The sequence below is a fragment of the Sphingobacterium sp. IITKGP-BTPF85 genome (assembly GCF_001006065.1).
GTDB classification, from domain to species: Bacteria; Bacteroidota; Bacteroidia; order Sphingobacteriales; family Sphingobacteriaceae; genus Sphingobacterium; species Sphingobacterium anhuiense.
The window spans coordinates 1-57,656 of sequence record NZ_ASZT02000020.1 but is presented as its reverse complement, the minus strand read 5'-3'; the positions used below and the strand labels follow the sequence as shown (position 1 = coordinate 57,656).

The following is a 57,656-nucleotide window of genomic DNA, read 5'->3' as shown; positions in this document are numbered from 1 at the left end:
AAAAATATGGGCAGTCGGTGATAGAAACCAAGGGTTTCTTAGTGCACGAATCTTATGGGAAAAGTCATCGTTATATCCTAACCCCCCCCCGGGGGGGCAAAATTGAATCCGGAAAAAAAAAAAAAAGAAGAGTATAAGAAACTGATTACAGGGAAACTTTTAAATAATTATTTGATAATTCAGCGAGCAGCATGTTATCTTATTTTCTTGAAGAGAATAAACTTGATCTCGGCGAAGTCAACGAATTATTAGAGATGATTGCCAAACAAAAGAAAATTTAACGATTTCAATCACTTAACACCTGAATTATGATAGCTTATCTGATTTTAGCAAACACAAGCCTTGTCATATGCTATTTACTTTATCATTTAGTCCTGAGAAAACTCACATTTTTCCAAGGAAATCGGATCTATTTATTGGTTGCTGTACTATTGTCTTTTACATTACCAGCAATACAATTTGTAGATCTATCTGAAATGGATTATAAGACTACGTTAATTCCTGCTATTTCTCTGGAATTAACAGAATTTAGTATACCTGAAATTGAAATTGTGGGTAAACAGCAATTTTGGCAACTGCATTCGAATGTTGAACTCATTTATTGGGTCTCCATCATCATTGCTACTTCGTTTTTACTAATTCGATTGTATAAGCTATACCGTAGGTTTAATAAAGCTGATGGCAACGACTCATTTTCTTTTTTGAATTTTGTTTATATCGGTGAGGAAGTGAAAGAAAATGAAATCATCCACCGTCATGAATTAGTTCATGTACAGCAAGGGCATTCTTATGATATTCTTTTTTTAGAGATTGTTCGAGTTTTTAATTGGTTTAATCCTGTATTCTTTTTTTATATCAGAGAATTGAAATTTCAGCATGAATGTATTGCTGATCAACTTTGTGCTGCAAAAGATAAAGCATCTTATGCAGAATTATTAATTGCAAATGCGCTCCGGGTATCGACAGATGTGTTATCACATGGCTTTGCCACAGAGTCCATTTTAAAAAAGAGAATTATGATGTTATTTCAAAATAAATCAAAGAAATCAAACCAGTGGAAATATATGTTGATTATTCCAATTGCTGGTTTAGTAGGTTTGGTGGGACTCGTATTAAACAATACCGTTGACGCAAAAACTGAACTGATTGATAAAGTGATCGATGTGAAATTACCAGTAGTATCGGAGGCAGTAACTAAACTGATGGATATCGAACCAGAAGGTGTACAACAGGAAAAGATTCTTAGTAATCCAGAAGTGCTAGCACAACCTTCAGGAGGTATGCAGGCTTATCAAAAGTATATACGTCAAAATTTTAAGTACTCTCAAGAGATGCTTGAAAATGGAATTAATGGTACTGTTGAGATTGCTTTTGTAGTAGAAAAGGACGGCCGTATTACAAATGTTAAAACTAAGAATGATATTGGATTTGGTGCTGGGGCGATGATTCAGAATCTCGTGAAAAATGGAAAAAAATGGAAACCTGCGATTCAAAATGGTAAAGCCGTTCGGTCATCCTACTCACTTCCGGTGAAATTAGCGGCAGGTAGCTTTGGACCTGCAAAATCTAAAAGCAATAAGGAGACCTCTTCAGACGGATCTACAGAAAATATTATTAGATTTCCGCCACCTATAATTACGAAGGATGAAGTACCAAAGAAGAAGTCTGTTAAATCTTCGGAGGATGTCGTTCGTTTCCCACCACCGAAAGTAACAAAAGATGAAGTGCCAAAGAAGAAACCTATTAAATCGTCTCCTGATGAAGTTCGTTTTCCGGAACCCAAGAAACCAGAGGAAAATACGGTTATATTTTCCGCGGTTGAAGTTAAACCAGCGCCACCAAGGGGGATGCGTGATTTTATGAATTATGTGGGAGAAAATTACAATTTTCCAAAGGAGGCCTTAGAAAATAATATTAACGGTGTCGTAGAAGTATCATTCATCGTTGAAAAAGATGGTAGCCTATCTAACTTTGATATAAAAAGAGATTTAAAGTACGGAACTGGACAGGAGGCTGTGAATGTTTTGAAGAATTATCCTGAAAAATGGAAACCTGCGATACAAAATGGACAGCATGTAAGGGTTGCTTACACAATGCCTATCCGATTAAATACAGCTGCCCAATAATTAAATAACGTTTTATGCAATGGCGCCTTTTTTGAATAATGTTATGAAAGCTTTTTATATTTTATTTGGACTATTCTTATTAACGTCTTGTCGATCAGCTTATCAATTCACTCCAAAAGGTTTTATTGTTGATGGTGATGAGTATTTTGTTAATGTCGAACGAAATCTGTCTGTATATGTCGGTGAAAATTTCTCAAATTATGATGAAAAGACGAAAACAGGACTGCAAACTGTTCATCTTTCACATGACGATCAGAAGATTATAAAGAAATTAGGTTATGATGCAACGAAGTATACGGTGTTGTTCAATGGGAAAAGTCTTGGAGATACGACATTTAGATTGATCAGCTTAATCAATAACAAATCGGATGAGCGGTTTAAAAATACAAAAGAATTGTTGTCAAGAGATGGATTCGAAATTAAAAGGACAGCAGAAGGGAAATACTATTATCGAACTACGACCTTAAACAAACAAGTTATTTATCATGCTATGGTTCCCTTTAAGCAGCAATTGGGAAGAGAAGAGTATGTCAGTTTGATTTACATTATCCCCGAAAAGTACTTTAAGAATTTTGATCACATTGAAGATCTGGCGATATCAAATGCTTCTATGTATAGACAGCATTATATTTTACGCCAAGTCGTACCGAAATTCTATGTCCTGATGATAGCAGCAGGGGGCATTTTGATTACCGTATTCCTGATCAATATATACAAAAGGAAAATTATACTTTAATGAAGGGTTTTTCTGCCAATACCATTGAAGGAAAAAACCATTTGATTATTTACCGGCTTGTTAAACCAGGACAATCATATGGTTCGTTTGTAGTTTGTAAAGGTGCTTATAGAATTGAATTAACAGATTTACGGCATAATGTGATTTGGAAAGATACAATAACAGTTGATAAAGACTTAGATTATTAATACCATATTGTAGAAATCAGCTTAAAGCTTTGAATTATGATTCCAAAGCTTTAAGCTGATTTTTTATGCGCTGTAATTCACTTTGTAATGCTTCCACTTTCTGAATGAGATGATGTGCCACCTCAATACCAGCAGGATTTACATCTAACTCATAGTACCAGTCCGAAAATCTTTCCAGATCGCGAAGCTGCTCCTCTTCAATATATTTTTCTTCCTGTTGGATGATAATATGGAGAAGACCATACTCATTTAAGTTTCTATAAAAGTAATCTCCGCTTTCCTTGAATAGCAGTAATCAGATAGTTTAATTAGGGTCCTTTCCATAGGATTATTTCTTTAAATCGGCCAACTGTTTGAATAGTTCTTTTTCTTTGTCGGTTAAATTGGTTGGTATCATCACGTTCATACTGACATATAGATCTCCAAATTCACCATCTTTTTTATAGACAGGAAAACCTTTTCCTTTTAACCTAACTTTGGCATTATTTTGTGTTTCAGGTTGAATTTTAAGTTTTATTTTACCGCCATACGTATCAATGATGGCATCCCCGCCTAAAATAGCGGTATACAGATCGATATCTAATGTTGTATAAAGGTCATTACCCTGACGTTTAAACTTTGGATCAGCGATGATGTGAAAAGTAATATAAAGATCTCCTTTTGGCCCTCCGTTTACACCTTCACTACCAAGGCCTTTAAGTTTAATTTTCTGACCATCTTCTACACCCGCCTGTATGTTGATTCGGATGTTCTTACCATTAATCGTAAAGGTTTGTGCATGAGTCGTATAAGCCTGTTGTTGTGTTAACTCCAATTCCGCATTGAAATCCTGTCCACGAAAGTTATTTCTTCTTCCGCCCCCGGAGCGGTTACCAAACATCTGTTCGAAAAAATCTGAAAATTGTCCATCATCAAAATTTCCTGTATAGCCCTGCGAACCTCCGAAAGGATTTTCATTTGACTGACGGTACTGCTGTTGAGACCGTTCATATTCCTCTCCTCGCTGCCAGTTTTCACCATATTGATCATATTTCTTACGTTTTTCCGGATCGGATAATACCTCATTGGCTTCATTGATCTCTTGAAACTTCTGTTTTGCAGCCTCATCATTAGGATTGAGATCGGGATGATACTTGCGGGCTAATTTTCGATAAGCTTTTTTTACATCATCAACAGATGCCGTTTTGCTTATGCCAAGTACTTTATAGTAATCTTCAAATGCCATATTATTTTAGTTGCTATAGTTTCAACAATTGTGAAGCCTGTTTGTTTAATTTTTCAGTTTTGTTACTTTAAATTTATAAATATATCCTAACAAAAAGTACTGTCTTAAAGTAACCGTGTTTTGAAAATAGGTTGTATTCCCACTGGTACCCCAGTAGTTCTGTCTGTTTTGATTTAAGATGTCAAAACCCGTTAATTTGATCTGGGAATTATTTTTCAACGTGTAATAAATAGAAGAGTTCAGTATATGATAATTGTCTCTTCCACTTAGGCCACTTGCCCTATTCTCTAGTGAATAGGAGGTCTCTAAAGAAAAACCTTTTATAGGATTTACATTTAATCCTACGCCAACATTGTGTGTTCTATTAGCGTTAGCAATAAAATCAGGATTGTTTTTAACCGAATTCTGAGCCTTGTTCCAGCTGTAGGTATATTTAGGCGTTAGGCCGATTAAATTCTTCCAAGTAATAGAAAATTCCTGTGTTAGATTGATGCCGAGGTTTGTTAATTTATTGTCCACATCATTGATCGAAGAATAATATTGGTAGGTATATAAGCTACTGTTTTGAGATATATAAAATACCCAATCGTTACCAGCTTTAAAATTATATCTACCATATAAATAGCCATTATAATTAGTCGTTGATCCTGCTTGAAATGCCTGTATGGTATAATGTCCATTTGTCACATCACGCCAACTTCTATGACCCTCACTTTTATCTTTATAGTTTACACCGGCACTAAATCCCAGTTGATATTTTTGTGTGTATTTATTGAATGAAAAGCGCGTACTTTGTTGCAGTTTATTCTCATAGAAAAAAGCTGACAGTCGCGTCATCAGAGGATTTAGTGTATCCCTAATACTTTGGATCTGATATGTTGCAGGTGATTCTAAATCTTTAGACCAAGAAAGATCAAAATCTTTATAGCGAATATTGATATTAGGTAGCCAGTAACCATTCGAAGTTGTTTTTCGTTCATTGATTTTGAATAAATCAAATTGATTATCCTTAACTGCATATGCTGTACCAAAGTTTACCGCTAATTTTTTGAAAGGTTTCCAGTAAAATTTCATGGCAGTCACATATTCCTGTGATTTAAAACTATAGCTGTTTTCAAACTGCTCACCATGGATGGTCCCTGTATTATCTCTGTTGTAGAATAAACTTTGCGTAGGTCTGCTACTCGAAGTATTATAAGAAATATAGAAGTCAAAATTTAGTTTTTCGATACTGGTATTATTATACCCAGCAAAAGTTTTAATACTGCTGGATTTCTCTCGATTCGTTCTGTTTTCCCATAGACTAGTATTTGGGATCGGGTTCTGGAATATCTCTGTTAATTGATTGCCAATTTCTTCTGATTTATCATTTCTAATATTGATGGTATTTTTTAGAGATACAAGATGTTTCTTACTTAATTGTTTTTCAATGTGGAAATTATGATCGTAATTAATATTATACCCATCTGATGTGTTATTGCTTTTGCTGTTATTTATTTTTTTGTCTTCGGTATAGGTATTCATCCAGCTATCAGTTTTACCATCATTATTGGTGATGGAAAGCTTAGGTGTAAACTCGACGTATGCTGTTGTATCCATTCGGTGTCTGAAAAGCGTATTGATATTGTGCGCAAGCGACTTCCGGTAGCTGTTATATTCATTTTCGCCGAATTGCTTAACATTATCATACAGCGAGGTTTGACTTCCTTGGTTTTGCCCTTCTTCATTTTTGTACTTTAACATGTACATGAGGTTTAGTTTTGTTTTCTTTCCCCAATCATTATTGAGGTTAAAGCCACCGGCAATATCATTTGCTTTGCCATTATAATTTCGGCCACCAAAGTCATTAAAACCATAATTTTCAGCTCTTCCTAATCCACCGTGTTGATTAAGTTCATTGTAATCAAAACTTTCTCGATTGATATTATTTCCAAATCCGATGAAACTCAATTGCAAAGTATCTTGAAAAGTATTGAACAGACCACCAGCTTCATAGCGGTCTCTAGTTCCGACACTGCCATATAATTTACCAAAACTAGCTTTCAGAAAATCTTTTTTGAATTTCAGATTGATGGTAATAGGTAATTTTTCTTCATCCTCACTGTTTTTTTGATTCGCCTTTATCGCGGTATACCTGTACCGTTTTAATTAAGGAAGCATCTAGATTGCGGGTAGCAATTCGCAGATCGCTGGCAAAAAAATCTTTACCATTTACTTTTACCTGAGAAACTTCTTTACCTTCATAATAAATAAGTACCATCCATATTAATTTGTAGACCAGGCAACTGTTTTAAAAGTTCTTCAGCATTGGCGTTCGGTCTAGTCTTAAAAAAATCAGTGTTATATTCTAATGTATCTTTATTCATGCGCACAGGTGGTGCAACAGAAATGACGACCTCGTCCAATAGTTTTCCCCCCAGTTTAATCGAATCTAATTGCTTTTTTTCGTCAGGATTTAAAAGAATGTCCTGATGATAGTTGCTGCTATTGACGTGCGAGATATATAAGATCAGATTTTTATTTGCTGGCAGTTTAACGAGGTTGAATTCTCCTTTATCATTTGTCAGAGAATAGGAGAGTACCGAAGAATCCTGTTGCATAAGAATGGAAACTGTTGCTTTTTCAAGCGGTTTATTTGTATGATCAATAACAGTCCCTTTCAAACTGGCGGAGTTTTGGGAATAGGCAAAATTAATGCATAAAAATAGCAAGCTTAATACATATAGCTTCATAATTGACTTTTTAGGAATAGTTGGTTTATTGCTCGCTAAGATAATTACTTTTTTAGATATCGATTTTTAATTAACTTATTTTTAACACATTCACTTTGTTTTATGCTGAATGAAATTGTTTATCCGATTTAATCAGCTGGATCGGTTATCAAAATAGGAAGCAGTTTTACTCGTTTAATAGGTGCAATAAGCATATAAAAAAAGTGGTCTCCTTATTCAGGAAAACCACTTTAAAAATCTTACGCAACTAATTTTTAATCCTTCTTGCTATCTACAGCGGGTTTTGTAGCACTATTGGCAACATCCCAAGCCGTTTGAAAAATAAATTTTTCTCTTTTGACCATAATCGGGAAATCTATTTTATCAACAGTATCTTCAGGCGTGTGATAATGCGGATGTAAACCTGAGAAGTAAAAAATTGAAGGAATACCTTTACTGGCAAAATTATAATGATCAGATCGGTAATAAAGACGCATTGGATCTTTTGGATTATCGTACATGAAGTCTAATTCCAGTTTGCTGGATTTATCATTTGCTTCCTTATTGATTCTTGCTAATTCAGAACTTAATTTATCTGCTCCAATGGAATGTATATAGTTGTGATTTCCATTTAAATGCTTATCGTCAATGCGGCCTATCATATCAATATTGATACAAGTAACGGTATTTTCAAGAGGGAAAACCGGGTTTTCGGTATAATACTTAGACCCCAATAAACCCTTTTCTTCTGCAGCATATGTGATAAACAAGATACTTCTCCGAGGACCTTTGCCTTCAGCTTTAGCCTGACTAAATGCTTTCGCTAACTCAAGAACAGCAGTAGTTCCTGAAGCATTATCATCTGCTCCAGGAAAGATAGTGCCATTTGAACTTTTGCCGTCGTGATCATAATGGCCACCTATAACAATTATTTCATCTTTCAGATCAGACCCTTCAAGCAAGCCCAGTACATTAGGATCCGTGAATTGTTCAGCCACCATACCCAATTGTGCATTAAAACTTGTATTGATGGCAAAAGATTGAGGCTTTTGACTTTGATTGATTTTTGATGTAATATTTGCAAGACTTGTTTTTCCCTGATTCAGGATATAGTTAGCAACATGATCGGTAATATTGACAACAATAGGCATTGGATTAGTTTCAGGAGCTGTTTGATCCTGAGCTAAATTAAAGCGTCCTTCGGTTGCACGATCTCCTGCACTTTCCAGCCATGTACCGAGATCCTCAGTGTATGCAAGAATAAGTTTAGGCTTATGTTTTAGCACCTCTCTAATCTTTTTATTGCGCACGGTGGACCATTCCGATAATTTTGTCGTTCCAGTGATCACAGATTTCCCTTTTGCATCAACAGGTTCTTTGTTATTGATCAGCATCACAATTTTATCTTGCAAATCGATCCCTTTGATATCAGAATATTTGGGGTCGTCAATACCGTAACCGATAAAAATAATCTCTTTATCGTCGATTGATTTCAACTCATTATTACCTAATGCCAGTAGATCTTGTCCATTGACAAAAGGACGGCCTCCGATTTTAAAGCTCTTAACCTGATAACTGTTTTTTAGTAAACTTACCGGTTGAAAATATTTACCTGCCACAGGTGGTGTTAATCCTAATTTTTTAAATTCATTTGCAATGTATTCAGTAGCCAAACGACCACCTTTTTGACCTGTGCCACGTCCCTCAAGATCTGCAGATGCTAGGATAGTAAGATGCTTTCTGGAAGACTCTTCAGTAATCAGATCAGCATATTTTGCAGCTGGATTTTGTGCAACTGCACAGCTGTAAATGGACGAAATAAGACAAATTAAACTGAATAATTTTTTCATTGTTTTTTCATTTAGAACAAATAGAACAAAAAAACGGAGAAAAAGTATATATATACCTTTTCTCCGTCTATTAAATTATGTTAAAATTAACAACCACAGGCAATTTTACCAACACGTGTAGCATGTCTACCACCTTCAAAATCTGTCGTTACAAATGTTTTAACGATTGATTTTGCAAGATCAAGATCAATAAATCTTGCTGGAATACACACAATGTTAGCATCATTATGTTGACGTGCCAATGCTGCAATTTCTTCTAACCACGCTATTGAAGCGCGGATCCCTTGATGTTTGTTTGCTGTAATTGCAACACCATTTGCACTACCGCATATCAATACACCTAATGTTGCTTTTTCTTCTTCCACTTCACTTGCAACCGGATGAGCATAATCTGGATAATCAACAGAATCCGTATTATATGGGCCGAAATCTTTTACTTCGTAACCTAATTCTTTTAATAAAGCTACGATAGCCGTTTTGTATTCAAAACCTGCATGGTCACTTCCTATTGCAATTGTCTTTACAGTACTCATTATATATTGTTTTTTTCTTGTGCTAATTTTTGTTTTTTAACTTTCGCCGATACTAAGATACTAATTTCGTATAAAAGGAACATTGGGGTAGCTACCGTCAACATGGTGATGACATCCGCTGTAGGAGTAATAATTGCTGCCACAACAAGGATAATAACCGTTGCATATCTTCTGCTTGCACGCATAAACTCTGGAGTCATAATACCTAATTTTGATAAGATAAAGATCAGAATTGGTAATAAGAACACAATACCACAGCCTAACGATAATGTAGCGATCGTTGAAAGGTAAGAGTCAATGGTAATCTGATTCGTAATTTCGATACTTAATGAAATATTGGCTAAGAAGTTAACAGATAACGGAACGACTACATAATAACCAAATAATACTCCTAATACAAACAATAGGGTAGCATAAAAAACAAATCCTCGAGCTGATCTTCGTTCAATATCTGTTAAAGCTGGTTTGATAAAAAGCCAGATTTCAAATAAGATGTAAGGAAAACCCAATAGTAAAGACATGAGCAAACAAGAGTTAATTTGCAACATAAACTGTCCAGCTAGTTCAGTATTGATAATATTGAAAGGAATATGTTCGACACAGAATCCATCGATATTAAACTTGTTACCAACAAGACACATCATTCTATATGTCCAGAAATTAAGACTTTTTGGCCCCATAATGATTTCGTTAAATACGAAATCATAGAAAGTGAATGATAAACCTGCGAAAATACAAATTGCAATCACCGAACGAACCAAATGCCATCTCAGTACTTCGAGATGATCAAAGAATGACATTTCTGCTTCTAAATTTTTTCCTTTATCTTTTATAGATTCGACTAGGCTTTTCCGTTCTGTAGTACTCATAAAAATTGTTTGTAAACAAAAATACCATTCTTATTGAAAAGAATGGTATTTTTTATCTATGTAAAGATAATTTTATTATACATTATCTTCTGAAAGGTCAAAAGTTTCCATAAACTTCGTAGTAAAGTTACCAGCTCTGAAGTTAGGATCACGCATTAAACGTAAATGAAGAGGTATTGTTGTTTTAATACCTTCGATAACAAATTCACTTAAAGCTCTTTCCATTGTTGAGATAGCTTCTTCACGTGTTTGCGCAACACAGATTACTTTAGCAATCATCGAATCGTAATATGGAGGAATCGTGTAACCCGCATATACATGTGTATCGATACGTACACCGTGACCACCTGGTGAATGGAAATTAGTAATTTTTCCTGGTGATGGGCGGAAGTTATTAAACGGATCTTCAGCATTGATACGGCATTCGATCGCGTGCATGGTCGGCTCGTAGTTTTTACCTGAAATAGGGATACCGGCAGCAACTTTGATTTGTTCTTTGATTAAATCAAAATTAATGACTTCCTCTGTTACTGGATGCTCAACCTGAATACGTGTATTCATTTCCATGAAGTAGAAGTTACGGTTTTTATCAACTAAAAACTCTACTGTACCAGCACCTTCATAGTTAACAGCTTTAGCACCTTTGATAGCCGCTTCGCCCATTTTCTGACGTAATTCTGGCGTAATAAAAGGTGAAGGAGCTTCTTCCAATAACTTTTGGTGACGACGTTGAATAGAACAGTCTCTCTCAGATAAGTGACATACGGTACCGTATTGATCACCCACTACCTGAATTTCGATATGTCTTGGTTCTTCTACATATTTCTCCAGATACATACCGTCGTTACCGAAGGCTGCAGCAGATTCCTGACGTGCAGAATCCCAAGCATGTTCAAATTCCTCTTCTTTCCAAATAATGCGCATACCTTTACCGCCACCACCAGCCGTAGCCTTAATGATAACCGGGTATCCGATTTCTTTAGCAAGTTTAACACCTTCTTGCAATGAGCTCAAAAGACCATCAGAACCAGGTACCGTAGGTACGCCAGCTTGTTTCATTGTATCTTTTGCTTGTGATTTATCGCCCATTTTTTCAATCTGCTCTGCAGTGGGACCAATAAATTTGATACCATACTGTGCACATATTGAAGAAAATCTCGCATTTTCTGCTAAGAAACCATATCCAGGATGAATCGCATCTGCATTTGTTAATTCTGCAGCTGAGATAATATTTGGGATGTTTAAGTAAGAATCTTTACTGGCAGGAGGACCGATACAAACAGCTTCATCCGCAAAACGAACGTGTAAACTATCTTTATCAGCTGTTGAATAAACAGCTACACTTTTGATACCCATTTCGCGACATGTGCGGATGATACGTAAAGCGATTTCTCCTCTATTAGCTATTAATATTTTTTTAAACATTGTATTTTCTGTAAGTTTTGAGGTATGAGTGCACAGTACCTGTGCGCTCATGTTGATCGACAATAAAAATATTGACGATTGTTTATCTAGGATCTACCAAGAATAATGGTTGATCGAACTCAACTGGTTGAGCATCTTCTACCAAGATTTTAACAATTTTACCTGAAACTTCAGATTCAATTTCATTGAATAATTTCATAGCTTCAATGATACACAATACATTACCTGTACTGATTTCGTCACCAGCATTTACAAATGATGGTTTACCTGGTCCCGCAGAACGGTAAAAAGTTCCGATCATTGGAGATTTAATCGTGATAAAATTAGCTTCTTCAGAAACTACTGCAGGAGCTGCCGCTGCTGGAGCAACTGCAGCCGGTTGAGGAGCTGCTGCCACTGGTGCTGCTGCAACTGGAACCGAAGCGGTTACATATGTAGGCTCCTGATTTGTTTTTATCGTAATTTTGAAATCTTTTTCTTCGATTGCTACTTCATTCACACCTGATTTTGAAACGAATTTAATCAAGTCTTGAATTTGTTTAATGTCCATACCCATAGTTATGCAGGTTAAATATTTTAGTGTTAATTTTTAAAATTCTTAAAACAGCCTTCAAAGCTACAAAATAATATTTGTACTTAGTAAGCCCATTTTAAGTATACAGATCCCCAAGTAAATCCACCGCCAAAAGCTGCTAAAATCAGGTTATCACCTTTTTTTAGTTTACTTTCCCATTCCCATAAACATAAAGGAATAGTGGCACTTGTGGTGTTACCATATTTCTGAATATTAATCATTACTTTTTCTTCCGGTAGTCCAGCACGTTCTGCTGTTGCATCGATAATACGTTTATTTGCTTGATGCGGTACTAAATAAGCGATATCCGAAGCTTGAAGATTATTTTTCTCCATAATCTCGGCTGCTACATTAGCCATATTGGTAACAGCAAATTTAAATACCGTTTTTCCTTCTTGATAAGCATAGTGTAAACCAGCGTCCACAGTAGCATGGGATGCCGGATTTAGAGAACCGCCACCTTTGATATTTAAATATTGACCACCTGAACCATCCGTTTTCAAGATTGCATCTTGAATACCATTGCCATCAGTGTTAGGTTCCAGTAGCACTACACCACAACCATCTCCAAATAAAATACACGTATTACGATCTTGATAGTTGACTACTGAAGACATTTTATCGGCACCGACAACCAATACTTTTGTATGTTTACCCGATTCAATAAATTGGACACCAGTTGTCAAGCCAAAAAGAAAACCTGAACATGCCGCTTGTAAATCATATCCCCAAGCATTTGTAGCCCCAATTTTATCGGCTAAGATATTAGCTGTGGCAGGAAAAAGCATATCTGGAGTACTTGTACAGAAGATGATCAAATCAATATCTTTTGCAGTAATTCCTCTTTTTTCTAATAATTGTTGCACCGCAGGTACAGCAAGGTCTGAAGTAGCTTTACCTTCTCCTTTTAAGATTCTACGTTCTTTGATACCTGTACGAGATACAATCCACTCGTCATTGGTTTCAACCATAGTTTCCAGCTCTTTATTTGTGAGGATATAATCAGGTACATATCCACCAACTGCTGTAATCGCAGCATGAATTTTTGACATAAAATTTAATTAAAAGCAGATCTGATTTTGTCAATAAAATCTGACTGGATCATATCTCTAGATTGTAAAACCATATTTTTAATAGCCTGAGGAGTTGATATTCCATGGCCTATTATAACAGGAGCATTAACTCCTAAAACAGGACTACCTCCATACTGCTCGTAGTTGAATCGGTCGAAGAACTCATCTTTAAGTCCTTTTTTCAATGTTACTACGTAAAATGATTCTGCTAGCTTTAAAACAACATTCCCTGTAAAACCATCACAAACATACACGTCGGCAATATCTGAAAACAGATCACGGCCTTCGGCATTTCCGATGAAATTAATGCGTTCGTTATTTTTTAAAAGGGGATAGGTGGTTGTGGTTAGGATATTTCCTTTTTCTTCTTCTTCACCGATATTTAATAAACCAACCTTCGGAGAAGAAATACCAAACATATGTTGCGAATACAAACTTCCCAAAATCGCAAATTGATTGAGCATTTCGGGTTTACAGTCTGCATTAGCTCCGACATCAAGGAGTAGTCCAAAACCGGATTTCAGTTTGGGTACAATTGTCGTTATAGCAGGTCTTAGTACGCCAGGTACCGTTTTTACACTAAAAATAGATCCGACAAGCATTGCTCCGGTGTTACCAGCAGAAGCAAAAGAATCAATTTCACCGTTTTTTAGTAATTCAAAGCCTTTGGCTATACTAGAGTTGGGCTTTTGTGTAATCGCTTTAGTAGGGTGTTCACCCATACTAATGTTTTCAGGTGCATGTATATATTCAAAGTCCGAAGGATTACCCCCAGCTTTTTCAATAAGCGATTTAGTCTCCTCCTCATCACCAAAAAGAACAAGTTTTTGATCTCCCGTCAAGAGTTGTTGAGCTTCTATCGCACCTAATATTGTTGCATTAGGGGCATAATCGCCACCTAAAATATCTAAACCAATCTTCATTCGTGATTATTTTTCAAGTCAATAATACGCAAAAACATCCCAAATTAAAGTATAATCTGAAAATTATACTCGTTTTGGGATGTTTTATGTTTTGAAAGATCTAAGTTAGACAACAGCCGTATTTTCAATGATCAATTTACCGTTGTAGTATAAATTACCATCTACAGTGTATGCACGGTGTGGTAAATGAACTGCACCAGTTTCTTTACAAATGCTTAAGCTAGGTCTGTCTGCTTTATAATGTGTTCTTCTCTTGTCTCTTCTTGATTTAGAAGTCTTACGCTTTGGATGTGCCATCTCGTATTTCTGTTTTAGTTATTTTTAATATTTCTTAATGCGGCCCAACGTGGGTCAATGTTCTCTTCTTTTACTTGCTCTTCTTTCTGTTGCTCAGTTGATATATGCGCTAACATAATCGGATCACAGGTAATATCTTTTCCTTGATCACTACATTTAGCAAACAAAGGAACTGCCAAATTGATATATTCATATAGCAATTCAGTCAGGTCTAGCTCGTGATCGCTTTTGGATAAAACCAATACTTCTTCCGTATTATCAGTCCAGTCTTCAGCGGTGAATTTAACCAATATCCGCTCTTTTACTGTAATAGGCGATAGAAATTCGCTTAAACAAACATCACAAGTCAATCCGATATCTCCAACAATTGTGAAATTTAAAATAAGCAGATTTTCTTGCTTCTGTAATTCAACATTTGCTGTTAGATGACCATCTTTAACAATGGAATGCTCAAAACAATCAAAGAACTTTTTATCGATCTCAAAATCAAAATTGTGCTTCCCTGCATTTAGCCCCGAAAACGGTATTTTGTATTGTATTAGATGTTTCACAATCTTGCATTTGAGCCTGCAAAGGTATGTATAAATAAGTTAGCATTGAAATTTTTTTTTAAAATATATTTCAATTCCTACTTCATTTATATGCCTTATAGCAAGCGGTTATTCATAATAATTTTTACCTAATTCTATTTTTTCCCTGCCGTTTTCCATTCGCCAACGGTTGGTATCCCGTAAAGAGTAAGCGCATCCACAATATTCTTGCATGTAGAACTTTTCTTTTTTAGATATTTCTAACATGCGGATAGCACCACCTTTTTTTCTCCAGTTGAATGTCCAATAGTCCATTCCCTCGAAGCGGGAGGCAGCACGTACACCACAATCATTGATTTGATCCATGTTTTTCCACCTTGAAATTCCTAAAGAACTTGATATAACATCAAATCCATTCGCAGCAGCATATTCTGCTGTTTTCTCAAAGCGCATGTCAAAGCACATCGTACAACGAATACCTTTCTCAGGTTCGTTTTCCATTCCCTTTGCTAAGTCGAACCAATGATCTACGTCATAGTCGGCATCAATAAAAGGAATATTATGTTTTTCTGCAAAACGGATATTCTCCTCTTTTCGTAAATCGTATTCTTTACGAGGATGAATGTTTGGATTGTAGAAATAGATTGTGAATTTGATATCCGAGCTGATCAAAGCCTCCATTACTTCACCAGCACAAGGTGCACAACACGAATGTAAAAGCAGATTTTTGCCTTCGTTAGGTAATGTTAACTTTTCTCTGATGAACTCCTTCTCTTCCATTGCTATTTTACTGATAAAAGTTTGGCAATTTTACTCAAAAAGTACTGAACTAGCAAATATTTGATAAACAGAATTTATTGTACCCTCGCCAATCTCTCTTTTTTTATCTTTATATTGGATCATATTTGTAGATTTGTACCTATATCAGATTAAAAATGAAATCACTAACAACGTATATAACTTACTTTTATTGGCTATTGTAACATGCTTGACTTCATGTGTACGAGAGGATGATGAGCCAGCATTGGCTAAGGTAGCAATCTCGAGGCTGTATGTTTCTTTTTCGGATTATCAATTGGATGAGGGGCAGACACCTTATAACAATGTCGATATTATTGATCCTGCAGACTCATTGACTCATTTTGAACCTTCTTTATCCTATAATTCAAGTACAAAAGGTGGGGCAGCAATATTATTTAACCCAATTGCAAAATATATTTTTCAAAGCAGTGCTAATGATGGTGGTATTGTAAAAGATACAAGCATTCAGGTAATGTCGGTAAATCCTGTAACAGGAGCTCCCGCATCTAATGGTTTAATTTCAAATGGATTGTTAACCCGTGTCAGAGGATTAGCCTACCATTATAATAAGGGTACAGAAAATTTATATGTAGCAGATCTTGGTGAAGGTACTAGACCTCCGAGTATCTATCTGTTTCAACGACCAGGAAGTTACAGAGGAAAAGCAAAAAGAAATCAACAGATATCCCTAGGGAAATTAATCCCATGGACAATGGCTTTTAAAAACGCCGAAGATAATTCAGACTTATATGTCGCTGTCAATGGAGAAAAGAAAGGTATTGCGATATTTAAGGATATCTTAAGAAAAAATCAACCCGCAGATTCAGTTTTGAGTGAGACAGCATTTCCACCAAAAGCTGTTCTAACTATAGCAGACCAGGGAGAAATCAGAGGATTTAGTTATTCCGCCCGTCAGGACTTACTTGCTGTTGCTAGTTATACCTCTACCGGCGGCACTAATGTCGGAAGAATTTTATTATTTGAAGGAGCAGGAGCATTATTAGCAGTCTCAGGAGACCGTGCTATTCAACCAACACGTATCATTACAGGGGCATTAACAGGATTAAAAAGACCACTAGATGTTGCTATTGACAATCGTGATGGAGCGAAATATTTATATGTCGCCGATGCCGATACAAAGATCGTTTCCCGTTTTTTGATTACCGATAAAGATAATGTGGAACCCAATAAGAAAAAACAATATAGCTTAACACCTGTTGCACTATCTTTAGATGCAAGGGGGCCAAGTGAGATCGATTAAGATTAATATTATTCCTCTAAGAGTTTAAAGAGTATTTCGATTTCTTGTTTCTTACCAACACTTTCATTTTGTTCGTAAGCTGTAACAAGATTACGCAATACTCTTTTTAGTATCGTTACATTATCACAGGGCAGCATAAATTCTTTTGAGAGCGGGAGATTCAGTTGTTTTAAGAATGAAATAACATCTGCTTTTTGCATCACTTGACCTTTATTAAATGCATTTAGATAGAACAATAAATGATCTGCATTCTGATCCTCATCTAGATAAGATAAAATAAAATGCTTTGGAAGATTAATGCCGAAGATCGGGATATCCAGTTTTTGAGCAACGATACTATAGATACATGAAAGGGTGAGGGGATTTCCCTTTTTTGTTTCCAGAACCCTACCGATAAACGAATTCTGCGGATTATGATAATCATTTGTATTTCCGGAAAGACCAAATTTATCAAATAGAACATAATTCATCAGTGACACTTTTCGTAGGGTGTCATTTCATACCGCAACTCCATCCATATATCGCGCTTTAGCTCTTCTAAGCTCATTCGTATGAGGTTATTGTCGTAAGAAGGGTATTGATAGCTATTGATGATGATGAGGCCCTCTAAGAGGTTAAATGAGTTGCTCATCTTCCAGATCAGAAGTTCACTTTTAATTTGATCAAACTGTATTGCATGGATTATTTTCTCCAGGCGTTCTTGTATGAAGGGATCAAAAGCAGACTCCCAATACTCCTCTAAAGAAGGTATGATCTCTGGTCCTAAACTCAATAATTTATTTTCGATTTCTTCAGAAATCAATTGATCCGGATCATCGAGTAAAGTAACCAAAGCATGTAATTCTTTTTCATCCATATACAAATTTAACAAAAATCCCCGCGATATGCCAAATGAAGCATATGCAGGGATATATCTAGGTATATGGTTATGGAGTTACTTTAATTGACCATCCAGCATGTGGACCGTTCTTTTTCCGTAAGTGGCGTTTTTGTCCGAGTGGGTCACCTGTATAATCGTGACACCTTCCGTGTTGAGCTGTTGAAACAATTCCATGATTTCTTCTCCTTGTTTAGAATTCAGGTTTCCCGTTGGCTCATCAGCCAATAGCAGCGACGGAGAACCGGCTAAAGCTCTTGCAATCCCTACAATCTGCTGTTGACCGCCCGATAGCTGTGAAGGAAACAGATCTTTTTTACCGACAATGTTAAAACGGTCCAATAGATCACTGACAATGGACTTACGCTCCGACGAAGATTTATTCTTATAGATCAATGGGGTTTCAATGTTTTCATACACAGTCATTTCATCAAGCAGATGATAAGATTGAAAGACATAGCCCATGTGGGACTGAAAAAGCTGTGTTCTTTTTTTCGGCTTTAGCTCCAACACATTTTCACCTTGAAATAGGTATTCACCCTCATCGGTTCATCAAGCATTCCAATGATGTTTAATAGTGTTGATTTTCCAGATCCAGAAGGTCCCATGATCGAAATAAAATCCCCCTCTTCAATATTTAGACTGACATCTTTTAGTACAAATGAACGTGTACTTCCAACATTATACCATTTAAATAAGTGTTTTAACTGTATCATTTTATCTATTTTTGTTGGTTATTTTAACTGTATGTAATATATAATTTTTAAACTGTTGTTATCCTAATTTACTCATTTCTCAGACTATCTATCGGATTAACTTTTGCTGCACGTATAGTCTGATAGCTGATCGAAACGCAGATGATGATGAAAATTATCATGATTGCAATTAGAAAATACCACCACTGCAAGTCAATGCGGTAAGCAAAATTGTCCAACCATCTATTGAGTATGAAGTAAGTCAGAGGAAGAGAGATTAGAGTAGCAGTTAAAAACAGTCGGAAAAACGGTTTGTTAAGTTGCATGAAAATAGATTGTACAGAAGCACCTAATACTTTACGTACACTCATTTCTTTTTTACGAATTGTTACTTGATAAGCGGCCATACTAAAAAGACCAAGAGCCGCAATAATAACTGCTAAAAATGTAAAGCTATTGAAAGCAGTCTGCATCTCCTGTTGTTTTTTATGCAACAAAGCATATTGTTGATCCATAAAAGCATATTCCAGAGGCAATGATTTTGTTGATGAATTTTGTTGCCATTCTTTTTTTACAGTTTCGATAGCTTGTGCTGCTTTTCCTTGAGCAGCTTTTACAATTAATGTTGCCTGGGGTCTTGCAGATCCACATTCATTTTTATAAGAATAGACCGTTGGCTTCACGGCATTTTCAAAACCATAAGCTTTACTATCTTTTACCACAGCGATAATTTCAAAATTGACATCACAACCGGCTAACTTAGCTCCGATAGGCTGTCCTAGATCTAATGCCATAGCCGCAGATTCATTGATAACCGCATAATGCGAAGTAGAATCTTGTAGCAATTGCTTGATTGATGTGGGAATATTTCCCTTTAATACCGCTATATTCAGTGTGCTGAAATAGCTTTTATCGATCCCGACGTGATCGAATTCCAATTGTTTTTGGTTATGAGAAAACTGTTTTTTGGGAGGAAGCTCCCCATCTCCAGGCATATTTGTTGCAGAAGCTACCGATAAAATACTGGGATCTTGTTGCAGTCGTTCCTTAAGATTGTAGTATGTACCATTTAATGTGCCATCATAATACATTCCTAAGCCCTTATATGTAATCACCTGTGCCGGTTCAAATCCTTTGTCTGTGGTTTGAATATACCGGATTTGCTCATGTATAACGAGCATCCCTGTCATAAATAGTAAAGCAATACCAATTTGAAAAACCAGTAAACCATTACGGAGTGTATTTTTTCGTTGCGTCTTACCAAGTCCGCCCCTCAATAAACTAACAGATTTGAATCCCGAAAGTATGAAGGCTGGGTAAATTCCGGATAGACAGGTTGTGCCAATTACACCTAGAAAAAGATACATTACCGTATCTTGATTTAAAATGTACTGTTTGAGGTCATCATTGAACCACTTTTGCAATACATTTCCGGTAATACTTAGCATAAAAAAACTAAACACAGCTGCAGTTAATGTCAAAATAAAGACTTCCAAAAGTAATTGACGAATGATTGTCCAGCGCGAGCTTCCCAGTATTTTCTTTAATGCTAACTCTTTAATACGTTTGTCAGCTTGCGCCATGATCATGTTGGCAAAATTTGCTGATGCTAATACAAGTATAATAATCGATACGATGCCAATTATCCATAACATGAGATAAGGCGTATTACTTCCATTTTTTGGTCTTAAATGTAGATTGGATAAGGGATCTAAATAAATTTTTCCTTGCGATAAAGCTGCTGTTTGAGATAGAGGAACAATTTTATCGTGGTAGAGTTTGTCTATTTTACGGGCCAGAACATCGATATTAGTTCCAGGCTTTACTTGAATGTATGTTTGATATGAAAATGGAATTTCTCCTGCAAATAAATCCTCAGGTTCTTTTATAAAGAGTAAGTCATGGTCAATCAGGGATAAACCATTATTCTTACTAATTCCATAAATACGTTCATGTTGATCTAATAGTAAACTAAGCACTGGAACAGACTTAGGGGTGTCAAAATTTAAATCCCCCTTTTTGAAAATTTTCTCAGCGATACCTTGCTTTACTAGAGTGGCCTCATTTTGAATTTTACTCTTATAAAGGTTCCCGGTCTTACTTTCAATTTGAAAAATATGTGCCGCAGAAGAATCTATTACCGCCGCATCTTTAATTAATACCGTATTTTCTCCGAAAAGTGGATAAGTACCAAAACTATAAATTATTTTTCTGCCGGCAGTTTCTATTTCGGGTAAACTTCTTTTCAATAAGGGCGCAAGCATGGCATTTGTTGCATCTGTAAATTCTTCTGAAGAGGTCAGTCCAACCTGATAGATCCGATCATAATTGGGGTTCCATTTATCATAGCTTGTTTCTCTATTGATGTATTGGTACGACAGGATAAAACCTGTAAATCCCAACATCAGTCCGAATACGTTCAACAATGAAAAGAACTTATTTTTCAATAGGCTTCGCCATGCAATTTTGATTTCGTTTAAGATCATATGTCGCCTGTTTAGTTCGTTGTTAAAAATGAAATGTATGAAGTCATTACAAAAGCGGAAGATGCAATTGCGTTGCCATTTTGGTTTGTGTTTGATTATCAGTGTGTTGTTCTGTATTTAATTTATATTACTGTTCGATATCGAACAGTAACCGTTCAGTATTGGACAAGAAATCCTCATCATTTGTTAATCGCAGAATATTAAACAAATTATGCATAGTCAGTTAGACAGTGCTAATGCGTGATTAGGATGGAAATAGGGGAGGCGGGAAATTTCAATTTGCAGGGGGACTTCATAAGAGACGTCAGTAATTTTTCGCTTGCTTCGTTAGAAAAGCAAGCGAAAAATTCAATACTCTTTTTTATTATACTCAGATTATTAACATGTGATCTATTGACTTTTATATGTTAAAGATCTGGTATAGATTTAGTTAATAGAAATCTAGCGATACAGAACCTGAAGAAGTACGGGCATCTATTTTTTTCCACCTCCATTAATTGCACCCTGAGCCAAAGATTTATTAGATCTGCCAGAAAAATTTTGAGCGGACGGAAGATTGACCCGTGAACCTTTTAGGTCGACGTTATATTTTCCTTCTGGTACTTTAATCTTCACGCTACCACCAGATGTAGCTAATGTAATGTCATCCGACATACGCTTCATATCCATAGTAATACTTCCGCCACTTGTATGTGCATCAACTAATCCTTCTACATTCTTACCATTAATTGATCCGCCACTTGTAGCAATACGGATATTACCAGAACAATTATCCAGATTTATAGATCCTCCAGAAGTGTTGAGCTGTATATCGCCCTGACTGTTGCTAGCAGTGATACTGCCACCTGAAGTCTTACCTGAAATATTTCCTGCTAACGATTTAATTTGTAAACTACCACTCGAAGTTCGGAATGTTTGCTTGCCATTTAGTGCATTCAGCTGTATACTACCTCCTGAAGTGCTCAGATTACTGTTGACAGACTCAGGAACTGTTACATAAAAAGCAACAGAAACCGAACTGTTACCATTGTTTCCTTTTTTACGTTTAGCAGATGCGGTCAATTTTCCACTTTCTAACTGGATGACAACGTCATACTCTTCATGCAATAATTTTTCTAAATCCGCTGATGAATTGAGTAAGTTTCCGTTGCGAGACACCCAGACTTCAACCGAACCAGGTTGGTTATTAGACCCGGTTACTTTAATTGCCCCGGCCGATGTGCTGACTTCGAGATCTTTAATTTTGCTGTTCTGAAAAGTTTCTTTCCGTACCATTTTTTGACCAAAAGAAACCTGTACCAACAATAGTAATAATGTGGTTTGAATAAATCTTTTCATATTCGTGTTTTTATTAAGATATTAATTGGCGTACCTTATTAAGATACAATCACAATGTATTCACTATAACATACAATCATTTTGCCATTCTCCTTATCAATTAGTAGTCAGTGATTTGTTATTTTTATTTTAAGAATTACCTGTTCGCTATTGAACAGTTTACGTTCGGTTTTGAACAATAATGAATCTCAATCCCACAACAAATGCAGCTGGTGATCAGAAAATCCTATTCATTTCTTAAACTCTCCACGGGATTTGTATGGATTACCTTTAACGTTTGCAAGCTGATTGTTGCCAAAGCAATCAGAATAGCACATCCACCAGCAATAATAAAATATATCCAACCGATGTCGATACGGTAATTAAAGTCGGCAAGCCATGTATTCATGGCCCACCAGGCAATAGGTGTAGCAATAATAATAGCGACTAATACAAGTTTCATAAAATCTTCCGATAATAATTTCAATAAGCGCATATCACTTGCCCCTAAAACCTTTCTAACACCAATTTCTTTAGTTCGCTGTTGTGTGATATAGGTGACCAGTCCAAAAAGACCCAGTGAAGCGATAAAGATGGCGACAACTGCAAAGCAGGTAAAAATATTTTTTGTTCGCTCCACATCTTGATATAATATTTTAAAACTCTCATCCATAAAGCTATAATTGATCTTTTGATTTGGACTAAACTGATCCCAGACTTTTGCTATCGCATTCAGTGTCTCATCCATATGTTGCGGTTTTACCTTAATAGACAACAAAGAAGGGCTATCCCGGAGTACCAGACCAACCGGAGCTGTACCTTCACCTTTGAGCGATTCGAAAATAAAATCATCGACTACCCCTAAGATTGTCCATGTTTCACCATTCGTAATCTTTGTACCGATTGGATTCTTAATTCCCATTTCTTTAACCATCTGTTTGTTAACGATGATTCCCATGCTGTCCGAGGCTATCTGCGCATTGAAGTTGCGGCCTTCAGCCATTTCAATTTCAAAAGTAGCCAGATACTCTTGATCGACTCTCCAAAACTGACCCTGAGTTGCAAGATCAAGTTCACGTCTTCCATCTAACCAAAACGCGTTACCATTCTTTTTGCACCATCTATCGGAACCGGAAGATAGTCGCTAACGGAAATATGACTTACGGAGGGAATCGAAGTTAGTTCATTTTTAAATGGACCAAGCTGATCGCCTATTACATTTAGACCTCGAAGTACAATAACCTGATCCTTGTTAAATCCCAGATCTTTTTGCAGCATGTATTGAATTTGCTGATGACTGATCAATGACCCAACGATTAAAATAATCGATGTTGAAAATTGAAAAATGACTAAACCATTCCGTAGCAATGAAGGGTTTGCATTGTTAACCAGTTTATTTTTTAATGCCGTGATAGGTCTAAAACCAGAAAGATAAAGTGCTGGATATGTCCCTGCGATGCTACCGATTATAATAGCCGAAATCAATAAATAAGGTATAAAATACCACGTGAACCACGGAATTTCAATTGATTTATGAGCGATATTATTAAAGACAGGCAATAATAGGTGAGCGATGAGTATCGCTAAAAATAGAGAAATAAAGCTATAGCATAATGCCTCCGTCATAAACTGGCTGATTAGACTTTTTCGGTTAGATCCAATTGTTTTTCGGATACCGATTTCTTTTGCTCTAGTCGTGGCATTGGCAGTCGATAAGTTTACAAAATTGATACAAGCTATCAGTAGGATAAACAGAGCTACCGATGCAAAAGTCCACACCATGCGAATATCACCGCGATTTAGTGTCGATACTTGATCATCTTCGATATCAGATGAATGTAAATGAATGTCTAGAGCATTTTGAAGACTGATCTTAATTTGATGGACAATAGGTCCTATTTTTCTTCCCGCTTTTATCAGTTCCGGAATGTAATGGCCAGTGATGTAAATTTTATTAATCTCTTTTTCAACAAGATCTATATTTGCCTGTGGAGTCAGTTTGATATAAATCGTGTAATTATTGCTTGTCCATTTGTTCTGTTCACCAGGGTGAAATGGTTCTCCGGCCAAGGACATAAAGAAACCATATCCAGATAAGGTCGAATTACTGGGAATATCATCGATGACCCCTGTAATGGTAAAAGCCTTTGACTTATTGTTATTGAGATAGATCTGTTGACCAATAGGATTACCCTTAAAGTATTTAAGCGCTTTACTTTTGGTCAGCACAATGGTATTCGGTTTATCTAGAGCATGCTGTAACTGACCATATTGCATCGAGGATGGAAACATATCCAATATGGATTGGTCAATATAGACAAATCCATCATCATAATGACTATCGGGCAAATTATTAATCGAAAGCTGATTACTACCTGCTCCTAATTGCGGATTTGGGAGTATTCTCCCGGAGTTCTCTATGGCAGGAATTTCCTCTTTTAATGTTCTAGCTCCGGGAGCAGAAAGCGATACCCAGCGATTGATTTTATTTCCCTCTGGAGCTTGGACAATGAGACGATAAACACGATCCATTGACGGATAAGACTTGTTGTAGCTTATTTCATGTTTGATGTAGAGAACGATCAGTACGCAAATTGCAATACTAAAAGCAAATCCGCCAATTTTAATACTGGAATAAAACTTATTCTTTGAAATATTGCGCAGGGCAATTTTAAGGTTATTTACCAACATAACAACAGTATTTATTTACATAGCCATATCCTATCATGATGATAGTGGGGGCGTAACTTATAGATACAATTGTGTTGCCAAATAATTATATCACTGTTAATGAGTTTGTTGTGGTTGTTTTTGGTAGATTATATTTGTACGGAAATGAACAGTTTCCGTTCGCTTCCGTACAAATACTTTAGTCAGGATCTAAAAACCGATCGGTTATATTGTCATTGGACATGACCGATCATTTTATTTTTATTATTCAGGCTCTTTCAAGCGTAGGTCTTCACATAATTTAAGCATCATCTCATTTGGATCACTATCCGTTGCCAGAGCAATAAGATACATTTCATCTAACCGCAATTTTGCTGTATCATTCATCGTTAGTTCATTGATACGTGCTTTACTTAGTCCCGTCTTGCGTGCCACCATAGATTTATTGACGGATTTCTTTGCTAAAATCTCTCCAAGTTTTGTCATTATAATACTATTTACTGTCTGCTCATCTGTATAGATAAAAATACAAAATGTTGTATTTAAATATACAATCATTGCGAATATTGCCAGTTATTCGGTTTGTTTGTATAGAATATGTATATAAATAAATTTATGAATGAGAAAAACTTAAAGGAAAAACTGATAATTAGAAAAAACTTATGTTGACAACAAGGAAAATTTCTACATAAGAAGAATGTACATAATAAATGTTATAGTAAAAAAATGCCGGCTGTCCATCATCGAACAACCGGCATAACATAAACATATTAATCTCTTAGAAGAGATTTTAAACAAACACTAAAATCCTTTATTATATTTTATCACGAACCTTACTCATCGCGTAGACTATCTACAGGATTGGTTCGAATAACCTTCAACGTTTGGTAACTGATTGTAACGATAGCAATAAGGATAGCCGAAAAGCCTGCCAATAAAAAATATAACCAGTTTATCTCAATGCGATAGTTGAAGTCCTGTAACCACGTATCCATAGACCACCACGATATGGGAACAGCAATAACGATAGCAATGAATACCAGTTTTATGAAATTGCTAGATAGCAGTTTTAACAAACTAATACTACTTGCACCCAATACTTTTCGGATACCGATCTCCTTTGTACGCTGTTGAGTGATATATGTAGCAAGGCCAAATAAACCTAATGAGGCAATGAAAATAGCGATAAAGGCAAAGCTTGTAAAAATATTTTTTGTACGCTCAACATCCTGATATAAACTTTCAAAACCTTCATCTAAAAAACTATAATTGATCTTTTGATTGGGAGAAAATTTATCCCAGACTTTAGTAATCTGTGCAAGAGATTGATCTATATGACCAGTTTTAACTTTTATAGATAGGAGGGAAGGGCTGTTTCCAAGAGCTAAAGAAACTGGCCCAGACTCCTCTTTTAGCGATTCAAATATAAAGTCGTCCACCACTCCAATGATAGTCCAGGACTGACCGTTATTGATTTTGGCACCGATCGGATGTGTGAGTCCCAATTGTTCCACAAGCGTTTTGTTAACAATAGTAGCCGAACTGTCTGAAGCCAATTTGGGATTGAAATTGCGGCCTTCAGACAAGCGCAACTCAAATGTAGATAAATAAGTATCGTCAACAAGCCAGAATTGTGCTCCTCTACCAAGTTGTACATCTTTATTATCATCAAGTGCAAAGGAATTTCCATTTCGTTTCACACCATCAATAGGTACAGGAAGGTAGTCTCCCACAGAAACATCAGAAACGTAAGGAAGTGATTTTAATTCATTCTTTAGACTAGCTAGATCCTGAGATAAAGTGGTGATGCCACGTAATACGATGACCTGATCTTTACTGAAACCCAGATCTTTGTTTAAAATAAAATTAACCTGTTGATTGGCAATAAGTGCACTCACGATTAAAATAATAGAAGTTGCAAATTGAAACGTAACAAGGCCATTGCGTAATAACGAACTTTTTGGAGTAGAATCCTGTTTATTTTTTAATGCTGAGATAGGTTTGAATCCCGATAGGTAAAGTGCCGGATAAATACCGGCTAAACTTCCAATAAACAGCAAAGAAACAAGGAGTGTCGGAATAAAATACCAGCTAAATATTGGAATCTCTAAACTTTTATTAGCCAGATTGTTAAATAATGGTAATAAGATCCAAGCTAACAAAAGGCCGATGATCAGTGAAATTAAACTATAACAGATAGCTTCGACCATAAACTGACCAATTAAAGATTTTCTGTTTGAGCCAATGGTTTTACGAATACCAATTTCTTTAGCTCTTGTCGCCGCATTTGCGGTAGAAAGATTGATGAAATTGATACAGGCGATCAGTAAGATAAAGGCCGCAATAGATGCAAATGCCCATATCATCTTAATATCTCCCCGATTTAATATCGAGACTTTGTCATCGCGGATACCCGTAGAGTAAAGGTGTATATCAGAAGCATTTTGTAAATACATTTTTACCTGACGAAACCAAGGTTTAATGCTTCCACCTGCTTTTTGCGTCTCAGGGATCAGATGACCATTTATATATACTTTCTGAATAATACTTTGCGTTTGCTTGGGATCACTATTTTCTTTCAGTTTGACATACACAGTGTAATTTGTAGCCATCCAACTATTTTGCTCACCTGGATATAAAGGCTCACCTGCTAAAGACATGAAAAATGTGTAGCCATACAGCGTAGAATTGCTTGGGATATCATCGATAACAGCGCTAATCGTATAAGCCTTCGATTTATCATTGTTCAGATAAATCTGTTGACCTACAGGATTATCCTTAAAATATTTTGAAGCTTTACTTTTGGTCAGGACGATAGAATTTGGATTGTCCAGAGCATGCTCCAATTGTCCATAGATCATGGGTGAAGGAAACATTTCCAGAATGGATTGATCCACGTATACAAACCCATCATCATAGTAGTTCTCTGGTCCAGATCCCAATGTCAATTGATTACCTCCAGCCCCAAAAAGCGGATTAGGCAATATCCGACCGGATTGTTCCACTGCCGGGACTTCCTCTTTAATTACTTTTGCCGCTGGTGCGGTCAAAGATAGTCCTCTCATTACATCATCCCCATTCGGAATTTGTGATACAATACGATAGATCCGGCTTACATCTGGATAAAACTTGTTATAGCTCGTCTCATGTTTAATATATAAAACAATTAAAATGCAGATGGCAATACCAAAGGCAAAGCACCAATCTTAATACTGGAATACAGTTTATTCTTTGTGATATTCCGCCAGGCGATTTTAAGATTATTGATCAACATAATAATTGTTTTTATTTCACAGGGTCCTATCAATATAGTATGGGACATGCATCTGAAAACAATTGCATTGCCAAATATTTATGTATTTGATTTGTAGTTGTTTAGTTGTTTTTTCGCAGTTGAGGTTTGTACGAAAATGAACAGTTTTCGTTCGTTTTCGTACGAATGCGCTTTAAGATTTTAAAATATTCCTAGGCTATGTCCATTGTAAATATCGATTATGAGATTATAATGTTGATCAAAATTTTTCAATGAGATGTCTATACCAAGTTTGACTATTACTTATCATAAGGTTATTAATGAGTATTTTATCGCAGTTTCTCGAACTATAGTTATTGCTTTACCTAATCTACCAAAAATTCGTTGATTTTTGTTGTTATAAAAACATCATATACTATATTGTGATGTATAGATAAAATTATAAAATGAATTATTTATCTATATAATTGTTTTGAATTATACTATTAATAATGTTTCTTTGTATAGAATAACTATATAAACTTGTTGAATTATGGAAAAAACGGAATTCAAACCAATAATTAAAGTTTACAAGCGCACATGTAGAGAAAAAGAAACATACATTTACTACAGAATGCTTTTGCATCGTATTTCATGTCACTTATCACCTGAAGAAGTATCTTTCCTAATGGGAAAGCCTAATGATTATGTTAAAAAGGTAGAAACTTTTAAGATTAAATCGGTCCTTACTGTGGATCTGTATATCATGCATCTCTCTTTGGAGCTAGAGAGTATGAGTTGGATGTTTCAGATGGGTATTGTTTCTACAGACAAGGACACAGAGTTCGAACTGCATATTATTAAAATGGAGGATCGTGTTATTTATCAGATGCAGAAGTTTGATGTGGAATCGAATCAAAATGTCATCGAGTTTAAATTAATTGACATTCGGCATGATCTCGATCTGTATAATTCAACAGAGTCGGAATTAAAGGATATTAAGAGCTTGATTGATGAGCAGTTGGTTGCTGGTTATTTTAATGAAGAGAGAACTGGATCCGAGATTCATAAACTGTGCTGTAGTAAATTAGAAAAATACATAAAACCAAGAAATGTGATGATGACATTACAGCCCTTAATTGAACGTAAGGAAGGAATTAGAATAATAAGAAAGAAATCAGCTAACTTTTTTGTATTTGCTGTCGATTTAGGAAATAAGGATTGATAAATCAAAATGATGAGCAGAGTAATATTTTAAAAACTTTAAGCCGTAGGAGCACACCAATTATAAACCGTCCATCTCTCAGTCGGCTTACTTTTCTTATTTGCACCTCCTACGGCTTTGTTTTTTATTCATCCCTTAACTTCTCAATTGGATTGAATTTCGTAGCTCGGTATATAATACCTACAATCAGTGTACCCAGCAATAATGCTAAAAACCCCAATGGGAGCAGGTATGTCACTACGTCGATAACAATACGATTGTTATAATTCTGTAGCCAGACATTCATCATCACATAACTGGCAGGTATAGTTACCAATAAAGCCAAAATAAAAATAAGATAAAATTCCTTCGAAAAAAGTAAAATTAAATGCATCAAAGAAGCACCAAGCACTTTGCGTACACCCACTTCTTTATTACGCAGGTTGATGGATAATGTAATCAACCCGATGATGCCCAAGGCGACGATCAGTAAAGATGCAATAGTTGCAACCTGGGAAGCACGTTGCAATTGCAGTTCTGTTTCATATAATTTTTGGATGCGGTCATCTGTAAATTGATATTCAAACGGTGCATCAGGAAGGAGTTCTTTCCATTTTTTTTCCAAAGCCTCCATAGATGAAGACAAAGAACCATCCTTTAAACGGATACTCAAAAATCGGAATTGTGCAGATCTGGAAATATTGATCCACGCTATTGCCGTAGCTTCATCGTTCATGGAGTTTGGAACGAAGTCTGCTGTTACCCCAGATATCATGACAGGAACGTTAGCTTCTCCAAAACCGATTGTTCGGCCAATAGCCTCTTCCGCCTTTGTAAACCCTAAAGCGAGCAGTGCTTCCTTATTAATGACTACATCAGGATTTTGGTCATTTTGAGAACTGTTAGGATTTAAAAAATGACCCGCTAATAGCGGGATCTGATACGTTTTTGCAAAATAAGAATCAGACATAATGATCTTAGAGTGCACTGTTTTTTCCGATTTGGTATTGATAAGTATTTGATTATTACCTCCTATAAAGCCAGGGATCTCATAAGAAAGACTAATGGACTCTATTTGTGGAAGTCTTTGGAACTCATCTCGCGTCGTTTCCATCTTTTTAAGCCCCTGTTCGGTCCAGTCACGGGGTACCTGAACGTTCAATACCGATTCTTTATTATAGCCCAGCTCACCATTTATAAATAGATTAATTTGTTTCGATATAATGATTGTAGCCATTAGTATAATGACAGCGACTGCAAACTGTGTGAAGATGAGTACACGACGCACGGCCTGCTTGCCGTTACCTTGTGTAAACTTATTTTTCACAGACTGTAGAATGTCATTGCCTGAAAGTTTGATTGCTGGATAGATACCTGCTAAAAGACCAACAATACATGCAAATAAGAAAAGTAAAATATAAAAACTAAAAGGTAGTGCTGTCAACGATGGTAACTTGCGCATAAAGATTTCTTCAAAAATAGGACTTAAAAGTACATAAATAGGAAGACTGATCGTGACAGCAATCAGCATGGTTGTCATGTATTCGGCTATCAACTGGGAAATGATCTGTGAACGGGAAGAACCCATCATTTGCGAATCCCGATCTCTTTCAATCGGGTAATGTTTTGACTGATGGTGATATTGATGAAGTTAATGATGGCCATTAACAATACGAAGCCTGCAATCCATAATAAAGTAGCAATCATTTTGCGGACAGCTCCCTTATTATCATCTAAAAAGTAACTTTTCAAAGGCTTTAAATCCGGGGAATAGTTTGTTGAAAACTCACCATCCGTATTGCGCTTTACCAGATCCTGGATAGGAATAGCGAGTTGCTCAGGCGTAACACCTTTCTGTAGCTCAATAAATGATGCAATATAAGGGTTTTGCCAGTTGTCGATAGACCTTCCAAAATACGATTCACTCGCTATCGGTAAAAAAATATCAGACTTCATGGCGTCATTTAATTGCATGACGGAGTTTTGAGTATTTTCTTTGATTACACCTGTAATGGTGAAGGGTTGCTTATCGCCTTTGAAGTTTTTGATTTCAAGTGTTTGACCCAAAACATCTATTTTTCCAAAATACTTTTGAGCAGCTTTTTCGGTGATGACCACAGTGAAAGGCTTCGTTAATGCAGTTGTTGAATTTCCAGCAAAAACCTCAAAACCAAACATATCCAGTAATGTCGGATCGCCTAAAACTGTCCCTTCTTCAAATATCTGCTCTCCATGAGAGACAATACAGGTCAAACCGTCGATGCGGTAATAATTTGCCACCAATTGTGGATACTCTTCTTTTAAAGCTTTTGGCAAAGCACCAATACTTGTTAGTGGGATGCCGAAACCTTCTTTCTTATAATTACTTTGTAATATATATTGTTGCTCTTTGTTGCGAAGTTCACTATTGACCTGATGCACTTCCCAAACATATGCGCCGACCAGTATGACGAAAGTAATACTGCAGATCAACCCCAAAAGATTGATTAAACTTTCATACTTACGTTTTATGATATTGCGCCAGGCGATTTTGATATTATTCTTTAACATAGCTATATTTTTTACCGCAGCGCTAAGCTTCGGGTTTGATTATCTTATTTTGGGTTTATTAATCGCGTTACTTATTCATCCCGTAAACTGTCTACCGGATTTGCCCGCGCGGCTTTGAAAGATTGAAAGCTGATTACCAATAACGTAATCATGACTCCAAAGAGCAACGCTGAAGCAAAAATCCACCATGTCAGCTCAATTCGGAATGGAAAATCTTCCAGCCATCTATTCATCAAATAAAAGGCAATAGGCGTAGCTATTATACCAGAAATGATCATCCATTTAACGAAATCTTGCGTCAATAATTGAATAATTCCTGCTATAGAAGAGCCAAGAACTTTTCGGATACCAATTTCTTTGGTTCGCTTCAGAATAGTGATCGATAACAATCCTAAAAAGCCCATAGTGCTTATGATAACAGAAACGACCGCAGCGATCCAAATCAGTTTTTCAGTTAGTGTTTCTTTTGCATACAAATTAGCGATTTGTTCATCATAAAATTTATATTCAAATATTTCCTTAGGGTACCAATCCCTCCATTGCTGTTCAAATTCATGTATAAATTGCTGTGGATTTGTACCATTAAACTTGATGGCTATATTTTTTAAACGCCCCGCATTATAACCGATAACTGTCGGCGCTATCCCTTCCTTTAGAGAGTTTGTACTAAAATCAGCTACAACACCAACAATTTTTCCGATGCTTTCCTCATTTAATCCTCCCGCGTTAAGGCTTTTTCCTAAGATATCATATGGGTTCTCATATCCAAGATCCCTAGCCATTTTTGATTGATCAACTCCGGATTCTTGGGGTTATCATTAAAATTATGTCCAGCGACAAGTTTGATATTAAATGTTTTAATATATGAAGAGTCAGCAATAGCATAACGGGCAGGCCATTTTTCCCAATCTGACCGATCATCAAATTGAATAGTTCCTCCCCAAACTTTATCATTTGCTGGCGGATTATCACAAAAACTAAATGAGGTAATGTCAGGCCGTTTCGCAAGGAAATGCTTAATTTTTTCTTTGCTGGCAAACATTTCTTTTTTCATAGGAAAAAGGAATACCTGCTCGCGCTCAAATCCCAGATCCGTATTTTTAAGATAATGGACTTGAAGAATGATTACTAAGGTTGCGATCAGAAGTACCATCGCGATTACATTTGCAAAATAATGAAAGACTTTCTGGTGAAACTCCATGGACCATTGTCAGTTTTTTTAGAGCATCTTGGATAGGTGTCCTATTGACGAAAAGTAAAGGATAAACACTAGTCAGAAGAGCCGTGCAGATCCAGGTCAATCCGACAATACTAATCAGTGAACTAAAAGAAAGAATTGCTATAGGTTCATCTTGAAAAAGATATCCATTACTCCAGTTTAGGAAAATGCTTAATAAAATAAGTGCAAAAATAGTGGACAGAAAGGTCAATATTAAAGTCTCCAATAAAAACTGGTAAAAGAGTTGTTTCTTTGAGCTCCCTAAAATTTTTCTTACCCCCATTTCAACACTACGGTTCATCTGTTGAGCAAAAAGAATATTACTGTAATTCACGATTGCCATGATACTAATGCCAAGGGCAATAATTGACAATATCTGTAGTAGCGATTTTTGGGTACCTTTTCCATAGTCTTTATCAAAATGAAAATCGGTTAACGGAAGCAGTTTATAGGAATAATATTCTAGTACACTTTTATCATAATATTTTCCGACAAGCTCATGGATTGTTTTTTCTACCTGAACCTTATCTTCATTATTCCTTAAAGTCAATAAAATATTGTTGTTCGTATTTGTATAACCCCAATTATGAAAATAATCATCCTTGGTATCAATCTTAAAAAGTGTCGGAATCGATTTTAAGGAGAAGTAAACTTCCGATCTAAAGTCAGAATTTTTTCGACTATCATCGATAATACCAATAACTTTTATAGTAAACTCACCCTCAACTAGGATTGTTTTTCCTATTGCATTTTCATCTCCGAAATAAAGCTTAGCAGTAGATGCAGTAAGCGCGACAGTATTAGGCGCATCTAAATCTTTAGGATTCCCCTGTTTCCAGGGGAAATCAAGCATATTAAAGTAATTTGAAGAAGCAAAAGCTGCTTTTCCATCTGTTTTGAACTGTTTATCTTGGATTCCTATTGTGAAATCTTTTTTGTCAATATATAAAGCAGTTTTCTCGATCTGTGGCATTTCTTTCGAAATGGCCTCATACATGGCAAATGATCCTCCTTTTTCATGCTCAACCTGCTCCAGCTTAAGATCGTAAACAACCATGTAAGTCCGATCTTTTTGATGATGAAATTGATCGTAGCTAAGCTGATAGCTATTGTAAATATAAATGAACAAACCACATGCAATCGCTAATCCTAAACCAATAATTGTCAGAATTGAATAATACCGGTGCTTCAAGAGCTGCCTAAATGCTGTTTTAAAAAATAATTGAATCATTAGCTTGTTCTAAATTATTTAAAATATCTATTAAGCTGTTATTCATCACGTAGACTATTGACAGGATTTGAAAGAGCGGCTTTGATCGCTTGGTAACTAATCGTTGCCAAACTGATCAGAATAGCCATGAGGCCTGCAATAGCAAAATAATGCCATTGGATTTCAATGCGGTAACTATAATCTTTCAACCAGTCATTCATTGTCCACCATGCTATCGGTGATGCGATAAGAATTGCTATAAGGACCAATTTTAGAAAATCTAAAGAGAGCAAAGATGTTAATTGCCCAACAGATGCTCCCAATACCTTCCTAACAGCAATTTCCTTCATCCGTGTCTCTGCCATGTAGGCGATAAGAGCCAATAGTCCAAGACATGAAATAAAGATTGTTAATCCTGCAAATAGCATAGAAATTGTTCCAATGGATTGTGTCTCTTTAAATTTAGATTCGAAATTTTTATCAATAAATTTATAATCAAAAGGGTAGTCAGGATTAAATTTCTTGAAGATATCCGCTATCTTTTTTAGGTTTGTTTCGGTACTGTTATTCGGATTCAGTCGATAATGTATCGTTGTGAACCAGGATTTAGGACCAAGAATAATCATTGGCGCTATTTCGTCATAGGGTGAATCAATGATAAAATCTTTGATTACACCAACCACTGGCCAATTTTCGCCGTCGGCTTGAATGACTTGACCGACCGGGTTACTTAAGCGCATGGATTTTACAGCTGTTTCTGTCAGTAACACTGCATTGCTATCGGTCTTATACTTATATACATCAATATCACGTCCCGACATAAGTACGAATCCCAGGTTTTTTACTGCATCAGCATCGGTGCTGAAACGATTGAAAGATATTTTTTATCACTGTCGGTACTACCAGACCAGGAAAAACCCCATCCATTACTATAGCGATCGGTAACAGGAGACATATTTTTAGATACAAAAAGTACAGCATTGCTAGCCAGCAATTCATTACGTAACGTTAGATAATTTTTGTCTAATTCCCCTGAAAAACGGGTCGTTAATAAGCCATTGTCATTATAACCCCGATCCCGATCTTTCGTATACTGGATCTGTTGAAATATGATAATAGTTGCTATAGTCAGAATGATAGCGATCGAAAATTGAAGAATAACCAAAAAAGAACGTACACTGAGGCCTTTATTGTAGGTATTCAACTTTCCCTTAAGCGTTTTCAACGGTTTAAAAGAGGAAAGAAAAAATGCAGGATAGCTACCCGCTAAAACCCCTGTGATAACCGAGAAAATAATTAAAAAGAACCATGTACTACCGGAGAGTAAAGAAATATGAAGATTTTTCTCTACAAGATTATTAAATGCAGGTAGAACCAATATCACACAGACGATGGCCAATATCATAGCCCCAAAACTGATTAAGATACTTTCTACAATAAACTGTAGCATGAGGCTTTTGCGACCAGCACCTACAACCTTGCGGACCCCGACTTCTTTGGCTCTTCTTTCGGAGCGGGCTGTACTCAGATTCATAAAGTTAATACAGGCGACTAACAAGATAAATGCTCCAATCCAAGAGAATAAATGTACCAGTTGAATACGACCGGCCGTATATGACCCATTGATGCTTTTATTGTATAAGTAGGTATCTTTATAGGGAAAAGCAAAGATCTCATTCGTGGACTTGATTTCATTGTTACCTACATTGATATGATTTTGGCTCACGAGTTTTATTTTATCATTGAACTCCTGTAAGGATGTTCCCTCCTTCAATAAAATATAGGTATAAGTAGAGTTGTTGGACCAGTTTTCGTCAACAAACCCTAATTTCTTAGCAAAGTCCCATGATAAGAGATAATCAAATTGAATACTGCTATAACTTGTTGGATCTTTAATTATGGCCTGAACCGTTACCAAGTTATTGGATTCGACTTTTATAGATTTTCCTATAGGATCCTCATCTCCAAAAAGAGATTTCGCAAATTTCTCAGTGATGACGACTGAATTTGCATCTTTCAAAAGGTTCGTTTTGTCACCTTTGAGTAAGGGATAGCTGAACATGTTGAAAATCCGGGATCAACAAAACTGGCATTGGAAACTAATTTTTTATCGCCATAAGTTGTCAAGAATTTATTACCGTCTTCTATACGGCTAAAACTTTCAATTTCAGGATAATCACTTTTTAAAATAGGACCCATTATTTTGGGAGTATTGGTCCATGCCTGCATCTCACCTTGATAAAGATCGTGATTACTGATGATAAAGAGTCTATCACTTTTCTCGTGAAACCGATCCATACTCAGCATATTTTGCAACCATAGCGCAATAAGCAAAGCTCCGGCCATACCAATAGCCAATCCAATGATGTTGATGCTAGAGAAAGCCTTATTTTTCAATAAATTACGCCATGCGATTTTGATATAGTTTTTTATCATCGTTATCGTATAAAGTAGTCAATTTTTTTAATGCAGTAAATTATTCATCCCGTAAACAATCAATTGGATTGACCATAGCAGCACGGACAGTCTGGTAACTTATTGTTAAGAACGAGATGAGTAAAGCACTGCCACCGGCAAGTATAAAGATCCACCAGTCAAGTTCAATATGATAAGCAAAATTGTCTAGCCATTTATGCATTGCAAACCAGCCAAAAGGAATGCTAATAGCGAGCGCAATAACTACTAACCTGAGGAAATCTACACTTAATAAGCTAACAATTTTTATAACAGATGCACCAACAATTTTCCGGATTCCAATCTCTTTAATTCTTTGTTGCACCGTATAGGTCGAAAGTGCAAATAATCCCATACACGCAATGGAGATGGTAATAAATGAAAAAAGTTGCATCGCTCGCGTTGTCTGTTGATCCTGTAGATAAAGTTGATTAAAGTCGTCATTTAAAAAATGATAGTCATAATTGTTTTTCGGAGCGATCTCTTTTACGATCGTTTTGATCTGATTCAATGCGTCTTGTGTAGGAACTCCAGCATGCAGCTTAATAAAGATATTTCCGAAATAACCATATTCAGGAAAGAGCACAACAGGAGTGATTTCATTATGTAAAGATTTAAAATTAAAGCTTTCAACCACTTGTTTTACAGTGCCTTGCGGCCATTTAAATTTATTTTTTTACCGATCGCATCTTTAGGAGTCCAGCCCATAGCATTTGCAGCTAGCGTATTAATAATAAAACTATTCTCCGGAGCGATGGTATCACGTGCTCTTAAGATGTCCGTATCCGATAGGGAAGAACCAGCAATAGACTTAATGTTGAACACGGATACAAAGTCTTTTTCAATCGGAATAGCAGTGACATCAATAGAGAAATCTGGTGCCTGTCCTTCTACTTCATTAATCGTATAGCCTCCCTGAATATTAACCGGACTATCATAAGATGCCGTTATGCCTTTAACACTGTTTAATTGACTTAGCTTATCCTTTAGCAATTGACGCTCTTTATCCTGCCATCCTCGGCCATCGAGCACCAATATATCTGAACGATCCAGTCCTGTATTTTTAGATTGAATAAACTCCATTTGTTGACCTGCAAATAATGTACAGATGATAAAAAATATGGAAATACAAAATTGGAACGCAATCAACATCTTACTCAAGGATATGCCTGTCTGTTTTTCGACCAATTTACTCCTGAATATTGAAATCGGTTTTGAACTCGAAATCGAGTAGGCAGGCCAACCACCGGCAAGTAGTGACAGGATAATAAAGAAAGCTAATATTGCTATATAGAGGATAGGTTTGTTCCAAAGGTTGATCTGCATTTCTACTCCCATGAAATGACCGAATAGAGGTAACAGTAACCATGTTGCCACTAAGCTTATAATTAAGGATATCAAAATCATTAAGCTACATTCGAAGAGGAACTGAAAGAATATTGTTTTTCGCCCTGCACCCAGGACCTTCTTTACACCGATCTCTTTTTTTCGTTCAATCGCATTTGCAAGAATCAAATTGGTGAAATTAATGCAGGTCAAGATGAGAAGAGCAATACCTAGAGCCACTAAAATATAAACATAGAGGATATTTCCAGTACCTGCAGTTTTTGAGTGCAAATGAATATCACTTAATTTTTCTACTTTAAAACCGAATTCATAACCCTGTTTAATAGACTCACTAAATTTGTCCTTAACCAGATTATCCAGTTTAAGTTGTACCGATTGAAAGCTTTGATCAGTTTTTAATAATCCTATAGTAATATCGTTAGCTGAATTCCATGAAGCTTCTTTATAGCGTGCTAGACCTTGGTTAGAGAGAATGGCAGAAAATCTGAACTGCGTATTACTTGGCATATCGGCTATTACCCCAGATACCTTCCAGTTCACTTTATCAATAATCAATGTTTTATTTATAGCCGATTCATTTGGAAAATATTTTTTAGCTAAGGTTTCTGTCAATACAATTTGATTAGGCTCATCCAATACATGTTTTTTGTTTCCCTCAATAAAATCATAATCGAGAATTTCAAATACGTTTTTATCAGCATAAATCAGCTTATTTTCCTTTAAAGATTGATTTCCAATATCAACTAATCCACCTTGTATATACGGATATAAACGACTGGCCTGCTCAATTTCGGGAAAATCAGATTGTAAAGTCTGTTGTAGACCTGTTGGCGTTGTACTGGATGAAACCATTTCTGCGCTATTTGGAGCTTTGTATGATAGGCTGAAGTACGCAAGTCGATCTGCATGAGAGAAAAAACGTTCATAACTGGATTCATGGTATATATAAGTAGCTAATAACAAAAAGCAGGTTATTCCAATCGTTAATCCCGACATGTTCAACAGTGAAAACCCTCTATTCTTTCGAATATTCCGCCATGCTATTTTAATATAGTTTCGTATCATTTTTTATGCTTAAAAGCTTTTTTCATTAATTCATTCAGATAACGCTACAGTAAGTGTATGTTATTATTCATCCCGTAATGTTTTTACAGGATTTGTATTTGCCGCTTTAATAGCTTGTGTACTCACCGTAATAATTGCGACAGTCAATGCGGCGATCCCTGCTAAAGCAAAGATCCACCATTGAATCTCGATGCGGTAAGAAAATCCTGCAACCATTTATTCATTGTCCACCAGGCAATAGGTGAAGCAATTAAAATGGCTATAAGAACCAGTTTTACAAAATCTCTTGAGAGCATGGCTGTTATACCTGTCACAGATGCTCTCAGTACTTTACGTATACCAATCTCTTTTGTTCTCAGCTCAGCGATATAGGATACTAATCCGAACAGTCCAAGACAAGATATAAAGATGGCCAATGCTGAGAATATGAGTGCCAACTGAGCTGTTTGTTGTTGCTCTTTAAACTTTGAGGCAAAGCGCTGATCAACGAATTTATATTCAAATGGGTAGGCTGGATTGAATTTCTTGAGTACTTGCTCTATCTGTTTCAAGTTCTGTTCTACGGGAGAAGATGGATTAGTACGAACGACCATATTTAACATCCACTCTTTTGCAGGGTGAATGAGAAGTGGAGTAACTGGGCTGTATGGAGATCCGCTGATGTAATCATTGATAACTCCTATAATCGTAAAGGTATTACTTCCCCATTTCAGGATGCTACCAATAGGATTTTTCAATTTCATTTCTTTGATCGCAGCCTCATTTACGAGTACCGACATACTATCAGAAGCCAATCGCTCGAAGTCAATATCACGACCTTCGATCAATTTTAATCCCAGAGTTTTAACAAAATCACTTTCTGATTTTCCAAGATTGAAAACGATTTTCTTCCCTTGTTCCGGAGTTGAACCTTCCCATGAAAAATTACCGCTAGAAGTTGCATTATTCTGGGTAATTGACCACCCGGTACGGGTTACAGCTTGTGCAATATTCTTATTGATCAATTCAGATTTGATGACTTCATAATTTTTCGTCATATCACCTTCCATAGGAATTTCAATCAATTGCGACGGCGAATATCCGACATCCCTTTTCCCTGCGTATTCAATCTGCCTATGTACAATCAAGGTTGCAATAATCAAGATTAGGGCAATACCAAATTGGAAAATAACTAATACCTCACGAAAACTGAAAGCAAATTTCCTAGATTTTCCAAAGATTTTTAATGATTTTATAGGTTTAAAAGAAGAGAGAACAAATGCAGGATATAGGCCAGCCAGTATACCTGTTAGCAATATAATTCCGAGTAAAGAGATCCAGATCATAGGATCCCCAAATGAGAAGTCTAAAGGCTTATCCAGAACTTTATTAAATAATGGAAGTGATAATGAAGTCAGTCCTATAGCGAGAATACCCGATATCAAAGACAGTAATACAGATTCCGTTAAAAATTGAGCAACTAGACTGCTACGTTGCGCGCCCACTACTTTACGTACTGCAACTTCTTTTGCTCTTTTTTGACTACGAGCAGTACTTAGATTAATAAAATTGATACAAGCGATCAATAGAATCAAAAAGCCCAAGCCAGCAACCAATTTAACTTGATCAATTTTGCCACCAACTGGAACACCCTGTTCAAATTTTGAATACAAGTGCATTTGAGAAAGCGGATATAAAAACAACGAGCCTTTTAACTCATTATTTGTTTTTTTTGCAATGATATTTTTTAGTTTTTTATTGAATGCCGCCACATCTGTACCATCCTTTAGCTGGATATAAGTCATGAACGTTATGTTGTTCCATTTCGGAGAATACAGGTCCGCTTTAGTTAATGGAATCAAATAGGTAAAATCAAAATCAGTATTGCTAGGTAAATCTGCGATGATTCCAGAAACTTGATAAGGTTCCTTATTATCTAATATAAGCGTTTTGTTTAAAGGATCCGTATCGCCAAATATTTTTTTGGAGAGACTTTCTGTTAAGATAATGTTTTGTGGACCGTTAAGAAGTTGATTGCGATTACCATTTAGAAGTTTAAAATCAAACATCTCCATAAAAGAAGGATCAACCTCAGTTCCTTTAGACTTGATTTTATTATCAGCAAAGGATAATAATCTATCCATGCTCCAATACACACGTGCAGCTTGCTCTACCTCTGGATATTCAGCTTTTAAAGTAAGTGATGCAGGTCCAGATGTGATGTTTTGCATACTGATCTCTCCTTGATCCTCATATTTGTTCCAAAGTCTATATAGGTTGTCTTTATTACTATAGAAATTGTCATATTTTGATTGATTTTGTACCCAGATACCTATAAGCAATACAGCAGCCATACCAATAGCTAAGCCAATAATGTTGATGGTTGCATATCCCTTACTTTTCAAAAGATTGCGCCATGCTATTTTAATATAGTTCTGTATCATTTGTTTAAACTTTAGACTCGTATTTTTTTGCCACTTTTTAAGTTCAATCCATAAGCCAATGTTTTAAATATCTTTAAATCAATTGCTTGTGTGTTTTTTAGGGTTTATATAACTGTACGCTTTCGAACACCTATCGTCCGCAAGCGTACATGTTATGATGGTGATTATTCATTCCGTAGTGTATCTATGGGATTTGATAAAGCAGCTTTAACGGCCTGAAAGCTTACGGTGACCAACGTGATGAAAAGAGCTAGACCTCCCGTGACGACAAAAATGGACCAGCTTATTGCAATACGGTAAACATAATTTTCTAACCATTTATCCATAAGTAGATAAGCCAATGGTGCCGCTATCATAAAACCAATTAAGGTAAGCCAGATATATTCCGCTGATAACAATTTCCATAAACCGAGTTCAGATGCGCCTAATACCTTGCGGATCCCAATTTCCTTTTCACGTTGTTCAGTTAAGAATGAAACGAGGGCGTACAATCCTAGACAGGAAATCAAAATTGCAAGACCAGTAAATAAACTGGTCAAACTACGAATCATTTCCATCTGTTTGAATTGCTTACCATAATCTTGATCCGTAAAGGTGTAACTGAATGTAATATCAGGATCTGTTTTGGTGAAGTGCATAGCAATGGCCTTCATTGTTGTATTGACTTCCGTGTCATCCTTTAAGCGTATGGTAATCTTACTCTTTGGTAATAGATTTAGGAAATAAGCTGTTGGGGTAATTGATTTGAAAGGTGATTCCGACATTGTGTTCTGTATGATGGCAAGGATTCTGTATTTTACACCTCTAAAACTTAATTGCTTGCTATTCAAATCGGATACTCCCATATATTTTGCACCAGCTTCGTTTAAAATGACAGCAATAGAATCTGTTTTAAAATCTTTCGAAAAGTTTCTACCTTTCATAAATTTCCATTGAACAGTAGGAGCAAAATTTTCGTCAATAGTATATATGCCCATGATTGATCCTTCTTTAGCATCATTACCTTGCCAGGTAAATCCACCCCCTGTTAAAGCGAGATTGTTTACAAAACTAGAGGATAAAGTTGCGTCTTGGATTAGTCCCTTGTCAAACAATTCTTTTTTGAGGACGTCGAATTTTTTAATAATCTCACCGCTTGAACTCGTGACATTAACTAAATTTTTGTTGCTGTAGCCAATTGGACGATCTTTTACATAGTTTAATTGGGTGATGACGAGGTATGTGGCGATCATCATAAAAATAGAAATAGCGAACTGAATAACAACCATAATCTTCCGCGCTTGAAATTTACTATTTCCTTGAATTGATTTTCCCTTAAGTGCTAAAATTGGATTAAATGAAGATAGGAACAGAGATGGATATAATCCGGATGAAAGACCAAGAAGAACGATGCTTAAGAAAGCAATAAGATAGAAAAATATCGAATGAAGAGGGAGGAGTAATTCAGTTCCTGTAAAACCGTTTATCCATGGAAGGAGTAACAGTATAAGGGGGAGGCTGAGTATGAATGCTAAAAATACAGATAAGATAGATTCAAATAAAAAGCCCTGAATCAATTGACGGCGATTTACGCCGATCGATTTTAATATACCGATTTCTTTACCTCTTTTGATACTTCTAGCGGTACTGAGATTAATAAAGTTAATACATGCTAGCAAAATAATCAAAGCACTTACCAATGCAAACATCCAAACATATTGAATCTGCCCACCGATATTTTTACCATTTTAAAATCATCATATAAGTACCATTTAGACATAGGGTGTAAAAGAACTTCAGGATCGATGTCTGTAAGTTTAGATTTTAAAATGGAGGTTGTCGTTCCCTCTAATGAAGATAAAAAATTCGGATTTTGAATAGAGGCATAAATATGAAAAAAACAATTACCCCAACTTTGATCGGCATCTGGGTTTTGTTTCAGATAGTCGCAAAATGGCAATATATAATCCAATTGATGAAAAGTACTATTTTCTGGCAAGTCAGCATATACGCCTGTTATCTCGTACTGCGTTTTACCGGTAAGTTCAACGACCTTATTTATAACGTCTACATCTCCAAATATCCGACGTGCTAATGATTCGGAAATAATCATTTTTGATGGTAGGGAAGGTGTAGATATGTCTCCTTTTATAGATTCAAATGTGAAAAGTTCAGAAAATGCACCCATTGCATATAATCCTGTGCCAGTGATCCTTTTTTCACCACTCTTAAAATTAGCATTTTCACGTTTACTGACTAAAGTAATATGTTGCATTTCATTTTTAAAATCAGATTGCAATAGCTTAGCCAATGGTATGGGAGTAGATCGATCAGTAGTCTTCTCACCATTAAATGTACCCGTAATCATAACTTGGTAGATGTTATCGTAGTTTTTGAAGTTTTTATCAAAAGAAAACTGCTTCAATATCCACAATGAACCAATTATGACGACAGTAAATCCCAATGCTAGACCGGTTATATTGATAATTCCACTAAATGGATTACGTTTTATATTGCGTAAAAAAGTTTTAAAAAATAGTTTTATCATGATTTTGAATCAATTATTTCATTTAGCAATCTCTTTTATATGAAAAGGTCGTAACTATTCGTCTCTTAAACTATTTGCAGGATTGATAATTGCAGCCTTAATGGATTTAAAACTAACTGTAAGTGCTGTGATGAGCAATGTGAGAATACCTGAAAATAAAAATATAGATATAGGTAAATTAGTTCTAAAAGCAAACCCCTGAAGCCAGTCATTTGCGAAATATAAAGCAAGAGGAATCGCAATAATATTCGCAATAATTACTAAGATGAAAAACTCCCGATTCAGCATTTGTACAATGTGGAAAACCGTCGCACCTAGCACCTTTCTAATCCCAATTTCCTTTGTTTTTACTTGTGCGGTGTATGTACATAAACCTAAAAGACCTAAACAAGATATTAAGATGGTTATGACTGCAAAGAAGTTAAATATGGTCCCCTGTTTTTGTTCACTCGTGTATAGTTTTTGATAGCTTTCATCCAGGAAATTGTAAGTGAAGGGCATATCATTATAGTATTGCTTCCAAATTTTTTCCATAGCATCTATAGCGGCAACAGTTTTATTTTCATTTGTTTTTATATAAAGCTGCCGAGAATTTTTTGGATTAAACTTAAAAACGATAGGTTCAATCTTCTTACGGACACTAGCGTAATTAAAATCTTTCACGACACCAATAATAGTTCCGGGTACAGTTCGGATTCTCAAACGGGTGCCAATAGGATTTTTTAACCCCATCTCTCTAACAGCCGTTTCATTTAGGATAAAATGGGTAGAGTCCGCTAATGAGCCCGTAAAGTTTCGTCCTTCTACTAGTTTTATCTTAAAGAAATCGAGCGTATGCTGATCTGAATGCGTGATATTAAACCAGAGATTTGACTTTGCAGGTTTTCCTTCCCAATCGTTATCTCCAGTAGCATCACCGCCGTGTATCATATCACGCCCCAGTCGGATTACATCATTTATTCCTTCGTTTTTTATCAGTTCATTTCTGATGGCATCAAAATGTTCGCCCATTTTTGATCCCATAGGAACCGCGAAAATATGGCTTTTTTCGTAGCCAAGATTTTTGTTGCGGATAAACTCTAATTGACGACCAATAACAATTGTCATGGTTATTAAAACAATAGAAACCGTAAACTGTAATACAACTAATACCTTTCTGGAACTAGATTTTTTCATTCCCAGATTACCTTTTAAGACTTTGATAGGATCAAAGTTGATAGCAGTAAAGCCGGATAGATGCTCACTAAGAGAAGTGTTCCAATCAGTAAGATGAAAATGTAGACCCATAAATTAATACTGGCGAGATCCAATGCTATTTGTTTTCCAGAGAAGTTATTAAAAGAAGGGAGAAAAATAAAAACGACCGTTATCGCAATGGTCACTGCAAAAAGAAACAACAATGTAGTTCTATGATAAACTGAAAGAAAAGTTCCCTTTTGCCAGCTCCAATAATTTTTCGAATTCCGACTTCTTTGGCCCGATTTAAAGAACGTGCAGTCGAAAGATTAATATAATTAATACTCGCTATTGCTATAATCATCAGGGCAACTCCCATAAAAATATGTACAGCGCCGATTCCTCCATCACTACCATCCATGTGGTATAAGTGAACTTTAGATAGTGGTTGTGCTACGTAAGGTACAGGTGTATCTTCAGGTTTATTGCGTTCATGTATCTGTTGTAACTTTTTAGTTAAAGCAGTGAGGTTCGCTTGGGGAGTTAACAGCAGATAAGTTTCAAATGAAAAACTGGACCAATCCATATCCATGGATGACAAATATGTTTTGTTGTCATAAGTGGTTTTATTTTTTACATATGCCTGCTCATTAAACCTAGAAAGGGGAAGAAGTACCTGCAATTGTAAACTCGAATTTTCGGGATATTCTGCGATAACACCCGATACCACACAAAGTTCATCTACACCTATGGTCACAGTTTTACCAATGGGGTCTTCATTTCCAAAATAGCGTTGGGCAGTACTGGCTGTGATGACAATCGAATTGTTGTCTGGAAAAGGTAACTTTTGATTGCCTTGAACCAAAGGAAAATTAAATACAGAAAAATAGCTCGGATCTACAAAAGCAAAGCTTTTCTCGATAAATATTTTCTCTTTATATTTGATGGGACCATCTCCAATTTTGAGGATACGTACGGCGTCTTTTACTTCCGGAATCTCTTTTTTTGCAAAAGTGCCAACAGGGGCAATGATATTCTCAAATATTTTTTAGTGATTCCAGTTCCACCTTCAATACCAATTTTATAGATCTTACGCTCATTTTTATGGAATCTGTCAAAAGATAGCTCATCCTGAATCCAAAGTAGGAGGAATATCCCTACGACTAATCCCGCCGACAATCCTAAAATATTAATGCCTGTATAGAATTTATTAGCGAAAATACTTCGCCATGCGATTTTTATATAATTCTTTATCATGATTGAGTTGATTGCCAGTAGTTAGATTTAATTGGTCACCATACTTTTTTCGTTAACATAGAAAGCCGTCGATTTCACAAACCGACGACCTTCATTTTCACACTTAATACTTAACTTATAAAACATGTATGTTAATTATTCATCCCGTAGACTATTGATCACATTTACTTTGCCGCACGAATGGCTTGATAACTAATGGTCAGCCCTGCAATTACTAGCGCTATACTAGCGCCGATTAAAAATATCCAAACATTCAATTCTGTTTTAAAGCTGAAATTAGCCAGCCATTCATTTGCAAAATACCAGGCAAGAGGACTTGCAATTAAAATTGCGATGATGAGTAAGCTCACAAACTCTTTACCTAATAACTGAACAATTTGTGGTATGCTAGCACCTAAGACTTTGCGGATTCCGATTTCTTTCACTTTGGTTTGCGCGGCATTGGTAGCCAAGGCTAACAATCCTAGTGAAGAAACGAAAATAGCAATCGAAGCAAAAATGTTGAAAAGCAGGCCGGTACGTAAGTCCGATTTATACATCTTATCAATTTTACTGTCCAAAAATGTATATTCGAAAGGTTTTTCCGAAGGATAGCTGTCATAAATAGTTTTCACCCTCTCAATTGCTTTTTGAGCATTTGAGGCTGTGGTCTTAACATATAAGGTACCTGCATAACGATGAGTCCAAAAGACTAGAGGTTCAATCTTATTCTTCAGATTACTGAAGTTGAAATCCTTTACAACACCAATCACCGTTCCGGGTACCTCATGTAATGACATTTGCGCGCCAACATACGGTTTTTCCAATCCCAATTGTTTTGCCATCGTTTCGTTGATGATATAACTTGATGAGTCGGCAGGTACACCTTTGATATTATTTCCTTCAATCAATTTTAAACCCATTAATGGAATAAAATTTTTGTCTATGGTTGCTTGGGTTACTATGAGTGATTGATCTTTAGTACGATTTGGCCAGTCGATATCTCCAGTTGAACTGCCATAGTCCATTGGATTATATATTCCATTAATGGAATAGGAAACAATGGAAGGATCTTCAGAAAGTTTGGACGCTACAGTAGATTTATTTTCAACGGCTCCTTCATTGAGCTCTACGGTAAAAATATATGAAGTGTCATATCCTAAGTTAAATTCGCGGATAAACTTCATCTGCTTTTCAATAACCAAGGTGCAGATGATTAAAATAATTGATGATACATATTGAAATACAACCAAGCCTTTTCGGAAAATACTATTTGTGGGTTTGGATGATTTGCCTTTAAGTGCTGCAATAGGTTTGAAAGATGACAGTTGAATAGCAGGGTATATGCTGGAAAATAAAACGGTCATTAGTAAAGAAGACCCTATTAAAAGCCAAAGAGTGGGATTATTCAGATTAAAAGCCATTGATTTTCCCGAAATACTGTTATAAGTAGAAAAGGATAATCCAATCCATATAACTGCAACGCAAGTTGCTAAGGTAAATGTCAGGAAGGTTTCGGCCATAAATTGAAAAAATAGTTGTTTACGCTTGCGCCCACAATTTTTCGAATACTTACCTCCTTAGCACGGTCCATAGCCCGAGCTGTAGCAAGATTAACATAGTTAATAGCGCCAATAAAAAGTAGGAGTAAAGCTACTGCACCAAATATCTGCACCATGCGTAAGGCTGATTTGTTTCCGTCAGGATCGATTAAATGTTTATCAGCAAGTGATCCTAATTTAAAAATGGTATTTTTATTACCTTCTCTAGCTTTAATATAGCTATTATTTATTTGAGCAATTGCTTGATCAGGGTTTGCTTGTGGAGTTAATTTGAAATAGGTATCAAAGGAGTAATTACCCAGATCTTCATCAATTGTTTTCCATGAACCATTCCCTCCATTTTCAGTAAAAATTTTTGCACGATAGGTCATTGGAAAAATTGCATCGTATCTTAATGTTGAATTCTGCGGCATATCAACGAAAACTCCCGTGACGAAAAATGGTGTTTTCTCAAATAAAATCATTTTGCCAATGGCATCTTCTCCTTTAAATAGTTTTTGACTTAGCGCTTCGCTTATGGTCACTTCGTCTATATTTGTCAGTAAGTTTGGCTTACTGGATTGCAGTAGCGGAAAAGAGAAAAAATTAAAGAATGAACTATCTGCATAAGCCATGGATAAACCCGTATAAGAATCTTTTTGGTTCTTTAGGCGAATGATGCCAGAATACTCGCGGGCTATTCTCACAGATGATGCTATTGCAGGAACGTCTTTTGCATAGAATGCAACTGGCCCAGGTGTGTTACTAGAAATGTTTTCTTTACCACCTCCCTTCCAGATGTTATGGACATTGTATATCTGTTTATAATCTTTGTGGAAACGATCAAAACTGATTTCGTCCTGTACCCATAGCAATATCATAATTGCTGTGGCAATACTGATCGAAAGTCCTACGATATTGATGGCGGTGTAAAACTTGCTCTTTTTTAGATTTCGCCAGGCAGTTTTAATATATTTAAAAATCATAAAGGTTTAATTGATTATATTTTTGTTCCTTTTCTAATCTTAAAGTCCAATCCGTGAGCCATAATGTTAATTACTTATTTTACAGTTAATTATATAATTTTATTTGGTCTTGTAAGTGTACGTTTCCGAACAGTTGGCGTTCGTAAACGTACACTAAATTACTGATCTCTTAAACTATCAACAGGATTCGCCTTTGCAGCTTTTAAAGCTTGATACCCTACAGTTGCTAAAGCAATGAATAATGCGCTCACCCCCGCTATACCAAACATCCACCATTGCATATCAATGTGATAAGCAAAATTATTGAGCCACTTACCCATTGCCCAATAGGCTACCGGTATGGCAATACATATAGCAATAATGACAAGTTTGATGAAGTCAAGAGATAATAATTGTATGATGCCAAAAACACTAGATCCGAGTACCTTACGGATGCCAATTTCTTTGGTACGTTGTTGAGCGGTATAAGTCACAAGCCCCAAGAGCCCTAAACAGGCAATAAAAATTGCAAATCCTGAAAATGTGGTGAAAATTCTTTGGAAACGATAATCTGCTTCATATTGACGTTTAAAACTCTGATCCAAAAATGTATAATTAAAAGGAATCTGGGGAGCTAGGCTTGTCCAGATCTTTTCGATGCGGGCAATAGTTTCCGGTTGATTCGCTTGTTGCAATTTAATCGTTATAAATTTGCTGCTCCACGGTGATAATCGCAAAGCAAGTGGTTCAACCTTATTATGTAAAGACATATAGTTAAAGTCTTTTACAACGCCGATAACCTGTCCCTCTTGTCCCCATTGCGTAAAACGCTTTCCAATAATATCCTGTGGATTATTATAGCCCCAAAGTTTAGCTGCAGCTTCATTGATTATCATGGAGTGCGCAGTGTCGGCAGGAAAATCCCGGGAATAAGCCCGTCCTGCGACCATTTCAATCCCCATGTTCGGGATAAAATCAATATCCACCTCAAAAAGTGCAGGACCCAACATCGTCATTTTCCCTTCTTTAGTCTCTATCTCTGTGCCCGCATTAGGGAAAAATGTACCCGGAACACTGCGCGATGATGATACCGCTATGACGTCCTTATCTCTCTTAAACGTATTTTTAATTGCTTCTAAATTCTTGTTGACCCCATCGTCAAAATTATAATCGATAACCAGCATCTGATCTTTCTGAAAACCAAGATTCGTATGTTGCAGGTGATATAATTGTGAAAAGACAATACAAGTTCCTGCAATAAGTACAATGGATAAACCAAACTGAAAGATTACTAATCCTTTTCTTAAAAATTGACCACCTGCAGCAGTTTTAAATGTTCCCTTTAAAACTTCAACAGGTTTAAAACGTGCTAGAATAAAAGCAGGATAACTGGCGGCAATAATTCCAGTTATTGTCACGATACCTAGAAAGATACTGAATGTAGTCAAATTGAATAGACTGTTCCACGCAAAGTGTTTTCCTGCAAAGGCCTCCATGGAAGGAAGAAGAATGATGACTATTAGCAAAGCAAACAATGCTGCTATAAAAACTAAAGCGAGCGATTCGAACATAAACTGCAGGATCAAGTTACGGTGACTGGCTCCAATGGCTTTTCGAACGCCTACTTCTTTCGCTCTCTCCATGGAACGAGATGTAGCCAAATTCATGAAATTTACACAGGCGATGAAAAGGATAAATAGACCTATGATAGCAAATATGTACAGATTCTGTACGCTCCCCGTTACACCAGGCTGTCTGCCTGCAGACGAATGCATATAGGCATCCAGTATAGGTTCGAGTTGGAAATTATACTTGCCCTCTGCAGAAGGAACATTCTTTTTGAGAAATTGCGGAATTTTCTTATTAAAATTAGAAAGGTTAAATTGATCGGATACCAGTATGTAAGTATAAAAATCGACATATCCCCAGCTTTCAAAACGATCTGTAAAAGCTTTTCTAAAGGTACTCATCGAGAGCAAAGCATCAAATGTAAAATGGGAGTTGTAAGGAACATCTTCAATAACCGCTGTGACTTTGTATAGTCCCGGATCTGCCGTCCGGCGGCAAGTCCCCCTTCTAGTGTTTTCCCAATCGGATTTTCATTCCCAAAATATTTTTTGGCTGTGCTTGCGGTTAAAACAGCAGTATAAGGAGCAGTCAAAGCAGTTGTTGGACTACCAGCCAATACTTTCCAGCTAAAAATATCAAATGCCGTTGAGTCCATGAAAAATACACGCTCTTCCTGGAATACCTTTTCCTTATTCTTTAAAGAAATGGAGGTAACTCCTGAAAATTGGACCACATTCTTCACTTCTGGGAAATCAGCTTTTAAAGCTGGACCTATAGGGGCAACCCCCCATACATTTTTTCGGATTAATTTCTCGTTGTCTTCGAAAGAATTAATAACACGGTAAATGCGGTCTTTATTTACATGGTATTTATCATAGGATAATTCATCATGAATATATAAGACGATTAATAAACAGCAAGCTAAGCCTATGGCTAACCCAACGATGTTGATGGAAGAATAACCCTTGTTTTTCCAAAGATTTCTCCATGCGATTTTTATATAGTTCTTGATCATTGTTTATATTTTAGGTCTTTATTTCTTTTGAAGTATGTAAGCTTTAATTGTATTATTCATCTTTTAAACTATTGACAGGGTTAGCAACCGCCGCTCTTATTGCTTGTGAACTGACTGTAAATAGCGCAATGAAGACAGCTAAAAATCCTGTAATAGCAAACATCCACCATTGAATGTCGATGCGATAAGCGAAATCTTCCAACCACATGTGCATCATCCACCAGGCAATAGGGGAGGCAATAATGATGGCAATGACCACTAATCGAATAAATTCAAAGGATAACATACGCGCAATATCAGGCACAGAAGCACCGATTACTTTTCGGATTCCAATTTCTTTTTTACGTTGATGCGTGGTGAAAATCGCCAATCCCAATAATCCAAGGCAGGCAACAAAAATGGTCAGTGACGCAAAGATAGTCAGTAATTGTCCGGTCTTAAGTTCCGACTGATAGGTCTGATTATAACGATCATCAAGAAAAGAATAATCAAAGGGAAGATCCGAAGGATATGCATTGTAATACTGTTTTACTGTTGCCAGTAATTTTTCCATGTCTGTCGCCTTAGTTTTGATAATCAGATTTCCTGCCTGATCATTTAGTACCATCACCAAAGGAGCAATAGTTTCATGCAGCGGTTTAAAATGAAAATCTTCAACAACACCGATCACCTGCAAGACTTTATTATCCTTATCGGTTAATGTTCGACCAATGATATTATCTTTCCAACCTAGATTTTTGGCAGCAGTTTCGTTGATCACAACCGATAGGCTATCGTTGCCATAGGTTGTTGAAAAATTGCGCCCTTCTTTCAACTTCATACCCATGGTAGGAATGTATTGCTCGTCAACATCATAACGGAGAGTTTTTACCCATTGGTTAGGGCTCTCTTTTGGATAGATAAAAAAATTGTTATTGTAGGTAGCTCCTGCAGGAAGATAAGACGAGTGTGAAACATGTAGTACGCGGCTATCCTGAGTTAGGCGTTCAGCGAAAGCTTTTTCGTTAGCTCCTAGAGGCCAGCTTTGAATAATGACAACATTTTCCTTGGCATAACCAAGTTTTATATGACGCATGTAATCCAGCTGACGACTTACCACCACAGTGCTAAATATCAATCCGACTGAAACGATAAATTGAAATACTACAAGACCACTTCTTAATCCCATACCATTTCCAGAGGCATTGAACCTGTTTCTTAAGATCATTATAGGATTAAATGATGATAAGTATAGAGCAGGATAACTACTGGAGAATAAACCGATCAGTAAACCAAAACCAAGTAACAAAGGAATTGTTGTGATGAAGGAAAACTGTCCGATCTCTAATGATTTTCCAGAAAAGTGGTTGAACAAAGGAAGCGCAAGTAAAACAATGCCTATAGCCAATAGTAAAGCAATATAAGTTGTAAGGATTCCTTCTGTAAAAAACTGTATCAGCAATTTTTGTTTTCCAGCTCCTAATACTTTTCTTACGCCAACTTCTTTAAATCTTTTAGACCCACTGGCGGTCGATAGGTTCATAAAATTGATCGTAGCAATCAGGAGCATAAAGATGCCGATGACTCCAAAAATATAAAGGTATCTGATATTGCCAGACGGACTCAGGTCATATACAAAGTCAGAGTGTAGATGGATATCAGTTAAAGGCTGTAGATATAGTCCGATCTTATTCCCGGTTTTTTTGTAATCTTCATAACTCATTCCGAAATCTGCCATAAACTGAGGCCCCACATGCTTGTCAAATAAGGCCGCGAGTTTAGTCTCCACTTGTTTAACTGTTACATCTTTTTTTAATAGCGCATAGGTATAATATTCCGAAGTCATCCAGGAAGTAGATCGTGCATCTTCAAGCGCATCGATGGAAGTGAAAATATCAAAATTAAAATGAGAGTTTTTGGGTATATTTTTCATTACACCCGTTATTTTAAGAATTGTCCCATTTCCCTTTATTGGTAGTTCTTTCCCGATCACATCATTAGTATTGAAGTATTTACGTGCCATCGTTTCAGATATAATAGCAGTATTCGGCTCCGCTAATGCGGTTAAAGGATCTCCTTTCAATAAAGGTAATGTGAATATCTTGAAGAAGGATGCATCAACGTATGCTAAATTGGCATCGTGAAAAACCTGGTTGCCTATTTGAAATAGCGGAACTCCTCCCATGCGTAAGCGAGCCGTTTCTTCGACATCTGATAATTCAGCCTTCATCGTTGAAGCAACAGGTGGCATGATATGAGCTTCCTTGATATCGCCACCCTTTACTTTTCCTTTAAAAACTACGCGAACGATGCGGTCAGCCTGTTTATTAAAACGATCATAGCTAAGTTCATCTGTGATATACAGACTGATGAGTAAGCAGGTCGCAATGCCTAAAGCTAATCCACATACATTGATTAATGAAATAGAAATATTTCGCTTTAAGTTTCTTATTGCTATTTTAATGTAGCTCTTGATCATGGCTGTAATTATTTAAGATGTTAACATTAATGTCTAAATTTTAGCTTTATTCATCGCGCAGACTCTCAACGGGATTGGCGTTTGCGGCTTTGATGGAATGATAGCTCATGGTAATAAATGCAATAAGCAAAGTAATCACTGCAGGAATTGTAAACATCCACCAGCTAAGCGTAATTTTGTAAGCAAAATCATTCAGCCAATGATTCATCGCCCACCAGGCAATTGGAGATGCTATCAGAATCGAAATGAAAATTAATTTGATGTATTCTTTGGATAGTAATGCAATGATTCCAGAAATTTTGCTACCCAATACCTTACGGATTCCAATCTCTTTTGTCCGTTGGGCTGTAGTAATCGTCACAAGACCAATCAGTCCTAAGCAACTTAATAAAATGGTTATTGAGGTAGACAAATTGATTATTTTTGAAAACTTCGTATCGTTTTCATATTGATTTTTTATTTGCTGATCATAAAATTCGTATTTAAATGGAGCATTTGGATAGTATTTTTTCCATTCCTTTTCAATCTGTTGCAAGGCAGATGGCCATTTTTCCTGATGATCCGGCAATTGAATACTCATATTCTTTAATTGTCCTTTTTTGTTTGAAGGTCTGAGCTCTAAAGGGCCAATTTTACTGTGCATATTTTTACTGTGAAAGTTATCAATCACGGTAACGATTTGTCGATCCTGATCATCTATTTTTACAAAATTACCAATAGCCTCTGATGCAGATTTAAATCCTAGTTTCTCAATAGCCACTAGATTTAGAGCAATACCTGAAGCTGTGTCCGATAGTTTAATCGCTCGACCAGCCAGTATATTGATATTGTATAATTTAAAATAGTCATCATCTATAAACTTAAATTGATGATCCACCCGTACATCTCCGGTATCACTTTTTACAACGATCGAATTACCCCAATGATCACCGCTCATCGGGAGATGCCCCAAAGAAACGTGTTTGATGACAGAAAGTCCTTCCAAAGCATGCTTATAGGTGAAGGGATCCGTATCAGCATTTTGAAAGCTTTTATATGGAAGCTGTAGCGTAATAATTGCTTCTTTGTTAAAGCCAAGTTTACTATTTAAAGAATGTTTAAGTTGCATTCCGATGATAAACGTGGAGACAACAAATATTTGAGCAATCACAAATTGAAATACAATAAGTGTTTTTCGTAAAGACAGGCCGCCCATTTTCACTTTACTGCCTCCTGTAATTTTGATAACTTCGGAGATTTTAACTCTATTAATGAGCATGGCCGGATACCAACTAGATAGTAGTGTGATTAAAATTGTCGTCCCGGCTATAAATAATAGAACCGTTAAGTTGTCAGCAAAGCTGTACATCTGCTGCGGAATGTAGGAACTTAAACTGGATTGGATAATTTTAACTAGTGGCCATGATAACAAGAGTGCCAATATTGTGATGATAAATGTTTCGAGAAAGAAGATGACGGTTATTCTCTTTTGACTCTCTCCCAAAGTTTTTCTGATACCTATTTCCTTTGCTCTATGTGGAACTTGGGCTGTCGTTAAATTGATATAGTTTATGCAAGCAAGTATCAGTAGAAAAATTCCGATGCCAATAATACCATACATTGTTTTTTTGTCGCTACTTTTTTGTGCAAATGATGTGAAATGTAATTCAGATAGCGGAATTAAGTTTGATGACATACTGAAGCCGTATTTTTTAAATTCTTCATTGGTCATCTCATGGAATTTAGCATTAACCGATTTTAAAATGGGAGCAATAACGTTCGGTGATTTAACCTTAATAAACATCTGCCAATTGGAATTAGAGTTTGTCCAAGTGGTACTTGTCCAATCCTTTGCCGGAATCTGCATAAATTCTTTACCGATAAAACTACTTGGGTATGCTAGATCTTCCACGATTCCAGCAACTGTAAATAACGTACTGTCGTAGGATAAGGTTTTGCCAATAATATCTGCAAGCGTGTTTTTCGGGAAATACAATTTTGCTCTTGATGCCGTCAAAACCACTTCATTAGGGTTCTTAAATACGATATCTTTATTTCCCTGCAACCAGCGATAATCGGTGAGTTTGAAATAATCTGGTGTAGTTCCAATAATTTCCTTTGGGTCTTCAAAAACTAATGCTTTACTATTCGGTAAACTGACCCTTTCAAAATATTCACTAAATACAGGAACAGATAATGCTACATCAGAAAAATTATCTTTTACAAAGGCGGGTAGTGGTGCAGGAATACCGTCGAAGTGATCTGTTTTGTTGTTTTCAAGATAGCTTGTGTGGACTTTATAAATCAATTCCTTATCAGGATGTTTCTGGTCAAAAGTAAATTCATAATTGACAATACGGAATATCACCCAACAGGCACTGATACCGATGGATAACCCTACAATATTAAGTAAGGTGAAGAGGCGGTTGCGCCATAATTGTCTAAATATTAATTTAAAATTGTTCATTATTGTAAGGTTTATTATTGATTTTACTGACAGAATCAATAGTGTTTTTTTTTTTGATTAAAAACGATTTACTCATCTCGCAAACTTTCTACAGGATTTATTAAAGCAGCTTTTAGAGCTTGATAACCTACGGTTACAAACGCGATTATCAGAGCAAATAAGCCAGCAATCGCGAATGACCATAATGGGAATGCAATTCTATCATTGAAATCTTGAAGCCAATGAGAAAATAGCCACCAAGCTATAGGTATAGCAATAAATAATGAAAGTATAATCAAATTTAGAAAGTGGCCGGAAAGCAATTGAACGATTTTAAAAGTACTTGAACCAAGTACTTTACGTACTCCAATTTCTTTTTTTCGCTGCTGAGCGGTAAATGCCGCTAAACCAAATAAACCCAAACAAGCAATAAAAATCGTTAAAATGGAGAATGTTGAAATGATATTATTTGTTCGGTTCTCGGCTGTGTAATATTTCTTGATGTGTTCATCTAAAAATTGATAATCAAATGCTGCCTCAGGAACCTGTTGTGTAAATAATTGTTGGACTTGGCTAATATAGGAAGATACATTTTGCGTATCGTATCGAATAAGTAAATAACGATAACTTTCATTGGGGCTGTGCATACGGTAATACATATACCCACCAATGGATTCTTTTAAACTTTGAAAGTTAAAATTTCGAACGACTCCTACAATAGTCGTATTTGGAGTTATTTCAGTTGGAATATTTTGTCCTACAGCATCGACTTGGATTTCATAGCCTTAAATAGGCAGCAACTACTTCATTAATCAAAATATAACAAGTAGAATCTGTAGGAGACTTAATACTTCCGGCAGATCCTTCCTGCAA

The 57,656-nt window shown here is 36.2% G+C and carries 50 protein-coding genes and 3 pseudogenes; 5 read left to right on the top strand and 48 right to left on the bottom strand.

Features of this window, described 5'->3' with window-relative positions; all coding sequences use genetic code 11:
• Window positions 1-308: 308 nt before the first annotated feature.
• From L950_RS06270 to L950_RS06260, 3 genes are read left to right on the top strand one after another with little or no spacing between them, the layout of a single operon-like run.
• Window positions 309-2,126 carry an energy transducer TonB gene (locus L950_RS06270; protein WP_021192049.1) on the top strand — a complete coding sequence of 606 codons (1,818 nt, stop codon included), beginning with the start codon at window positions 309-311 and terminating at the stop codon, window positions 2,124-2,126.
• A gap of 43 nt (window positions 2,127-2,169) precedes the next feature.
• Entirely contained in the window at window positions 2,170-2,862 is a 693-nt protein-coding gene (locus L950_RS06265) for a hypothetical protein (protein ID WP_156169566.1), read from the top strand.
• On the top strand, window positions 2,862-3,050 hold the full coding sequence (locus L950_RS06260) for a hypothetical protein (protein ID WP_021192047.1): 189 nt from the start codon (window positions 2,862-2,864) through the stop codon (window positions 3,048-3,050). The genes L950_RS06265 and L950_RS06260 overlap by 1 nt, the downstream gene beginning before the upstream one ends.
• 34 nt (window positions 3,051-3,084) lie before the next feature.
• Here the strand turns inward: L950_RS06260 and L950_RS32190 are convergent, their stop codons facing one another.
• From L950_RS32190 to L950_RS06200, 15 genes are all read right to left on the bottom strand, one after another.
• Window positions 3,085-3,252, bottom strand: coding sequence for a chaperone modulator CbpM (locus L950_RS32190; protein WP_231576924.1), 168 nt, complete (start codon window positions 3,250-3,252; stop codon window positions 3,085-3,087).
• A gap of 126 nt (window positions 3,253-3,378) precedes the next feature.
• Window positions 3,379-4,275, bottom strand: a complete 897-nt coding sequence (locus L950_RS06255) for a DnaJ C-terminal domain-containing protein (RefSeq protein WP_021192046.1) — start codon at window positions 4,273-4,275, stop codon at window positions 3,379-3,381.
• A gap of 45 nt (window positions 4,276-4,320) precedes the next feature.
• Complete coding sequence (locus L950_RS06250; RefSeq protein WP_021192045.1) at window positions 4,321-6,225, bottom strand: hypothetical protein; 1,905 nt, start codon at window positions 6,223-6,225, stop codon at window positions 4,321-4,323.
• Window positions 6,226-6,373: 148 nt separating this feature from the next.
• Entirely contained in the window at window positions 6,374-6,535 is a 162-nt protein-coding gene (locus L950_RS32185) for a hypothetical protein (protein WP_021192044.1), read from the bottom strand.
• Complete coding sequence (locus L950_RS32180) at window positions 6,516-7,007, bottom strand: carboxypeptidase-like regulatory domain-containing protein (protein WP_231576921.1); 492 nt, start codon at window positions 7,005-7,007, stop codon at window positions 6,516-6,518. The genes L950_RS32185 and L950_RS32180 overlap by 20 nt, the downstream gene beginning before the upstream one ends.
• A gap of 254 nt (window positions 7,008-7,261) precedes the next feature.
• Window positions 7,262-8,836, bottom strand: a complete 1,575-nt coding sequence (locus L950_RS06245; protein WP_021192042.1) for a M28 family peptidase — start codon at window positions 8,834-8,836, stop codon at window positions 7,262-7,264.
• A gap of 86 nt (window positions 8,837-8,922) precedes the next feature.
• Window positions 8,923-9,369 (bottom strand): ribose 5-phosphate isomerase B, encoded by a 447-nt coding sequence (rpiB, locus tag L950_RS06240; protein WP_021192041.1) that lies wholly within the window; start codon window positions 9,367-9,369, stop codon window positions 8,923-8,925.
• Window positions 9,369-10,238, bottom strand: coding sequence for a twin-arginine translocase subunit TatC (tatC, locus tag L950_RS06235; RefSeq protein ID WP_021192040.1), 870 nt, complete (start codon window positions 10,236-10,238; stop codon window positions 9,369-9,371). Before tatC ends, rpiB begins: the two co-directional genes overlap by 1 nt.
• 75 nt (window positions 10,239-10,313) lie before the next feature.
• Window positions 10,314-11,663, bottom strand: a complete 1,350-nt coding sequence (gene accC, locus L950_RS06230) for an acetyl-CoA carboxylase biotin carboxylase subunit (protein WP_031289467.1) — start codon at window positions 11,661-11,663, stop codon at window positions 10,314-10,316.
• Between the two features lie 82 nt (window positions 11,664-11,745).
• Window positions 11,746-12,219 (bottom strand): acetyl-CoA carboxylase biotin carboxyl carrier protein, encoded by a 474-nt coding sequence (accB, locus tag L950_RS06225; RefSeq protein ID WP_021192038.1) that lies wholly within the window; start codon window positions 12,217-12,219, stop codon window positions 11,746-11,748.
• Between the two features lie 80 nt (window positions 12,220-12,299).
• Window positions 12,300-13,289: a beta-ketoacyl-ACP synthase III gene (locus L950_RS06220; RefSeq protein WP_021192037.1), complete on the bottom strand. Its 990-nt coding sequence runs from the start codon at window positions 13,287-13,289 to the stop codon at window positions 12,300-12,302.
• 5 nt (window positions 13,290-13,294) lie between these two features.
• Window positions 13,295-14,233, bottom strand: a complete 939-nt coding sequence (gene plsX, locus L950_RS06215) for a phosphate acyltransferase PlsX (RefSeq protein WP_021192036.1) — start codon at window positions 14,231-14,233, stop codon at window positions 13,295-13,297.
• Window positions 14,234-14,338: 105 nt separating this feature from the next.
• Window positions 14,339-14,530, bottom strand: coding sequence for a 50S ribosomal protein L32 (rpmF, locus tag L950_RS06210; RefSeq protein ID WP_021192035.1), 192 nt, complete (start codon window positions 14,528-14,530; stop codon window positions 14,339-14,341).
• A 14-nt stretch (window positions 14,531-14,544) separates the two neighbouring features.
• Window positions 14,545-15,081 carry a YceD family protein gene (locus L950_RS06205; RefSeq protein ID WP_021192034.1) on the bottom strand — a complete coding sequence of 179 codons (537 nt, stop codon included), beginning with the start codon at window positions 15,079-15,081 and terminating at the stop codon, window positions 14,545-14,547.
• A 108-nt stretch (window positions 15,082-15,189) separates the two neighbouring features.
• A complete protein-coding gene (locus L950_RS06200; RefSeq protein WP_021192033.1) occupies window positions 15,190-15,840 on the bottom strand; it encodes an epoxyqueuosine reductase QueH in 651 nt (216 codons plus the stop codon).
• Between the two features lie 190 nt (window positions 15,841-16,030).
• Here L950_RS06200 and L950_RS06195 point away from each other — a divergent pair, with 190 nt between their 5' ends.
• Window positions 16,031-17,122, top strand: coding sequence for a hypothetical protein (locus L950_RS06195; RefSeq protein ID WP_156169564.1), 1,092 nt, complete (start codon window positions 16,031-16,033; stop codon window positions 17,120-17,122).
• An 8-nt stretch (window positions 17,123-17,130) separates the two neighbouring features.
• Here L950_RS06195 and L950_RS32175 read toward each other — a convergent pair whose 3' ends face one another.
• The 10 genes and pseudogenes from L950_RS32175 to L950_RS06160 all read right to left on the bottom strand — a co-directional run bounded on the left by L950_RS32175 (window position 17,131) and on the right by L950_RS06160 (window position 28,322).
• Window positions 17,131-17,592: a transglutaminase-like domain-containing protein gene (locus L950_RS32175; RefSeq protein ID WP_231576920.1), complete on the bottom strand. Its 462-nt coding sequence runs from the start codon at window positions 17,590-17,592 to the stop codon at window positions 17,131-17,133.
• Complete coding sequence (locus L950_RS32170; RefSeq protein WP_231576919.1) at window positions 17,592-17,978, bottom strand: hypothetical protein; 387 nt, start codon at window positions 17,976-17,978, stop codon at window positions 17,592-17,594. Before L950_RS32170 ends, L950_RS32175 begins: the two co-directional genes overlap by 1 nt.
• 78 nt (window positions 17,979-18,056) lie before the next feature.
• Window positions 18,057-18,607: pseudogene (locus tag L950_RS06185) on the bottom strand (ABC transporter ATP-binding protein).
• Window positions 18,608-18,783: 176 nt separating this feature from the next.
• On the bottom strand, window positions 18,784-21,180 hold the full coding sequence (locus L950_RS06180) for an ABC transporter permease (protein WP_021192031.1): 2,397 nt from the start codon (window positions 21,178-21,180) through the stop codon (window positions 18,784-18,786).
• Between the two features lie 474 nt (window positions 21,181-21,654).
• Complete coding sequence (locus L950_RS06175) at window positions 21,655-22,518, bottom strand: DUF4097 family beta strand repeat-containing protein (RefSeq protein ID WP_021192030.1); 864 nt, start codon at window positions 22,516-22,518, stop codon at window positions 21,655-21,657.
• Window positions 22,519-22,744: 226 nt separating this feature from the next.
• Entirely contained in the window at window positions 22,745-23,299 is a 555-nt protein-coding gene (locus L950_RS26015) for an ABC transporter permease (protein WP_410528099.1), read from the bottom strand.
• Between the two features lie 51 nt (window positions 23,300-23,350).
• Window positions 23,351-23,542, bottom strand: a pseudogene (locus L950_RS37125) (ABC transporter permease); the annotation flags it as partial.
• Window positions 23,543-23,583: 41 nt separating this feature from the next.
• On the bottom strand, window positions 23,584-25,188 hold the full coding sequence (locus tag L950_RS06170) for an ABC transporter permease (protein WP_052764330.1): 1,605 nt from the start codon (window positions 25,186-25,188) through the stop codon (window positions 23,584-23,586).
• A 243-nt stretch (window positions 25,189-25,431) separates the two neighbouring features.
• Window positions 25,432-25,725, bottom strand: coding sequence for a helix-turn-helix domain-containing protein (locus L950_RS06165; RefSeq protein ID WP_021192029.1), 294 nt, complete (start codon window positions 25,723-25,725; stop codon window positions 25,432-25,434).
• Between the two features lie 275 nt (window positions 25,726-26,000).
• Window positions 26,001-28,322 (bottom strand): ABC transporter permease, encoded by a 2,322-nt coding sequence (locus tag L950_RS06160; protein WP_231576923.1) that lies wholly within the window; start codon window positions 28,320-28,322, stop codon window positions 26,001-26,003.
• A gap of 630 nt (window positions 28,323-28,952) precedes the next feature.
• Here L950_RS06160 and L950_RS06155 point away from each other — a divergent pair.
• Window positions 28,953-29,624 (top strand): hypothetical protein, encoded by a 672-nt coding sequence (locus L950_RS06155; RefSeq protein WP_021192026.1) that lies wholly within the window; start codon window positions 28,953-28,955, stop codon window positions 29,622-29,624.
• 124 nt (window positions 29,625-29,748) lie between these two features.
• Here the strand turns inward: L950_RS06155 and L950_RS26010 are convergent, their stop codons facing one another.
• The 23 genes and pseudogenes from L950_RS26010 to L950_RS06075 all read right to left on the bottom strand — a co-directional run bounded on the left by L950_RS26010 (window position 29,749) and on the right by L950_RS06075 (window position 57,442).
• The gene (locus L950_RS26010) at window positions 29,749-31,194 is read right to left on the bottom strand and encodes an ABC transporter permease (RefSeq protein ID WP_084825387.1); all 1,446 of its coding nucleotides are present in this window, start codon (window positions 31,192-31,194) and stop codon (window positions 29,749-29,751) included.
• Window positions 31,191-32,153, bottom strand: coding sequence for an ABC transporter permease (locus tag L950_RS26005; RefSeq protein WP_052764328.1), 963 nt, complete (start codon window positions 32,151-32,153; stop codon window positions 31,191-31,193). The genes L950_RS26010 and L950_RS26005 overlap by 4 nt, the downstream gene beginning before the upstream one ends.
• Window positions 32,154-32,224: 71 nt before the next feature.
• Window positions 32,225-32,935: an ABC transporter permease gene (locus L950_RS06145; protein ID WP_021192025.1), complete on the bottom strand. Its 711-nt coding sequence runs from the start codon at window positions 32,933-32,935 to the stop codon at window positions 32,225-32,227.
• Window positions 32,893-33,207, bottom strand: a complete 315-nt coding sequence (locus L950_RS06140; RefSeq protein ID WP_156169562.1) for a hypothetical protein — start codon at window positions 33,205-33,207, stop codon at window positions 32,893-32,895. The genes L950_RS06145 and L950_RS06140 overlap by 43 nt, the downstream gene beginning before the upstream one ends.
• Before the next feature lie 46 nt (window positions 33,208-33,253).
• Window positions 33,254-34,603, bottom strand: coding sequence for an ABC transporter permease (locus L950_RS06135; RefSeq protein ID WP_031289460.1), 1,350 nt, complete (start codon window positions 34,601-34,603; stop codon window positions 33,254-33,256).
• 38 nt (window positions 34,604-34,641) lie between these two features.
• A complete protein-coding gene (locus tag L950_RS29570) occupies window positions 34,642-35,403 on the bottom strand; it encodes an ABC transporter permease (RefSeq protein ID WP_052764327.1) in 762 nt (253 codons plus the stop codon).
• A 20-nt stretch (window positions 35,404-35,423) separates the two neighbouring features.
• Window positions 35,424-36,308, bottom strand: a complete 885-nt coding sequence (locus L950_RS29565) for an ABC transporter permease (RefSeq protein ID WP_410528098.1) — start codon at window positions 36,306-36,308, stop codon at window positions 35,424-35,426.
• Window positions 36,309-36,371: 63 nt separating this feature from the next.
• Window positions 36,372-36,928 (bottom strand): annotated as a pseudogene (locus L950_RS37120) (ABC transporter permease); the annotation flags it as partial.
• 130 nt (window positions 36,929-37,058) lie between these two features.
• Window positions 37,059-37,673: an ABC transporter permease gene (locus L950_RS25985; protein ID WP_021192024.1), complete on the bottom strand. Its 615-nt coding sequence runs from the start codon at window positions 37,671-37,673 to the stop codon at window positions 37,059-37,061.
• 5 nt (window positions 37,674-37,678) lie between these two features.
• The gene (locus L950_RS06125) at window positions 37,679-39,448 is read right to left on the bottom strand and encodes an ABC transporter permease (RefSeq protein WP_084825386.1); all 1,770 of its coding nucleotides are present in this window, start codon (window positions 39,446-39,448) and stop codon (window positions 37,679-37,681) included.
• Window positions 39,449-39,609: 161 nt separating this feature from the next.
• A complete protein-coding gene (locus L950_RS06120; protein WP_052764324.1) occupies window positions 39,610-41,871 on the bottom strand; it encodes an ABC transporter permease in 2,262 nt (753 codons plus the stop codon).
• Window positions 41,872-42,035: 164 nt separating this feature from the next.
• Window positions 42,036-43,559 (bottom strand): ABC transporter permease, encoded by a 1,524-nt coding sequence (locus tag L950_RS06115; protein WP_031289456.1) that lies wholly within the window; start codon window positions 43,557-43,559, stop codon window positions 42,036-42,038.
• Window positions 43,544-44,398, bottom strand: a complete 855-nt coding sequence (locus L950_RS06110; protein ID WP_031289455.1) for an ABC transporter permease — start codon at window positions 44,396-44,398, stop codon at window positions 43,544-43,546. Before L950_RS06110 ends, L950_RS06115 begins: the two co-directional genes overlap by 16 nt.
• 54 nt (window positions 44,399-44,452) lie before the next feature.
• Window positions 44,453-45,685 carry an ABC transporter permease gene (locus L950_RS25980; protein WP_052764323.1) on the bottom strand — a complete coding sequence of 411 codons (1,233 nt, stop codon included), beginning with the start codon at window positions 45,683-45,685 and terminating at the stop codon, window positions 44,453-44,455.
• A gap of 91 nt (window positions 45,686-45,776) precedes the next feature.
• Window positions 45,777-46,520, bottom strand: a complete 744-nt coding sequence (locus L950_RS25975) for an ABC transporter permease (protein ID WP_231576922.1) — start codon at window positions 46,518-46,520, stop codon at window positions 45,777-45,779.
• Between the two features lie 38 nt (window positions 46,521-46,558).
• Window positions 46,559-46,831, bottom strand: coding sequence for a hypothetical protein (locus L950_RS25970; RefSeq protein WP_021192021.1), 273 nt, complete (start codon window positions 46,829-46,831; stop codon window positions 46,559-46,561).
• Window positions 46,832-46,995: 164 nt separating this feature from the next.
• Window positions 46,996-48,333 (bottom strand): ABC transporter permease, encoded by a 1,338-nt coding sequence (locus L950_RS06100; RefSeq protein WP_031289454.1) that lies wholly within the window; start codon window positions 48,331-48,333, stop codon window positions 46,996-46,998.
• Window positions 48,315-49,337, bottom strand: a complete 1,023-nt coding sequence (locus tag L950_RS06095; protein ID WP_031289452.1) for an ABC transporter permease — start codon at window positions 49,335-49,337, stop codon at window positions 48,315-48,317. Before L950_RS06095 ends, L950_RS06100 begins: the two co-directional genes overlap by 19 nt.
• Before the next feature lie 158 nt (window positions 49,338-49,495).
• Window positions 49,496-51,286 carry an FtsX-like permease family protein gene (locus tag L950_RS06090; protein ID WP_156169560.1) on the bottom strand — a complete coding sequence of 597 codons (1,791 nt, stop codon included), beginning with the start codon at window positions 51,284-51,286 and terminating at the stop codon, window positions 49,496-49,498.
• On the bottom strand, window positions 51,283-51,900 hold the full coding sequence (locus tag L950_RS28475; protein WP_156169558.1) for an ABC transporter permease: 618 nt from the start codon (window positions 51,898-51,900) through the stop codon (window positions 51,283-51,285). Before L950_RS28475 ends, L950_RS06090 begins: the two co-directional genes overlap by 4 nt.
• Window positions 51,901-51,952: 52 nt before the next feature.
• Window positions 51,953-54,358: an ABC transporter permease gene (locus L950_RS06085; protein ID WP_021192020.1), complete on the bottom strand. Its 2,406-nt coding sequence runs from the start codon at window positions 54,356-54,358 to the stop codon at window positions 51,953-51,955.
• A gap of 46 nt (window positions 54,359-54,404) precedes the next feature.
• Window positions 54,405-56,804: an ABC transporter permease gene (locus L950_RS06080; protein WP_021192019.1), complete on the bottom strand. Its 2,400-nt coding sequence runs from the start codon at window positions 56,802-56,804 to the stop codon at window positions 54,405-54,407.
• A 68-nt stretch (window positions 56,805-56,872) separates the two neighbouring features.
• Complete coding sequence (locus L950_RS06075) at window positions 56,873-57,442, bottom strand: ABC transporter permease (RefSeq protein WP_021192017.1); 570 nt, start codon at window positions 57,440-57,442, stop codon at window positions 56,873-56,875.
• Window positions 57,443-57,656 lie beyond the last annotated feature (214 nt).

Excerpts from the sequence above, each read along its gene's own strand:
- L950_RS06115 (WP_031289456.1), bottom strand. The coding sequence starts at position 43,559 with ATGTTTGCATTGGTAAGTGCTTTGATTATTTTGCTAGCATGTATTAAC.
- L950_RS32170 (WP_231576919.1), bottom strand. The coding sequence starts at position 17,978 with ATGGATGAAAAAGAATTACATGCTTTGGTTACTTTACTCGATGATCCG.
- L950_RS06155 (WP_021192026.1), top strand. The coding sequence starts at position 28,953 with ATGGAAAAAACGGAATTCAAACCAATAATTAAAGTTTACAAGCGCACA.
- L950_RS25970 (WP_021192021.1), bottom strand. The coding sequence starts at position 46,831 with ATGATAAAGAATTATATAAAAATCGCATGGCGAAGTATTTTCGCTAAT.
- L950_RS06125 (WP_084825386.1), bottom strand. The coding sequence starts at position 39,448 with ATGATACGAAACTATATTAAAATAGCATGGCGGAATATTCGAAAGAAT.
- L950_RS06220 (WP_021192037.1), bottom strand. The coding sequence starts at position 13,289 with ATGTCAAAAATTCATGCTGCGATTACAGCAGTTGGTGGATATGTACCT.
- accB (WP_021192038.1), bottom strand. The coding sequence starts at position 12,219 with ATGGGTATGGACATTAAACAAATTCAAGACTTGATTAAATTCGTTTCA.
- L950_RS32175 (WP_231576920.1), bottom strand. The coding sequence starts at position 17,592 with ATGAATTATGTTCTATTTGATAAATTTGGTCTTTCCGGAAATACAAAT.
- L950_RS06080 (WP_021192019.1), bottom strand. The coding sequence starts at position 56,804 with ATGAACAATTTTAAATTAATATTTAGACAATTATGGCGCAACCGCCTC.
- L950_RS06140 (WP_156169562.1), bottom strand. The coding sequence starts at position 33,207 with ATGAAAAAAGAAATGTTTGCCAGCAAAGAAAAAATTAAGCATTTCCTT.
- plsX (WP_021192036.1), bottom strand. The coding sequence starts at position 14,233 with ATGAAGATTGGTTTAGATATTTTAGGTGGCGATTATGCCCCTAATGCA.
- L950_RS06265 (WP_156169566.1), top strand. The coding sequence starts at position 2,170 with ATGAAAGCTTTTTATATTTTATTTGGACTATTCTTATTAACGTCTTGT.
- accC (WP_031289467.1), bottom strand. The coding sequence starts at position 11,663 with ATGTTTAAAAAAATATTAATAGCTAATAGAGGAGAAATCGCTTTACGT.
- L950_RS06120 (WP_052764324.1), bottom strand. The coding sequence starts at position 41,871 with ATGATACAGAACTATATTAAAATAGCATGGCGCAATCTTTTGAAAAGT.
- L950_RS26005 (WP_052764328.1), bottom strand. The coding sequence starts at position 32,153 with ATGTTAAAGAATAATATCAAAATCGCCTGGCGCAATATCATAAAACGT.
- L950_RS06270 (WP_021192049.1), top strand. The coding sequence starts at position 309 with ATGATAGCTTATCTGATTTTAGCAAACACAAGCCTTGTCATATGCTAT.
- L950_RS06175 (WP_021192030.1), bottom strand. The coding sequence starts at position 22,518 with ATGAAAAGATTTATTCAAACCACATTATTACTATTGTTGGTACAGGTT.
- tatC (WP_021192040.1), bottom strand. The coding sequence starts at position 10,238 with ATGAGTACTACAGAACGGAAAAGCCTAGTCGAATCTATAAAAGATAAA.
- L950_RS32185 (WP_021192044.1), bottom strand. The coding sequence starts at position 6,535 with ATGGTACTTATTTATTATGAAGGTAAAGAAGTTTCTCAGGTAAAAGTA.
- L950_RS29570 (WP_052764327.1), bottom strand. The coding sequence starts at position 35,403 with ATGTCGGGACGTGATATTGATGTATATAAGTATAAGACCGATAGCAAT.
- L950_RS06110 (WP_031289455.1), bottom strand. The coding sequence starts at position 44,398 with ATGATAAAACTATTTTTTAAAACTTTTTTACGCAATATAAAACGTAAT.
- L950_RS06135 (WP_031289460.1), bottom strand. The coding sequence starts at position 34,603 with ATGATTCAATTATTTTTTAAAACAGCATTTAGGCAGCTCTTGAAGCAC.
- L950_RS06075 (WP_021192017.1), bottom strand. The coding sequence starts at position 57,442 with ATGTATTACCGTATGCACAGCCCCAATGAAAGTTATCGTTATTTACTT.
- L950_RS06255 (WP_021192046.1), bottom strand. The coding sequence starts at position 4,275 with ATGGCATTTGAAGATTACTATAAAGTACTTGGCATAAGCAAAACGGCA.
- L950_RS06100 (WP_031289454.1), bottom strand. The coding sequence starts at position 48,333 with ATGGCCGAAACCTTCCTGACATTTACCTTAGCAACTTGCGTTGCAGTT.
- L950_RS32180 (WP_231576921.1), bottom strand. The coding sequence starts at position 7,007 with ATGAAGCTATATGTATTAAGCTTGCTATTTTTATGCATTAATTTTGCC.
- L950_RS06095 (WP_031289452.1), bottom strand. The coding sequence starts at position 49,337 with ATGATTTTTAAATATATTAAAACTGCCTGGCGAAATCTAAAAAAGAGC.
- L950_RS06085 (WP_021192020.1), bottom strand. The coding sequence starts at position 54,358 with ATGATCAAGAGCTACATTAAAATAGCAATAAGAAACTTAAAGCGAAAT.
- L950_RS06145 (WP_021192025.1), bottom strand. The coding sequence starts at position 32,935 with ATGGCTAGGGATCTTGGATATGAGAACCCATATGATATCTTAGGAAAA.
- rpiB (WP_021192041.1), bottom strand. The coding sequence starts at position 9,369 with ATGAGTACTGTAAAGACAATTGCAATAGGAAGTGACCATGCAGGTTTT.
- L950_RS06200 (WP_021192033.1), bottom strand. The coding sequence starts at position 15,840 with ATGGAAGAGAAGGAGTTCATCAGAGAAAAGTTAACATTACCTAACGAA.
- rpmF (WP_021192035.1), bottom strand. The coding sequence starts at position 14,530 with ATGGCACATCCAAAGCGTAAGACTTCTAAATCAAGAAGAGACAAGAGA.
- L950_RS06260 (WP_021192047.1), top strand. The coding sequence starts at position 2,862 with ATGAAGGGTTTTTCTGCCAATACCATTGAAGGAAAAAACCATTTGATT.
- L950_RS06090 (WP_156169560.1), bottom strand. The coding sequence starts at position 51,286 with ATGAGTACCTTTAGAAAAGCTTTTACAGATCGTTTTGAAAGCTGGGGA.
- L950_RS26010 (WP_084825387.1), bottom strand. The coding sequence starts at position 31,194 with ATGATGGGTTCTTCCCGTTCACAGATCATTTCCCAGTTGATAGCCGAA.
- L950_RS25980 (WP_052764323.1), bottom strand. The coding sequence starts at position 45,685 with ATGGGTCTACATTTTCATCTTACTGATTGGAACACTTCTCTTAGTGAG.
- L950_RS06180 (WP_021192031.1), bottom strand. The coding sequence starts at position 21,180 with ATGATCTTAAACGAAATCAAAATTGCATGGCGAAGCCTATTGAAAAAT.
- L950_RS06245 (WP_021192042.1), bottom strand. The coding sequence starts at position 8,836 with ATGAAAAAATTATTCAGTTTAATTTGTCTTATTTCGTCCATTTACAGC.
- L950_RS28475 (WP_156169558.1), bottom strand. The coding sequence starts at position 51,900 with ATGATCAAGAACTATATAAAAATCGCATGGAGAAATCTTTGGAAAAAC.
- L950_RS06170 (WP_052764330.1), bottom strand. The coding sequence starts at position 25,188 with ATGTTGGTAAATAACCTTAAAATTGCCCTGCGCAATATTTCAAAGAAT.
- L950_RS06165 (WP_021192029.1), bottom strand. The coding sequence starts at position 25,725 with ATGATTGTATATTTAAATACAACATTTTGTATTTTTATCTATACAGAT.